The 56402-nt window shown below is 58.9% G+C and carries 52 protein-coding genes (1 of these 52 running past the window's edge); 25 read left to right on the top strand and 27 right to left on the bottom strand.

Annotated features, from left to right (window positions below):
* From rpoD to rpsU, 3 genes are all read right to left on the bottom strand, one after another.
* Positions 1 to 1546, bottom strand: the 5' portion of a protein-coding gene (gene rpoD / locus E3W21_RS14020; protein ID WP_129440687.1) for an RNA polymerase sigma factor RpoD. It extends 305 nt beyond the left edge of the window; only the first 1546 of its 1851 coding nucleotides appear in the window; its start codon is at positions 1544 to 1546; its stop codon lies off the left edge, out of view.
* A gap of 67 nt (positions 1547 to 1613) precedes the next feature.
* A complete protein-coding gene (gene dnaG / locus E3W21_RS14010; protein WP_134420454.1) occupies positions 1614 to 3581 on the bottom strand; it encodes a DNA primase in 1968 nt (655 codons plus the stop codon).
* A gap of 482 nt (positions 3582 to 4063) precedes the next feature.
* A complete protein-coding gene (gene rpsU, locus E3W21_RS14005; protein ID WP_002551877.1) occupies positions 4064 to 4279 on the bottom strand; it encodes a 30S ribosomal protein S21 in 216 nt (71 codons plus the stop codon).
* A 199-nt stretch (positions 4280 to 4478) separates the two neighbouring features.
* On the opposite strand from rpsU, the gene tsaD reads away from it, so the two are divergent.
* A complete protein-coding gene (gene tsaD / locus E3W21_RS14000) occupies positions 4479 to 5504 on the top strand; it encodes a tRNA (adenosine(37)-N6)-threonylcarbamoyltransferase complex transferase subunit TsaD (protein ID WP_046045367.1) in 1026 nt (341 codons plus the stop codon).
* Between the two features lie 35 nt (positions 5505 to 5539).
* Here the strand turns inward: tsaD and plsY are convergent, their stop codons facing one another.
* The gene (gene plsY, locus E3W21_RS13995; protein WP_129440691.1) at positions 5540 to 6109 is read right to left on the bottom strand and encodes a glycerol-3-phosphate 1-O-acyltransferase PlsY; all 570 of its coding nucleotides are present in this window, start codon (positions 6107 to 6109) and stop codon (positions 5540 to 5542) included.
* A 74-nt stretch (positions 6110 to 6183) separates the two neighbouring features.
* Here plsY and folB point away from each other — a divergent pair, with 74 nt between their 5' ends.
* Together folB and folK are read left to right on the top strand one after the other, a co-directional pair.
* Positions 6184 to 6540 carry a dihydroneopterin aldolase gene (folB, locus tag E3W21_RS13990; protein WP_008008297.1) on the top strand — a complete coding sequence of 119 codons (357 nt, stop codon included), beginning with the start codon at positions 6184 to 6186 and terminating at the stop codon, positions 6538 to 6540.
* Positions 6531 to 7049: a 2-amino-4-hydroxy-6-hydroxymethyldihydropteridine diphosphokinase gene (gene folK / locus E3W21_RS13985; protein ID WP_123368656.1), complete on the top strand. Its 519-nt coding sequence runs from the start codon at positions 6531 to 6533 to the stop codon at positions 7047 to 7049. The genes folB and folK overlap by 10 nt, the downstream gene beginning before the upstream one ends.
* Before the next feature lie 88 nt (positions 7050 to 7137).
* On the opposite strand, the gene E3W21_RS13980 is transcribed toward folK, so the two are convergent.
* From E3W21_RS13980 to E3W21_RS13930, 11 genes are all read right to left on the bottom strand, one after another.
* Positions 7138 to 8361 carry a multifunctional CCA addition/repair protein gene (locus tag E3W21_RS13980; RefSeq protein WP_134420452.1) on the bottom strand — a complete coding sequence of 408 codons (1224 nt, stop codon included), beginning with the start codon at positions 8359 to 8361 and terminating at the stop codon, positions 7138 to 7140.
* Positions 8362 to 8424: 63 nt separating this feature from the next.
* Positions 8425 to 9987 carry a SpoVR family protein gene (locus E3W21_RS13975; protein ID WP_129440697.1) on the bottom strand — a complete coding sequence of 521 codons (1563 nt, stop codon included), beginning with the start codon at positions 9985 to 9987 and terminating at the stop codon, positions 8425 to 8427.
* Positions 9984 to 11255, bottom strand: coding sequence for a YeaH/YhbH family protein (locus E3W21_RS13970; RefSeq protein ID WP_033056219.1), 1272 nt, complete (start codon positions 11253 to 11255; stop codon positions 9984 to 9986). The genes E3W21_RS13975 and E3W21_RS13970 overlap by 4 nt, the downstream gene beginning before the upstream one ends.
* Positions 11256 to 11457: 202 nt before the next feature.
* Complete coding sequence (locus E3W21_RS13965; RefSeq protein ID WP_033056218.1) at positions 11458 to 13380, bottom strand: PrkA family serine protein kinase; 1923 nt, start codon at positions 13378 to 13380, stop codon at positions 11458 to 11460.
* A gap of 296 nt (positions 13381 to 13676) precedes the next feature.
* Positions 13677 to 14006: a thiosulfate sulfurtransferase GlpE gene (gene glpE / locus E3W21_RS13960; protein ID WP_008147200.1), complete on the bottom strand. Its 330-nt coding sequence runs from the start codon at positions 14004 to 14006 to the stop codon at positions 13677 to 13679.
* 33 nt (positions 14007 to 14039) lie between these two features.
* A complete protein-coding gene (locus E3W21_RS13955; protein ID WP_134420450.1) occupies positions 14040 to 14921 on the bottom strand; it encodes a symmetrical bis(5'-nucleosyl)-tetraphosphatase in 882 nt (293 codons plus the stop codon).
* Positions 14921 to 15301: a Co2+/Mg2+ efflux protein ApaG gene (apaG, locus tag E3W21_RS13950; protein WP_008147202.1), complete on the bottom strand. Its 381-nt coding sequence runs from the start codon at positions 15299 to 15301 to the stop codon at positions 14921 to 14923. Before apaG ends, E3W21_RS13955 begins: the two co-directional genes overlap by 1 nt.
* A 121-nt stretch (positions 15302 to 15422) precedes the next feature.
* Positions 15423 to 16241: a 16S rRNA (adenine(1518)-N(6)/adenine(1519)-N(6))-dimethyltransferase RsmA gene (gene rsmA / locus E3W21_RS13945; protein ID WP_033056215.1), complete on the bottom strand. Its 819-nt coding sequence runs from the start codon at positions 16239 to 16241 to the stop codon at positions 15423 to 15425.
* Positions 16238 to 17227 carry a 4-hydroxythreonine-4-phosphate dehydrogenase PdxA gene (gene pdxA / locus E3W21_RS13940; RefSeq protein ID WP_134420448.1) on the bottom strand — a complete coding sequence of 330 codons (990 nt, stop codon included), beginning with the start codon at positions 17225 to 17227 and terminating at the stop codon, positions 16238 to 16240. Before pdxA ends, rsmA begins: the two co-directional genes overlap by 4 nt.
* The gene (surA, locus tag E3W21_RS13935; RefSeq protein WP_134420446.1) at positions 17224 to 18540 is read right to left on the bottom strand and encodes a peptidylprolyl isomerase SurA; all 1317 of its coding nucleotides are present in this window, start codon (positions 18538 to 18540) and stop codon (positions 17224 to 17226) included. The genes pdxA and surA overlap by 4 nt, the downstream gene beginning before the upstream one ends.
* The gene (locus E3W21_RS13930; RefSeq protein WP_134420444.1) at positions 18521 to 21322 is read right to left on the bottom strand and encodes an LPS-assembly protein LptD; all 2802 of its coding nucleotides are present in this window, start codon (positions 21320 to 21322) and stop codon (positions 18521 to 18523) included. The genes surA and E3W21_RS13930 overlap by 20 nt, the downstream gene beginning before the upstream one ends.
* A gap of 130 nt (positions 21323 to 21452) precedes the next feature.
* Here E3W21_RS13930 and E3W21_RS13925 point away from each other — a divergent pair, with 130 nt between their 5' ends.
* Genes E3W21_RS13925 through E3W21_RS13915 form a run of 3 tightly spaced genes read left to right on the top strand, consistent with a single transcriptional unit; the run spans position 21453 to position 23909 of the window.
* The gene (locus tag E3W21_RS13925) at positions 21453 to 22472 is read left to right on the top strand and encodes an aminoglycoside phosphotransferase family protein (protein ID WP_134420442.1); all 1020 of its coding nucleotides are present in this window, start codon (positions 21453 to 21455) and stop codon (positions 22470 to 22472) included.
* On the top strand, positions 22469 to 23140 hold the full coding sequence (gene murU / locus E3W21_RS13920) for an N-acetylmuramate alpha-1-phosphate uridylyltransferase MurU (protein ID WP_134420440.1): 672 nt from the start codon (positions 22469 to 22471) through the stop codon (positions 23138 to 23140). Before E3W21_RS13925 ends, murU begins: the two co-directional genes overlap by 4 nt.
* Before the next feature lies 1 nt (position 23141).
* Positions 23142 to 23909 (top strand): TerB family tellurite resistance protein, encoded by a 768-nt coding sequence (locus E3W21_RS13915; protein ID WP_134420438.1) that lies wholly within the window; start codon positions 23142 to 23144, stop codon positions 23907 to 23909.
* A 100-nt stretch (positions 23910 to 24009) separates the two neighbouring features.
* Here the strand turns inward: E3W21_RS13915 and E3W21_RS13910 are convergent, their stop codons facing one another.
* Entirely contained in the window at positions 24010 to 24999 is a 990-nt protein-coding gene (locus tag E3W21_RS13910; RefSeq protein WP_134420436.1) for an alpha/beta hydrolase family protein, read from the bottom strand.
* Between the two features lie 73 nt (positions 25000 to 25072).
* On the opposite strand from E3W21_RS13910, the gene E3W21_RS13905 reads away from it, so the two are divergent.
* From E3W21_RS13905 to trpE, 10 genes are all read left to right on the top strand, one after another.
* A complete protein-coding gene (locus tag E3W21_RS13905) occupies positions 25073 to 27469 on the top strand; it encodes a PAS domain S-box protein (RefSeq protein WP_134420434.1) in 2397 nt (798 codons plus the stop codon).
* A 93-nt stretch (positions 27470 to 27562) separates the two neighbouring features.
* Positions 27563 to 28216 (top strand): response regulator transcription factor, encoded by a 654-nt coding sequence (locus tag E3W21_RS13900; RefSeq protein ID WP_178082239.1) that lies wholly within the window; start codon positions 27563 to 27565, stop codon positions 28214 to 28216.
* A gap of 344 nt (positions 28217 to 28560) precedes the next feature.
* Positions 28561 to 29685: an ABC transporter ATP-binding protein gene (locus E3W21_RS13890; RefSeq protein ID WP_129440716.1), complete on the top strand. Its 1125-nt coding sequence runs from the start codon at positions 28561 to 28563 to the stop codon at positions 29683 to 29685.
* Positions 29686 to 29735: 50 nt separating this feature from the next.
* The gene (locus E3W21_RS13885) at positions 29736 to 30779 is read left to right on the top strand and encodes an ABC transporter substrate-binding protein (RefSeq protein WP_056741315.1); all 1044 of its coding nucleotides are present in this window, start codon (positions 29736 to 29738) and stop codon (positions 30777 to 30779) included.
* Positions 30780 to 30948: 169 nt separating this feature from the next.
* Entirely contained in the window at positions 30949 to 32196 is a 1248-nt protein-coding gene (locus E3W21_RS13875; protein ID WP_134420430.1) for an ABC transporter permease, read from the top strand.
* A gap of 12 nt (positions 32197 to 32208) precedes the next feature.
* On the top strand, positions 32209 to 33033 hold the full coding sequence (locus E3W21_RS13870) for an ABC transporter permease (protein WP_056741317.1): 825 nt from the start codon (positions 32209 to 32211) through the stop codon (positions 33031 to 33033).
* 228 nt (positions 33034 to 33261) lie between these two features.
* Positions 33262 to 34410, top strand: a complete 1149-nt coding sequence (locus E3W21_RS13860; RefSeq protein ID WP_134420428.1) for an iron-containing alcohol dehydrogenase — start codon at positions 33262 to 33264, stop codon at positions 34408 to 34410.
* Between the two features lie 347 nt (positions 34411 to 34757).
* Positions 34758 to 35432, top strand: coding sequence for a ribulose-phosphate 3-epimerase (gene rpe, locus E3W21_RS13855; RefSeq protein WP_008027088.1), 675 nt, complete (start codon positions 34758 to 34760; stop codon positions 35430 to 35432).
* Positions 35429 to 36247: a phosphoglycolate phosphatase gene (locus tag E3W21_RS13850; protein WP_134420426.1), complete on the top strand. Its 819-nt coding sequence runs from the start codon at positions 35429 to 35431 to the stop codon at positions 36245 to 36247. Before rpe ends, E3W21_RS13850 begins: the two co-directional genes overlap by 4 nt.
* Positions 36248 to 36318: 71 nt before the next feature.
* A complete protein-coding gene (gene trpE, locus E3W21_RS13845; RefSeq protein WP_134420424.1) occupies positions 36319 to 37800 on the top strand; it encodes an anthranilate synthase component I in 1482 nt (493 codons plus the stop codon).
* A 118-nt stretch (positions 37801 to 37918) separates the two neighbouring features.
* Here trpE and estP read toward each other — a convergent pair whose 3' ends face one another.
* Both estP and E3W21_RS31170 read right to left on the bottom strand, forming a co-directional pair.
* Positions 37919 to 39826 carry an esterase EstP gene (estP, locus tag E3W21_RS13835; protein ID WP_134420422.1) on the bottom strand — a complete coding sequence of 636 codons (1908 nt, stop codon included), beginning with the start codon at positions 39824 to 39826 and terminating at the stop codon, positions 37919 to 37921.
* On the bottom strand, positions 39823 to 40119 hold the full coding sequence (locus E3W21_RS31170) for a hypothetical protein (RefSeq protein WP_166793829.1): 297 nt from the start codon (positions 40117 to 40119) through the stop codon (positions 39823 to 39825). Before E3W21_RS31170 ends, estP begins: the two co-directional genes overlap by 4 nt.
* A 113-nt stretch (positions 40120 to 40232) precedes the next feature.
* Between E3W21_RS31170 and E3W21_RS13830 the strand changes: the two genes are divergently transcribed.
* From E3W21_RS13830 to E3W21_RS13815, 4 genes are all read left to right on the top strand, one after another.
* Positions 40233 to 40826, top strand: a complete 594-nt coding sequence (locus tag E3W21_RS13830; RefSeq protein WP_033056198.1) for an aminodeoxychorismate/anthranilate synthase component II — start codon at positions 40233 to 40235, stop codon at positions 40824 to 40826.
* A 9-nt stretch (positions 40827 to 40835) separates the two neighbouring features.
* The gene (gene trpD / locus E3W21_RS13825; RefSeq protein WP_056741323.1) at positions 40836 to 41885 is read left to right on the top strand and encodes an anthranilate phosphoribosyltransferase; all 1050 of its coding nucleotides are present in this window, start codon (positions 40836 to 40838) and stop codon (positions 41883 to 41885) included.
* Positions 41882 to 42718, top strand: a complete 837-nt coding sequence (gene trpC / locus E3W21_RS13820; protein ID WP_134104586.1) for an indole-3-glycerol phosphate synthase TrpC — start codon at positions 41882 to 41884, stop codon at positions 42716 to 42718. The genes trpD and trpC overlap by 4 nt, the downstream gene beginning before the upstream one ends.
* 156 nt (positions 42719 to 42874) lie before the next feature.
* Positions 42875 to 43576: a lipoate--protein ligase family protein gene (locus E3W21_RS13815; protein WP_134420420.1), complete on the top strand. Its 702-nt coding sequence runs from the start codon at positions 42875 to 42877 to the stop codon at positions 43574 to 43576.
* Here the strand turns inward: E3W21_RS13815 and crp are convergent.
* Positions 43573 to 44217 (bottom strand): cAMP-activated global transcriptional regulator CRP, encoded by a 645-nt coding sequence (gene crp / locus E3W21_RS13810; RefSeq protein WP_008147233.1) that lies wholly within the window; start codon positions 44215 to 44217, stop codon positions 43573 to 43575. The genes E3W21_RS13815 and crp overlap by 4 nt on opposite strands.
* Before the next feature lie 231 nt (positions 44218 to 44448).
* Here crp and E3W21_RS13805 point away from each other — a divergent pair, with 231 nt between their 5' ends.
* Positions 44449 to 44871 carry an OsmC family protein gene (locus tag E3W21_RS13805; RefSeq protein WP_030130026.1) on the top strand — a complete coding sequence of 141 codons (423 nt, stop codon included), beginning with the start codon at positions 44449 to 44451 and terminating at the stop codon, positions 44869 to 44871.
* Positions 44872 to 45059: 188 nt separating this feature from the next.
* Positions 45060 to 45854, top strand: a complete 795-nt coding sequence (gene speD, locus E3W21_RS13800; protein ID WP_129440736.1) for an adenosylmethionine decarboxylase — start codon at positions 45060 to 45062, stop codon at positions 45852 to 45854.
* 145 nt (positions 45855 to 45999) lie between these two features.
* Here speD and coq7 read toward each other — a convergent pair whose 3' ends face one another.
* The 6 genes from coq7 to hemJ form a co-directional block, all read right to left on the bottom strand.
* Entirely contained in the window at positions 46000 to 46647 is a 648-nt protein-coding gene (gene coq7, locus E3W21_RS13795) for a 2-polyprenyl-3-methyl-6-methoxy-1,4-benzoquinone monooxygenase (RefSeq protein ID WP_129440738.1), read from the bottom strand.
* A 126-nt stretch (positions 46648 to 46773) separates the two neighbouring features.
* Positions 46774 to 47112, bottom strand: coding sequence for a histidine triad nucleotide-binding protein (locus E3W21_RS13790; protein ID WP_008147240.1), 339 nt, complete (start codon positions 47110 to 47112; stop codon positions 46774 to 46776).
* Positions 47113 to 47194: 82 nt separating this feature from the next.
* The gene (locus E3W21_RS13785) at positions 47195 to 47983 is read right to left on the bottom strand and encodes an SDR family oxidoreductase (protein ID WP_046045397.1); all 789 of its coding nucleotides are present in this window, start codon (positions 47981 to 47983) and stop codon (positions 47195 to 47197) included.
* Positions 47984 to 48045: 62 nt separating this feature from the next.
* Positions 48046 to 49011, bottom strand: coding sequence for a DUF805 domain-containing protein (locus E3W21_RS13780; protein ID WP_134420418.1), 966 nt, complete (start codon positions 49009 to 49011; stop codon positions 48046 to 48048).
* A gap of 86 nt (positions 49012 to 49097) precedes the next feature.
* Positions 49098 to 50066, bottom strand: coding sequence for a nitronate monooxygenase family protein (locus tag E3W21_RS13775; RefSeq protein ID WP_134420416.1), 969 nt, complete (start codon positions 50064 to 50066; stop codon positions 49098 to 49100).
* Between the two features lie 33 nt (positions 50067 to 50099).
* Entirely contained in the window at positions 50100 to 50528 is a 429-nt protein-coding gene (gene hemJ, locus E3W21_RS13770; protein WP_134420414.1) for a protoporphyrinogen oxidase HemJ, read from the bottom strand.
* A gap of 135 nt (positions 50529 to 50663) precedes the next feature.
* On the opposite strand from hemJ, the gene argC reads away from it, so the two are divergent.
* Together argC and erpA are read left to right on the top strand one after the other, a co-directional pair.
* Positions 50664 to 51698: an N-acetyl-gamma-glutamyl-phosphate reductase gene (gene argC / locus E3W21_RS13765; RefSeq protein ID WP_008147251.1), complete on the top strand. Its 1035-nt coding sequence runs from the start codon at positions 50664 to 50666 to the stop codon at positions 51696 to 51698.
* A gap of 168 nt (positions 51699 to 51866) precedes the next feature.
* Positions 51867 to 52217 (top strand): iron-sulfur cluster insertion protein ErpA, encoded by a 351-nt coding sequence (erpA, locus tag E3W21_RS13760; RefSeq protein WP_007947969.1) that lies wholly within the window; start codon positions 51867 to 51869, stop codon positions 52215 to 52217.
* 80 nt (positions 52218 to 52297) lie between these two features.
* On the opposite strand, the gene E3W21_RS13755 is transcribed toward erpA, so the two are convergent.
* Both E3W21_RS13755 and E3W21_RS13750 read right to left on the bottom strand, forming a co-directional pair.
* The gene (locus E3W21_RS13755; RefSeq protein ID WP_134420412.1) at positions 52298 to 53389 is read right to left on the bottom strand and encodes an anhydro-N-acetylmuramic acid kinase; all 1092 of its coding nucleotides are present in this window, start codon (positions 53387 to 53389) and stop codon (positions 52298 to 52300) included.
* 3 nt (positions 53390 to 53392) lie between these two features.
* Complete coding sequence (locus E3W21_RS13750; protein WP_134420410.1) at positions 53393 to 54817, bottom strand: peptidoglycan DD-metalloendopeptidase family protein; 1425 nt, start codon at positions 54815 to 54817, stop codon at positions 53393 to 53395.
* A gap of 218 nt (positions 54818 to 55035) precedes the next feature.
* Between E3W21_RS13750 and tyrS the strand changes: the two genes are divergently transcribed.
* Positions 55036 to 56235, top strand: a complete 1200-nt coding sequence (gene tyrS / locus E3W21_RS13740; RefSeq protein ID WP_129440749.1) for a tyrosine--tRNA ligase — start codon at positions 55036 to 55038, stop codon at positions 56233 to 56235.
* Positions 56236 to 56402: the final 167 nt, after the last annotated feature.

The following is a 56402-nucleotide window of genomic DNA, read 5'->3' as shown; positions in this document are numbered from 1 at the left end:
CACCGATCGGGGTTTCCATGGAGATCGGCTCTTTAGCGATCTTCAATACCTTGCGGATCTTGTCCTCAGGCATTTCCATGCGTTCGCCCAGCTCTTCCGGGGTCGGTTCGCGACCCATTTCCTGCAACATCTGGCGGGAAATGCGGTTGAGCTTGTTGATCGTCTCGATCATGTGCACCGGAATACGGATGGTGCGGGCCTGGTCCGCGATCGAGCGAGTGATCGCTTGACGGATCCACCAGGTGGCATAAGTCGAGAACTTGTAGCCGCGGCGGTATTCGAATTTGTCTACCGCTTTCATCAAACCGATGTTGCCTTCCTGGATCAGATCGAGGAATTGCAGGCCACGGTTGGTGTACTTCTTGGCGATGGAGATCACCAGACGCAAGTTCGCTTCTACCATCTCTTTCTTCGCGCGGCGGGCCTTGGCCTCACCGATCGACATGCGACGGTTGATGTCCTTGATCTCGGCGATCGTCAAACCGGTTTCGGTTTGCAGCGCGGTCAGCTTCTGCTGGCAACGAATGATGTCCGGTTGCAGGCGACCAATGGCTTCAGCGTATTTGCCTTTGCCTTTGGCGAGGCCGTCGGACCAGCTTTCGTCAACTTCGTTGCCCGGGAACTGGCGCAGGAAGTCGGCACGCGGCATGCGGGCATCACGAACGCAAAGTTGCATGATCGCGCGCTCTTGCTGACGCAGGCGATCCAGGGCACTGCGAACACGCTCGACCAGGCCTTCGAATTGCTTCGGAACCAGTTTGATCGGCATGAACAGCTCAGCCAGAAGCACCAGCTCGGCAATTGCCAGCTTGTTGCCACGACCGTGCTTTTTCAGCGCCTTGCGGGTGATTTCCATCTGATCGGAGACAGCGCCAAAGCGCTGAGCTGCGATGACCGGATCCGGACCGCTTTCGGCTTCTTCTTCGTCGTCGGTGCTGGCTTCAGCGTCGTCGTCGTCGGTGTCGTCGTCCGCTTTCACGGCTTTCGGGTCGACAGGCGGCGGCACTTCTGCAGCAGGCGGCGCAATGCCGTCGTCCGGGTCGATATAACCGCTCAGGACGTCGGACAGGCGGCCACCTTCGGTGGTGACGCGAGTGTATTCGGACAGAATGTGGTCAACCGTGCCAGGGAAGTGCGCAATTGCGCCCATCACTTCGCGGATGCCCTCTTCAATACGCTTGGCGATTTCAATTTCGCCTTCACGTGTGAGGAGCTCTACCGTACCCATTTCACGCATGTACATGCGCACTGGGTCGGTGGTGCGACCAATGTCGGTCTCGACCGCTGCCAACGCTGCTGCTGCCTCTTCGGCCGCGGCTTCGTCGGTATCGGCGTCGGCCAGCATAAGGGAATCCTTATCTGGCGCAACCTCGAATACGTTGATCCCCATGTCATTGATCATGCGGATGATGTCTTCCACCTGTTCCGGATCTGAAATATCCTCCGGCAGGTGGTCGTTGACCTCCGCGTAAGTCAGGTAACCCTGCTCACGACCAAGTGTGATCAACTCTTTGATACGAGACTGCTGTTGCGCTTTTCCGGACATAACACCCTATCCACTGAAGGTCTTGGCGGGCAAAAAACAAGCCGAGGATTATACCTGAGCTATGACCTCACGCGCCAGTTGAGGTCGGGCTTGTTGCGGAAACATTGCGACTTAATAGGTCGCGCAGTTGATTTTTCTCTTCGGCACTCAGTTCACTTTGACGTGCTTTCCTGAGAAGTTGTTCCAGGTTTCGCTCGCGTTGGCGGGCTGACAAGCTAGTAATGGTGTCGAAAAACTGTTGTTCAAGGTTATCTCCGTCAATCAGCCATTCCTTTTCCGCCAGCGCCTTGAGCAAACGTCCTTGCTCCGTACCGTGCCAGCGTGCAATCAACTGAAATGAGTTTAGCTTGGGATTCTTCTGTACGGCTTCGAGAAGGGCCACCAGTAATTGCGTGTTGGTGTGATCCTCGGCAGCAAAGTGCCCGGCATCCTCGACTTTCTCGGCCAATTGCGGGTGATGCAATAGTGTGCGCAAGGCGGCCAGGGTCGGCGGCTCTACAGCGGCCGGCACCCGTGGCGCGCGGGGTTGATCGTGATCACCACCGCGTTTGCCGTTTTTGTCCCACGGTTTTTTGTCCCATTTTTTTCCGCTGGCGCCGGGTTTCTTCGGTGTCCATTCCTGCTGCGGCGCATACATCTCTTGTGCCTGCGGCTGATGGTAGTCGCTGTAATCCGGCATGGCGTCGTAATCGATGCCCGGGTCGTACGCCGGCGGCGCTTCCTGGGGGGCGCTTTGTACCAGTTGGCTCACGGCTTCGCCGCTAAGCCCGGTAATTTCGGTCAGGCGCTGACGCATCAGGATGCGCAGGTTCGCCCCCGGGACTTTGTCGATCAGCGGCGCGGCGAGGGTGGCCATGTGGGCCTTGCCTTCGAGCGAGCGTGGGTCCGATTCCTCGGTCAGCTGTTGAAAAAAATAGTCCGCTAATGGTTGGGCGTGCTGGTTGATCCGTGCGCGGAAGGCGTCAGTGCCTTCGGAGCGGACCAGCGTGTCCGGGTCTTCGCCTTCGGGGAGGAACAGAAAGCGTGCGCGCCGCCCGTCCTGCAGGCTCGGCAGCGCTGCCTCCAATGCCCGCCAGGCGGCATTTCGACCTGCCTGGTCGCCGTCGAAACAGAACAGAACGTTGGGCACGACGCGAAACAGGCGCTTCAAGTGCTCTTCGCTGGTGGCGGTGCCCAGGGTCGCGACAGCATTGCGCAGGCCTTGCTGGGCGAGGGCGATAACATCCATGTAGCCTTCGACGACGATGATTTCGTCGAGGTTGCGGTTGTTCTTGCGTGCTTCATAAAGGCCGTAGAGTTCCTGGCCCTTATGGAATACCGGGGTTTCCGGTGAATTCAGGTATTTCGGCTTGTCGTCGCCCAATACCCGGCCACCGAAGGCGATGATTCGCCCGCGGCTGTCGCGAATCGGGAACATCACGCGATCGCGGAAGCGGTCATAGCGTTTGCCGGTTTCGGCGTTCTCGATCAGCAGGCCGGCATCGATCATGGCTTTCTGTTGCAGGGTGTCGCTGCTCAAGTGCTTGAACAGATTGTCCCAGCCGGGCGGGGCAAAGCCGAGGCCGAAGTCACGGGCGATTTCGCCGGTCAGTCCGCGACCTTTCAAGTAATCCACCGCTGCTTTTCGCGATGGATGGCTTTTCAGTGCCTGGCGGTAAAAGTCGGCGGCGGCGGTGAGTAGCGGGTAGAGCGGCGAATCGGTCGGCTGTCGCGGTTTGTGCGGCCGTCCGCTTTCTTCGCGGGGGATTTCCATGCCGGCGGCTTTGGCCAGTTCTTCGACCGCCTGGACGAAATCCAGATTGTCGTGGTCCATCATGAAGCCGAGGGCGTTGCCGCCAGCGCCGCAGCCAAAGCAATAATAGAACTGCTTGTCGGGGCTGACGCTGAAGGAGGGGGTTTTCTCTTTGTGAAACGGGCAGCAAGCGGTGTAATTCTTGCCGGCCTTTTTCATTTGCAGGCGCGAGCTGACCACATCGACGATGTCGGTGCGGTTCAGAAGGTCGTCAATGAAGCTCTGGGGAATTAGCCCGGCCATGGCGTTCTCGTCATCTGCGCTGCAATGAATCCGAAACGAAGAGCGGCTGAGCGCGGGTCGTTGTTTGAGGCGCGCAAAATGTGCGGCTCGACCAGTGTCGTCTGCGTAATCGCTGTCGGGAAGTGTATCTGCCGAAAATCCACTGACGTTAGTACCAATCAGTATTCGACTATTTGAAAGTGTTGCGCTGAAATCCGCTGCGGCCTGTCGATGGCCTCGGATAGCTCATAAGCTGGCACGCAAGAAGGTGCCTTGGGCTGATCGTCGTGAGAGGAATCAGTGGGTGTGCTCGTCAGTAGCCTTGGAAGGCTCGTCAGAAAAGACGTGCACCGCTGGCAAAAGAGCCAGGTCTGACGCTGTGAAGCAGATTTGTCTCGGTCGCGTGTGCGGCTTTGACGGTGAAGCATCAAGCGTTGTCCGCAAATGCCATTAGCCCGGCTGAGGGCCGGGCTTGGCAGAAGCTTGCTACGAACGTCTGTGTATTAGTACAGACGAACCGCGCGGCGCTGTTCGCGCTGAACTTTCTTGGCGTGACGCTTAACAGCGGCTGCTGCTTTGCGCTTACGCTCAGAAGTAGGCTTCTCGTAGAATTCGCGGCTACGAACTTCAGCCAGTACACCGGCTTTTTCGCAGGAGCGCTTGAAACGACGCAGAGCTACGTCGAAGGGTTCGTTCTCTTTTACTTTGACGGCTGGCATCCAGAGCTACCTTCATTCATTACCGGGGTCAACATCCTCGTGGCAAAAGAGCACTTGAAGACGTCGGTTTTTAAGGGTTGCGGATGTTAACTCCTCATCGACCGGAATGCAAAGCCTCTGATCGAAAACCGCTAGTCGGGGCATCCCATGGCGACTATTATGCGCGCCTTCGAATTCAGCCTAAACAAGGCGCAAACCCATGCTAGTACTGGGATTAGAAACCTCCTGCGACGAAACCGGTGTCGCATTATATGACAGTGAGCGCGGCCTGCTGGCCGACGCGCTGTTCAGCCAGATCGACCTGCACCGCGCCTATGGCGGGGTCGTGCCGGAGCTGGCCTCGCGTGACCACGTCAAACGCATGCTGCCCTTGATTCGTCAGGTGTTGGCCGAAGCTGACTGTGTGCCGACCGAGATCGACGCCATCGCTTATACCGCGGGTCCTGGCCTGGTCGGTGCCTTGCTGGTGGGCGCCTCTTGCGCTCAGGCGCTGGCCTTCGCCTGGGGTATTCCGGCGCTGGGTGTGCACCACATGGAAGGTCACCTGCTGGCGCCGATGCTGGAGTCGCAGCCACCGGAATTCCCGTTCGTCGCTTTGTTGGTGTCTGGCGGTCATACGCAGCTGGTTCAGGTCGACGGGATCGGTCAATACACGCTCTTGGGCGAGACCCTTGACGATGCCGCCGGTGAAGCTTTTGACAAGACCGCGAAGATGATGGGCCTCAATTATCCGGGTGGCCCGGAAATCGCACGCCTGGCAGAGCAAGGGGTTGCAGGACGTTTCACTTTCCCGCGCCCGATGTGCGACCGTCCAGGACTGGCTTTCAGTTTCAGTGGCTTGAAAACCTTCGCCCTGAACACCTGGCAGCAGAGCGTCAGCGCCGGGGACGACAGCGAGCAAGCCCGTTGCGACATCTCGCTGGCGTTCCAGCAGGCCGTGGTGGAGACTTTGACCATCAAGTGCAAGCGTGCCCTGAAACAGGCCGGTATGAAGCGTCTGGTGATCGCTGGCGGGGTCAGCGCCAACAAGGCACTGCGTACCTCACTGGAGAAGATGCTCGGCGACATGAAGGGCGATGTTTTTTATGCTCGTCCGGAGTTCTGCACCGACAACGGCGCGATGATTGCCTTTGCCGGCTGCCAGCGTTTGCAGGCCGGTCAGCATGAAAGCCTGGCAATCAGCGTGCAGGCGCGTTGGCCGATGGAGCAATTGTCGGCGCTGTGATGATGTGCGGGATGAGCCGCGCTCATGCCCGGTATTTAAAAATGCCGTTCGCGCCCGGCAAACAGGTCGCGTAGATTGCCCCGATGACGCCAGACGATCAGTCCCGTGAGTGCGCTCATGGGCAGCAGTGCCGCCGGTTCTTGCCAGGCCAACAGCGGCAGGGTCAGCGGTGTGGCGATCAAGGCTGCCAGTGAGCTGGTGCGAGTCAGGTAGAACGTCAGCAGCCAGGCACAGACCGCCAGCAGTGCGGCGGGCGGGTAGAGGCCCAGCAGCATGCCGGCAGCGGTGGCGACACCCTTGCCGCCGCGGAAGCGAAAGTACAACGGGAACAGGTGGCCGATGACGGCACAGACGCCGATCCAGGCCTGTTCTTGAAGCGAAAGGCCCGCAACGCCGGCGATCAGTACGGGTAGCAGGCCTTTGAAGAGGTCCCCGATCAAGGTCAGGACGGCGAGTTTTTTGCCGGCCAGGCGCAACATGTTGGTGGCGCCGGCATTGCCCGAGCCACTCATTCGCGGATCGGGGTTACCGGTCAGGCGGCTGAGCAAAATGGCGAAGGACAGAGAGCCGAGCAGGTAGGCGAGGGTCGCCAGTAACCAAAACATGCTAACTATTCCGGGCGAGGACGCCCTGATTCTAACGGCGCATTGCGCCCTTGTCGTGCAGCGGAGAAAAGTGCTTGGACAGAGTGTTTATCGAGGGCCTGGAAGTCGACACCGTGATTGGTGCCTACGACTGGGAGCGAGGCATCCGACAGTGCTTGCGTCTTGATCTGAGCTTCGCCTGGGATAATCGCCCGGCCGCCGCCGGCGATGACCTGACGCTGGCGCTCGATTACGCCAGTGTGTCGTCGCGTATCCAGGCTTTTGCCGAGCAGGCGCAGTTCCAGCTGGTCGAGACGTTCGCCGAGCGTCTGGCTGAAGTGCTGATGAGCGAATTCAACATCACCTGGATGCGCCTCAAGCTGACCAAGCCAGGTGCCATCCCGGCTGCCACGGGTGGTGTGGGCGTGGAGATCGAGCGCGGATGTCGCTGACTCAGGTGTTTCTCGGGCTCGGTAGCAATATCGAGCGCGAATCCCATTTGCAGGCTGGCCTGGAAGCCCTGGCAGGTTTCCTGGTGGATATACGCTGCTCGGCGGTGTTCGAAAGCCAACCGGTGGGGATCAAGAGCGGGCCGTTCTTCAATTTTGTGGTGTCGGCTTTTACCGATTTGCCGCTGATGGAGCTGGATCGCCGGCTGAAATTCATCGAGGCGGACAACGGCCGTTATGCGCCGGATCGCAAGGGTTTGCCGCTGGATATCGACGTGCTGCTGTTCGGCGATCTGGTGGGCAACTTCGATGGCTTGATCCTGCCGCGGGCAGAAATTCTGAAAAATGCCTTCGTGCTGTGGCCGTTGTCGCTGATTGCGCCGGATCGCGTGCATCCGGGTGTAGGCAAGAGCTTTGCGGCGTTGTGGCGTGAGGCGCAGATTGATCAGGTGTTGGCGCCGGTGGCGTTTGAATGGCGCGGTGAGCAGTTGACCCCCTCAGATTTGCTGTAAAGCAAAAGATCGCAGCCTTCGGCAGCTCCTACAGGGCGCACATCAATCCATGTAGGAGCTGCCGAAGGCTGCGATCTTTTGCTCTTGCTTAGGCTTTTTCTTTGTAAGCCTTCAGCGCCTTGAGCCGCTCACGCTTGATCGCCTCGCCCAGCTCCGGCCCTTTGAATCCCTTCTCCAGCAACGGCTGAACTGCCACGGTCCGAGCAGCATTCGCCGCCCCCCGCAAATAATCAGCCTGTGGATAACTTCGCTGCTCCAGCCCTTTACGTCCACGCGCGTCCATCTCGCACGCCGCGATAAATTCCTCGAACCGCTGCGGCCGACGGTAAACGTCGAAACTCTGCAGCAACTCTAGCAACGTCGACGGCTTCAGCTCCAGGGCGCGATGGCCGTGGGTGTGATATTCGCCCACCAGCAGAGCCAGTTCCTGACAGTCCTTCGGTGCCTTGAAACGTTCGTTGACCGCTTTGATCAGCTTCAAGCCCTTGTGCTCATGAGCAATGTGTCGCGGCCACTCCTCCTCGGGCGTCAGTCCCTTGCCGAGGTCGTGCAGCAGGCAGGCCCAGCGCACGGTGAGTGATTGTTTGTGCTGCGCCGCTTGCTCCAGCACGCTCAAGGTGTGCACGCCCGTGTCGATTTCCGGGTGGTGGGCTTCCGGTTGCGGTACGCCGAACAGGGCATCGACTTCCGGCATCAATACCTTGAGAGCGCCACACTCGCGCAGCACTTCGATGAACACCTGTGGCTGATCTTCCATCAGGGCGCGGGAAATTTCCTTCCAGCTGCGTTCGGCGGTCAAGGCTTCCAGTTCACCTGATTCACTGAGTTGGCGCATCAGTTCCAGTGTCTCTGGCGCAACGGTGAAGCCGAGCCCCGCATAACGAGCAGCGAAGCGGGCAACACGCAAAACCCGGAGCGGATCTTCGGCGAACGCGGGGGAAACGTGACGAAGCAAGCGCGCCTCGAGATCGCGCTGGCCGTCGTAAGGATCGGTCAGGTTCTGCTGATCGTCTTCGGCCATGGCATTGATGGTCAGGTCACGACGGATCAGGTCTTCTTCGAGGGTGACTTCGGTGCTGGCGTGAAAGGTAAAGCCGCCGTAACCGCGTCCGCTTTTGCGCTCGGTCCGGGCGAGGGCGTATTCCTCACCGCTTTTGGGGTGAAGAAACACCGGGAAGTCCGCGCCCACCGGGCGAAAGCCCTTGGCGAGCATTTCTTCCGTGGTGGCGCCAACCACAACCCAGTCGATGTCGGTGACAGGCTTGCCCAGCAGGCGATCACGTACCGCGCCGCCGACTTTATAAATCTGCATAAAAAACCTCCGTTAGCCCGACAGAATAACCTTTGCGTCGAACCTCCGGAGGCAGAAACAGGATCAAAGATGGATGACAGCCAGGTCCAGTCGGCCGTAATCCCCCTCGGCGTGTTCACCTCTGGGTGGGACATGATGGACTTTCATCACCTGGTCCCCTTGCAGAGTTTCCAGATGAATATCGAAGCCCCAGAGGCGATGCAGGTGTTTGAGCACTTCCTCGGTGGACTCGCCCAGCGGTTTGCGGTCGTGTTGCTGGTGACGCAAGGTCAGCGAGCGGTCACCACGCCGGTCGATGCTGTAAATCTGCACGTTGGGTTCACGATTACCGAGGTTGTACTGCGCCGCCAGGGTTTCACGGATGATGCGGTAGCCACCTTCGTCATGAATGGCCGGGACCAGCAGATCGTCCTTCTGGTCGTCATCAAGAATGCTGAACAACTTCAGGTCACGGATCACCTGGGGTGACAGGTACTGCAGGATGAAGCTCTCATCCTTGAAGCTGCTCATGGCGAACTTGATGCTCGACAGCCAGTCGGTGCCGGCAATCTCAGGGAACCAGCGGTAGTCCTCTTCGGTCGGGTGTTCACACATGCGGCGAATGTCCCGGTACATGGCAAAACCCAGGGTGTAGGGGTTGATGCCGTTGTAGTAGGGGCTGTCGAAGCCGGGTTGATAGACCACGCTGGTGTGGGACGTCAGAAACTCCATCATGAAGCCGTCGGTCACCAGGCCTTCGTCATACAGGTCGTTCATCAGGGTGTAATGCCAGAACGTGGCCCACCCTTCGTTCATCACCTGCGTCTGACGCTGTGGATAAAAATACTGAGCGATCTTGCGCACGATCCGCACGATTTCCCGTTGCCATGGCTCCAGCAGCGGTGCGTGTTTTTCGATGAAGTAGAGGATATTTTCCTGAGGTTCGGCGGGGAAGCGCGCGTTGTCCTTGTCGCTGTACTTGTCTGCACCTTTTGGAATGGTCCGCCACAGATCGTTGATCTGTTTCTGCAAATGCTCTTCCCGATCCTTTTGCCGGCGACGTTCTTCTTCGGCGGAAATCGGATACGGACGTTTGTAGCGATCAACCCCATAGTTCATCAGGGCGTGGCAGGAATCCAGCAGGTCCTCGACAGCGTCGATACCGTGGCGCTCTTCGCACTGCATGATGTATTGCTTGGCAAAGACCAGGTAATCGATGATCGAACTGGCGTCAGTCCAGGTGCGGAACAGGTAGTTGCCTTTGAAAAAGCTGTTATGCCCGTAGCAGGCATGGGCGACGACCAAAGCCTGCATGCAGATGGTGTTTTCTTCCATCAAATAGGCGATGCACGGGTCCGAGTTGATCACGATCTCGTACGCCAGCCCCATTTGGCCGCGACTGTAGGATTTCTCGGTGCTGAGGAAGTGTTTGCCATAGGACCAATGGTGATAACCCAGCGGCATGCCGACGGAGGCGTAGGCGTCCATCATCTGCTCGGCGGTGATCACTTCGATCTGGTTAGGATAAGTATCGAGCGCGTAGCGAGCCGCCAGGCGACTGATTTCTTTGTCGTAGGCCTGGATCAGCTCGAACGTCCATTCGGAGCCGGTGGAAATGGGTTGGCGCTTCTGCTCTTTGGCGGTCATGTCACTAACCTGCGCTGGAAGAGTTCACGGAAGACCGGATAGATATCTCCGGCCGAGACCAGTTGTTGCTGGGCAAAAGTGTCAGAGAAGGCTTCGGCGATGCGTTCGTACTCGAACCACAAGGCCTGATGTTCGCGCGGGGTGATCTCAACATAAGTGTAGTACTGCACGAACGGCATGATCTGGTTGATCAGAATGTCGCGGCAGATTGGCGAGTCGTCGTTCCAGTTATCGCCGTCGGAGGCCTGGGCGGCATAGATGTTCCACTCGTTGCTCGGATAACGTTCGGCCATGATCTCCTGCATCAGTTTCAAGGCGCTGGAAACAATGGTGCCGCCGGTTTCGCGAGAATAGAAAAACTCCTCTTCATCCACTTCCCTGGCACTGGTGTGGTGGCGGATGAACACGACGTCGATCTTGTCGTAGTTACGCTTGAGGAACAGATATAGCAGGATAAAGAAACGCTTGGCGATGTCCTTGGTCGCTTGGGTCATGGAGCCGGACACGTCCATCAGGCAGAACATCACCGCTTTGGAACTGGGGTTGGGTTGCTTGATGAGCAGGTTGTACTTGAGGTCGAAGGTATCGAGGAACGGTACGCGATGAATGCGCGCACTGAGCTTTTCGATTTCTGCTTCGACTTCCTGAATATCGCCGAAGTTGTCTGGCTCATCACGCTTGAGTCGCAGCAGTTCTTCTTTGGCTTCGCGTAATTTTGCCCGGCTGCTGCCAGACAGGGCGATTCGCCGTGCATGGGCCGAGCGCAAGGTGCGAATGATGTTGATCCGCGACGGATTGCCCTCGTTACTGATCCCGGCACGAACGGTCTTGAAGGTGTCGGTGCCGGTCAGGTTACGTTTGACCAGGTTCGGCAGCTCAAGGTCCTCGAACATGAATTCGAGGAATTCCTCCTGGGTGATCTGGAAGACGAATTCGTCCATCCCTTCGCCCGAGTTGCCGGCCTTGCCGGGGCCTCTGCCACCGCCACCTCCGGGCGGGCGGGCAATGTGCTCGCCGCTGGTGAATTCCTTGTTGCCCGGGTGCACGACGGTCTGCTTGCCACCGCGACCGTGGTGAAGCACCGGCTCGTCAATGTCGCGACCGGGGATGCTGATCTGTTCACCGTGCTCCATATCGGTAATGGAGCGCCGGCTGACCGCCTCTTCGACAGCCTTTTTGATGTGATCACGGTAACGCCGCAGAAACCGCTGACGGTTCACCGTGCTCTTGTTCTTGCCATTGAGACGTCGGTCGATCACATAGCTCATGACTGCTCCTTAGAAGCTGTCCTGAAAGGGGCGAGCGGTTATGCAGCATCGACGGTGCCAAGGGATGTTCACGCTCCCCCAAGCGCTTTTGGACGCTGCCTGAACCTCGCTACCGACTTTCGAACACCTTCCAGAGGTCTGTGTAACAGAAAATGCGTACACAGGCCTCTGGCTGACGACAACCGGTCTGACCGGCAGCGGGTTATTGTGATTTTCTGACCCGCAGATACCACTCGGACAGCAGTCGTACCTGTTTGTCGGTGTAGCCCCGCTCGACCATCCGTGTGACGAAGTCGTTGTGCTTCTGCTGGTCCTCTTTGCTGGCCTTGGCATTGAAACTGATGACTGGCAGGAGGTCCTCGGTGTTGGAGAACATTTTCTTCTCGATGACCACCCGCAGTTTTTCGTAGCTGAGCCAGGTCGGGTTCTTGCCGTTGTTATTGGCCCGGGCGCGCAGTACGAAGTTGACGATTTCATTGCGGAAATCCTTCGGATTACTGATGCCGGCCGGTTTTTCGATTTTCTCCAGTTCTTCGTTCAGCGCTACGCGGTTGAGGATCTCGCCGGTTTCCGGGTCGCGGTATTCCTGGTCCTGGATCCAGAAGTCGGCGTACAGCACATAACGATCGAAGATGTTCTGGCCGTACTCGCTGTAAGACTCGAGGTAGGCGGTCTGGATTTCCTTGCCGATGAACTCGATATAACGCGGTGCCAGGTACTCCTTGAGGAAGCGCAGATAGCGTTCGCGGGTTTCCGCCTGGAATTGTTCCTGTTCGATCTGTTGTTCCAGCACGTAAAGCAAGTGCACCGGGTTGGCAGCGATTTCGTGCGGATCAAAGTTGAACACCTTCGACAGGATCTTGAACGCGAAGCGGGTCGACAGGCCGTTCATGCCTTCGTCGACACCCGCGTTGTCGCGGTATTCCTGGATCGACTTGGCCTTCGGATCGGTGTCCTTGAGGTTTTCGCCGTCATACACGCGCATTTTGGAGTAGATGTTGGAGTTTTCCGGCTCTTTCAGTCGCGAGAGTACGGTGAACTGGGCAAGCATCTTCAGGGTGTCAGGCGCGCAGTGAGCCTTGGCCAGGGAGCTGTTGAACAAGAGCTTGTCGTAGATCTTCACTTCGTCGCTGACCCGCAGGCAGTACGGCACTTTGACGATGTAGATCCGGTCGATGAAGGCTTCGTTGTTCTTGTTGTTGCGGAAGGTGTGCCATTCCGATTCGTTGGAGTGGGCCAGCAGGATCCCGGTAAACGGAATCGCCCCCAGACCTTCGGTACTGTTGTAGTTGCCTTCCTGAGTGGCGGTCAGCAGTGGGTGCAGCACCTTGATCGGTGCCTTGAACATTTCGACGAATTCCATCAGGCCCTGGTTGGCCCGGCACAGTGCGCCCGAGTAGCTGTAGGCGTCGGCGTCGTTCTGCGGGAATTCTTCGAGTTTGCGGATATCGACCTTGCCGACCAGCGCCGAGATGTCCTGGTTGTTTTCATCTCCCGGCTCGGTTTTGGCCACGGCGATCTGGTTGAGGATCGACGGATAGAGCTTCACCACGCGGAACTGGCTGATGTCGCCGCCGAATTCGGCGAGGCGTTTGGTCGCCCATGGCGACATGATGGTGTTGAGGTAGCGCCGTGGAATGCCGAAGTCTTCCTCGAGGATCGCGCCATCTTCGGTGGCGTTGAACAGACCCAGAGGTGATTCGAATACCGGCGAGCCCTTGATCGCGTAGAAGGGCACTTTTTCGATCAGCTGTTTCAGCTTCTCGGCCAGGGATGATTTACCGCCACCCACAGGGCCGAGCAAATAGAGAATCTGTTTCTTCTCTTCCAGGCCCTGAGCGGCATGGCGGAAATACGACACGATCTGGTCAATGCATTCTTCCATCCCGTGGAAGTCTTCAAAGGCCGGATAGCGGCGGATCACCTTGTTGGAAAAGATTCGCGACAGCCTCGAGTTGGCCGAGGTGTCGAGGAGCTCCGGTTCACCGATGGCCAGTAACAGACGCTCGGCGGCGGAGGCGTAGGCGCTGCGGTCGCTTTTGCACAGCTCCAGATACTCTTGCAGCGAGAGTTCTTCCTGGCGTGTGGACTCGAAGCGTTGTTGGAAGTGGCTAAAGATACTCATGACGTCACCTCGCTCGATACGTGGAGCCGACGCCGGATCATTCAGTCGATGCTGGCAGCGACCGAATATGCAGTCGCTGTTTACCCCCCAGAACTCTTTCGAAGCTGACTACCCCGAAAGCTACTCCCGATGACCCGCGCGCCGGTGTACCGGCTCTCCCCTGTTTTGGATGGCCTGCGCTTAAGGATAGTTGGGAATTCGGGAGGTAAAGGCGAGATACGTAATTAGTTGTGGCAGACCGTTCGTCTGCCACCGCGCGAGCCCGCGGGGACCGGGGCTTGCGCGTTACAAAAAAATTATTCGGAAGTGCCTTGCGCCGTTTCCGAAGGGTAAGTCGTGCGCCACAGCTCAAAACCGCCATCCATGCTGTAGACGTCGGAGAAGCCCTGACTAATGAGGTACGCAGCGGCACTCTGGCTGGAATTGCCGTGGTAGCAGACGACCACGGTCGGTGCATCGAGGTCGGCAGCGCGGATGAAATCCGAGATGGAGTGGTTATCCAGATGCTTCGAGCCGGCGATGTGCAGCGCGGCAAAGGTCGCTGGGTCGCGAACATCGACCACCACCGCGCCTTGTTCGCGCAGGGCCTGGGCCTGTTCTGGGGGGATACGTTTGAATTCGCTCATGGCGGGCTCCTGTGGCTCGGCTGAAAGCGCAGTCTAGCGCGGGGCGCTTGCTGACGATGGTTCGGGGATAAGTGTGGCGACTTGCGGCAGGACAAGGCCATGCTCGTCGCATTTGCAAGACAGGCGTTCACCGCTGTCGACATTCATGAGGGTCAGGGCGCCACCCCAGACACAACCGGTGTCGAGGGCCGAGATGCCTGGCTCATTGCATCGGCCTTCCAGAGCGGCCCAGTGGCCGAAGATGATCTTCAGGCCCTTGGTCTTGCGCTCTTTGTGCTGAAACCAGGGTTTGTAGCCCGGTGGCGCATTGTCGAGGCCTTCCTTGCTTTTGAGGTCAAGCTTGCCCTCGGCGGTACAAAACCGCATGCGGGTGAAATAGTTGGTGATCACCCGCAGGCGTGTCACGCCTTTGAGGTCGTTGTCCCATTTCGCCGGATCGTTGCCGTACATGCCATCGAGGTAGGGCGGCAACAGGTTGTCATCGCGCAATGCCGTCTCGACTTCGGCGGCATACTTCAAGGCCTTGCGCAGTGACCACTGGGGCGGAATACCAGCATGTACCAGGGCGACATCGCGCTGTTCGTCGTAGTGCATGAGCTTTTGCTGACGCAGCCACTCCAGCAGTTCCGCGCAATCGGGCGCTGCGAGAATCTCGAGCAGGGTGTCGGACTTCTTCAAGCGTTCGATGTTTTTCCCGGCAGCCAGCAAGTGCAGGTCATGGTTGCCGAGCACGCACACCAGCGATTCGCGGATGCTATAGAGGAAGCGCAAGGTGTCCAGAGACTGTGGACCACGGTTGACCAGATCGCCGACCAGCCACAGACGATCCCGTGTCGGGTCGAAGGCGACTTGCTTGAGCAGACATTGCAATGCTTGAAGGCAGCCTTGCAGATCGCCGACGGCGTACGTTGCCATCAGTGTAGGGCTCCGGGCACCGCCAGGCGGAATGGGGCGATGATGGCGTCGAAGTGTTTGCCGTCGTCGGCAACCATTTCATAAGTGCCCTGCATCGTGCCGACCTTGGAGGTCATGACGGTGCCGCTGCTGTAGGTATGGCTTTCGCCCACCTCGATCAACGGTTGCTGGCCAACAACGCCGGCTCCGCGAACCTCTTCGACATGCCCGTCACCGTCGGTGATCACCCAGTGCCGCGACAACAGTTTGGCCGGTAGCTCGCCATTGTTGTGCACGGTGATGGTGTAGGCGAAGGCAAAGCGGTTTTGCTCGGGTTGCGATTGTTCTGCCAGATAGCGGGTGACGACGCTGACGTCGACCTGGTAACGAGGATCGGACATGCAAGAGGCCTTAAACGAAGCGGAACGCGGGGCGTAGCTGATAGAACTCAGTCTAGGCCAAGTATCGGGTAGTAAACCAGACATGAAGGCTGGTGTCCTACCCGATAACGCTCATTGCCTGTCAGTCGGCGGCGGGCGTCTGTAGGACTTGTTCGCTGAGCTTGTCGGCCAGGCGCACGAAGGCGGCCAGATCGAGCTGTTCGGGGCGCAGGCTGCCATCAACGCCGGCGGCTTCGATTTCAGCGTTGCTCAGCAGCAGCTTGAGGGTGTTGCGCAGGGTCTTGCGGCGCTGGTTAAAGGCTTCGCGCACGACACGCTCCAACAGCTTGTGATCCTTGGCCGGGTGCGGCAGCACCGCGTGAGGCACCAGGCGCACGATAGCCGAATCGACTTTGGGCGGCGGATTGAACGCACCCGGGCCAACGTTGAACAGATGTTCAACCCGGCAGTGATACTGAACCATGATCGACAAGCGACCCCAGTCACCACCACCGGGGCCTGCTGCCAGGCGCTCGACCACTTCCTTTTGCAGCATGAAATGCATGTCGCGAATCAGACTGGCGTTATGCAGCAGGTGAAAAATCAACGGCGTAGAGATGTTGTACGGCAGGTTGCCGACCACCCGCAGGCTGTTCGGCGCAGCGTTCAGGCTGGTGAAGTCGAACTTCAGCGCGTCGCCCTGATGCAGGTTGAAATTGCTCTTGCTGGCAAATTGCTGGTTGAGGATCGGGATCAGATCCTTGTCCAGTTCCACCACGTCCAACTGGGCGCCGCTGTTAAGCAGGCCTTGAGTCAGCGCACCCTGGCCAGGGCCGATTTCCAGCAGACGGTCTTCGGGCTTGGCGTGGATGGCGCGCAGGATGCGGTCGATAACGCCGGCATCGTGCAGGAAGTTCTGGCCGAAACGCTTGCGCGCCCGGTGTTGGTAATGCTCGGTCATAAACGGGTCTCGGCCATCTGGTAGGCGGTTTCCAGGGCGACTTGCAGGCTGCCGGTATCGATTTTTCCGCTGCCGGCCAGGTCCAGGGCAGTGCCGTGGTCGACCGATGTGCGGATGATCGGCAAGCCGAGGGTCACGTTGACTGCCGCGCCGAAGCCTTTGTACTTCAGCACAGGCAGGCCCTGGTCGTGGTACATCGCCAGCACTGCATCGCAGTGCTCCAGATACTTGGGGGTAAACAGAGTGTCGGCGGGCAGGGGGCCACGAAGGTCCATTCCTTCGCCGCGCAGGCGCTCTAATGTAGGTTCGATGATGTCGATTTCTTCATGGCCCAGGTGTCCGCCTTCGCCGGCATGGGGGTTGAGCCCACATACGAGGATGCGTGGCCGGGCAATGCCGAATTTTTCTTGTAGATCCGCGTGCAGAATTCGCGTGACCCGTTCCAGACGCTCCGGCGTGATCGCATCGGCAATCTCGCGAAGAGGCAGGTGAGTGGTAACCAGCGCCACACGCAAACCGCGAGTGGCGAGCATCATCACCACTTGGGCGGTATGGGTCAGGTCGGCGAGAAATTCTGTGTGCCCGGAAAAGGCGATCCCGGATTCATTGATCACGCCCTTGTGCACAGGGGCCGTGATCATGCCGGCAAAATGCCCGTCCAGGCAGCCTTGGCCAGCTCGGGTCAGGGTTTCCAGAACGAAAGCCGCGTTGGCCTTGTCCAGTTGCCCGGCAGTGACCTTGGCGTTGAGCGGTGTATCCCAGACATACAGGCTGTTGGCTGGCGCGGGTACATCCGGCCAGTTGTCCGGGGTGACCGGCAGCAAATCGACAACCACACCCAGCTGCACGGCCCGCTCAAGGAGCAGGTCGTGGCTGGTAATGGCAATCAGGGGATGTGGCTGGGCTTGCGAGGCGAGCAGCAGGCACAGGTCAGGACCTATGCCGGCCGGTTCGCCGGGTGTCAGCGCGAAACGTTTGGGTTTCACTGCGTTGCCTGGTCTGCACCAGGGAGTTTGATCTCTACGTACGCTTCGTCACGGATCTGACGCAGCCAGGTTTGCAACTCTTCGTCGTATTTGCGGTTACGCAATACGGTCATTGCTTGCTGCTCGCGGGCCTGGGTGGTGCTGTCAGTGGCGCGACGGCCAAGGACTTCCAGCACGTGCCAGCCATATTGGGTCTGGAACGGCTTGGACAGCTGACCTTGCGGAGTCTTGGCCATCACTTCGCGGAATTCAGGCACCAATGCATTCGGGTCGATCCAGTTCAGGTCGCCACCGTTGAGGGCGGAACCCGGATCTTCCGAGAAGCTTTTCGCCAGTTCGCCGAAATCTTCGCCCGCTTCGATACGGGAGTAGAGCGATTGAGCCAGGGCTTTGGTTTTTGCTTCGTCGCGGATCGGACTCGGTTTGACCAGGATATGACGCACGTGCACTTCATCGCGTGTCTGGGTCTCACCGCCACGCTTATCGAGGATCTTCAGGATGATGAAGCCGCCCGGTGTGCGCATTGGCTGGGTAATGTCGCCGACAGCCATGGTGCTCAGCATGCGATCGAACGGAGGTGGCAGTTGACCGGCTTTACGCCAGCCCATGTCGCCACCTTCCAGTGCGGTTTCGCTGGCGGATTTGGCGATTGCCAACTGACCGAAGTCAGCGCCTTGCTTGAGCTGCTGGTAAACCGCGTCTGCCTGCTTGGCTGCATTCTGAATCGCGTCGGAGTTGGCGCTTTCCGGCGTAGGAATCAGGATGTTGGCCAGGCGGAATTCTTCGGACAGCTGCATTTTGCCAAGGTCGGAAGCGAGGAAGTTCTTCACTTCCTGTTCGGAAACCTGGATACGCTCGGCCACACGACGCTGACGCACACGGCTGATGACCATCTCGCGGCGAATCTGGTCGCGGGCGTCTTCATAAGACAGACCGTCGCGAGTCAGGGCGGCGCGGAATTGATCCACGGACATGTTGTTGCGCTGGGCAATGGTGCCGACAGCCTGGTTCAGTTCTTCGTCGGTAATGCGGATACCGGAACGTTCGCCGATCTGCAGTTGCAGGTTTTCGACGATCAGACGTTCAAGTACCTGCTGATCCAGCACGTTGGCCGGCGGTACGGCAGAACCACGCTTGGCGATGGTTTGCTGAACTTCATGAACACGTTGGTCCAGTTGGCTCTGCATGACCACGTCGTTATCGACAATGGCCACCACTTTATCGATGGACTGTACCGCGGCGTTCGCCGCGGTACCCAGGAACAACGCGCCCAACACTAGCGGGCGCAGACAATCAGAAAGCTTGGTCTTCACGTTCACGATAACCTTGGATGCCTTTGTCGAGGAAGCTCTCTACTTTGGCGCCGGTGAGGCCGCCGAGACCTTTCAGAACGATTTGTAGGAAGACGCCGTGGTCGCCTTTTTCGTTTTGCGGAGCGTCCTGGCTAAATTCGTCGTAGTCGACGAAGTAGCGGTTGATCAAGCGCAGTTTCCAGCAGCAGTTGTCGTACTCGAAACCACCAAAGGCTTCCAGGGTACGGTTACGGTTGTAGTCATACTGCCAGCGGCTGATGGCGTTCCACTGCGGCACGATCGGCCAGATCACCGAGAAGTCGTGCTGTTTGATTTTGTAGTAATCCTTCACGTAGCCAGGCTGGCCAGGGGTGCCGTAGTCACCACCGCCGACTTGCCACTTACCGGTGTTCTGGTCGTAACGGACCTGGTCATTGCGATAGCGATAGCCGGCGTTGATGACCTTGTTCGGGTTGTCTTCAGGCTGGTAGTGGAACATCGCGCTGCCCGAGCGAGGGCTGCGGCTGTCCGGGTCCCAGTTGTAGTCGGCCGTGGTGCGCCAATCGCGGTTCCAGCGGTATTCGTATTCCAGTGCATAAGGCGAAACGTTGGCATGCGCATCGTCGCGGGTTTTGGCATCGATCCCTGGCAACTGGACTTCGCGGTCCTTGAAGTACAAGGCCTGGCCGACGCTAATGCGTTGACGTTCGAAACCGTTTTCTTCGATCCAGCGGTTGGTAATACCCAGGGACAACTTGTTCTCGTCGCCGACGCGGTCGGAGCTGGAGAAGCGGTTGTCGCGGAACAGCGACGCGTAGTTGAAGGTGTACTCGCCGGTGTCGAATACCGGAATGTCGCTCTGATCCTTCTCTGGAACATAGAGGTAGAACAGGCGCGGTTCCAGGGTCTGGCGATAGTTCTTGCCGAACCAGGTGGTGTTGCGATCGAAGTACAGGCCGCTGTCGATGCTTGCGATCGGCACTCCACGGTTCTGGTTGCTGCTAAAGGTGCCGTTGAGTCGATCACCTTCAGCGGTCTGATTGGCAATGTCGGCTTTACCCTGGCCGTCGAGATCCAACTGGTACTGGGTGTATTGGTACTTGAGCGACGGCTTCAGGAAACCATAAGTCCAGTCCAACGGCAGGCTGACACCTGGCTTGAGGTTCATACGGTCGCCGTTGGCCCGTGCAAGGCCGGTCACGTTGGTGTCCAGGCGAGGCGACAGGTTGCCGTCTTCATCGGAGAACTGACCCGTTTCCAGGTCACGATCAAAGCGCACGAGTTCTGTTTCGTAATCGAAATTCAGACCGCCCGGGTGCGTAGGCAGCTGACCGTTGAAAGTGATCTGCGGCAAGCGGTCGTACGGCGTGATGTTCGATACGGTCGCCAGCTGATAGGCCTGGGCGTTGAGGCGAGCGGTGTAGCTGTCGCCCCGATAGCTCACAGAACCCTGCTGGTTCACGTAATCGGCACTTTTCACACCGATCTGATCAGTTTGCAGATCCTGGAAGTAGTAAGGATCGCTGAGCTTGGTGTAGTCGACTTGCGTGAAGACACGCGAGTCGAGACCGCCCTTGTGCTGCCAGTTATACATGTAGCGGTTTTTTTGGTAATCGGTCTGCTTGCTGCGATCGGTGTCTTCGTCGTTGAGGTACGCGGCGCCGAACTGACCTTCGCTGGACGGGGTCAGGTAACGGAACTCGCCTTCCATCAACAGCCCGTGCTTGCTCATGTAGCGCGGGTACAACGTGGCATCGTAGTTCGGTGCCAGGTTGAAGTAATACGGTGTGACCAGCATGAAGCCGGTATCGCTGCCGGTGCCGATGGTCGGCGGCAGGAAGCCGGACTGGCGACGGTCGTCGATCGGGAAATAGATGTACGGCGTGTACAGAACCGGAATGTCCTTGACCCGCAGTGTCACGTTGGTCGCGGTACCGAAGCCGGTGGCCGGGTTCAAGGTGATGTTGTTGCCCTTGAGCTGCCAGGCGTTGCTGTTCGGTTCGCACGTGGTGTACGTACCATCCTTGAGGCGAATGATCGCGTTCTCGGCACGTTTTGCGTACAGCGCATTACCGCGGATACGGGATTTGTGCATCACGTATTCGGCGTTGTCGACCTTGGCTTCACCAGTGTCGAGCTGCACGTCGGCGTGGTCGCCCACGATCAGTGCGCCGTTGTCGCGAACACGGACGTTGCCGCTCAGTTCGCCACGGCTCTCGGCTTGGTAGAGGTTCGCTTCGTCGGCTTCGACCTGCATGCTGCCCTGACGCATGACCACGTCACCCGCCAGGGTCGCGACCTGCTCATCCTGCTTGTAGCGAGAGGCTTTGGCGCCAAGAAAGGTCGGAGTGTCACTTTTATTCGTCTTGTCATTCATGCCAGGACGAATCGGTTCGATATAGGAACCAGAGCAGTAAGGACCGGTTTCGGCCAATTGCGCTGCAGTGAGCTTCTCGCGCGGAACCCAATCGAGGTGACTGTAGTCTTCGCTACGCGACTTCAGGCCGCGGCCCTTGGATTCGGTCACCAGCACAGGCTTGGCGCCGGTGTCTTGACTGGCACCGCTGTCAGCCGGAGTCTCGCCGCTCGTGCTTACCGCCGCACTGCCGTCATGGACGGGGCGAGGTGGCAGCGCAGCTGCTGGAGATTTTGGCGCACAGTTCCAGGCACCCGAAGCAGAGACTGAGCAGTCATACTGTTCCGCGGCGACCACGAACGAAGTGGCTAGAGGTTGCAGGGCCAGCAGACTGCCGGTAACCAACAACGGAAATTTTTTACGAAACGCGGGGGATTTCAATGCCATCTTATTAGTCCGGGCTTCCTGCGTGCCATCTGCCCGCGGTGTGGGCCGCACGCCTCTCGATGGTCTGAAAAAGATGCTGGATAATAAAGCATGACCCGCTTGACGGCTAGCGCCGTCGGAGACCCTTGCAATGCCTGACCAAGATGTACGTTTGCAACACCTGAAAGTTTGGCTCGATGAGCAACTGGCTGCCCTCTTTGCAGAACAGGGTTGGGGTGCCGTACCCCCGGCCACGTTGACCGCGGCCAGTAGCGATGCGAGTTTTCGACGTTATTTCCGCTGGGAAGGCGAGGGCAGAAGCTTCGTCGTGATGGACGCGCCACCGCCCCAGGAAAACTGTAAACCCTTCGTGGATATCGCTTTTTTGCTGGCGAAATCCGGAATAAATGTTCCGAAAATTTATGCCGAAGACCTCGAACGTGGTTTTCTTTTGCTCAATGACCTGGGCAACAAGACTTACCTGGACGTGATCGACAGCGAAAATGCCGACGATTTGTTCAAGGATGCCCTGCAAGCGCTGCTGGCTTTTCAGCAGTTGCCGATGGTTGCACCGCTACCAAGTTATGACGTGGCGCTGCTGCGTCGCGAGCTGGAATTGTTCCCCGAGTGGTACGTGAAGCGCGAGTTGGGCATCGAGTTCGACTCGGCGCAGCAAATGCTCTGGCAGAACGTGACTGAGCTATTGATCGACAGCGCACTGGCCCAGCCTAAAGTGTTGGTGCACCGCGATTACATGCCGCGCAACCTGATGCTCAGCGAGCCAAATCCCGGTGTGCTGGATTTCCAGGACGCCGTCTATGGTCCCGTGACCTACGACGTGACCTGCCTGTTCAAGGATGCGTTCCTCAGCTGGCCCGAGGAGCGTGTGCGCGGCTGGCTGGAAGCTTACTGGCAGCAAGCGGGCGATCTCGGGATCCCGGTTCAGCCCGACTTCGAAGATTTCCTGCGTGCCAGTGACCTGATGGGCGTGCAGCGGCACCTGAAAGTGATCGGCATCTTCGCCCGCATCTGCCACCGTGACGGCAAGCCGCGCTATCTCGGCGACGTACCGCGCTTCTTTGCTTATATTGACGCCGTGATCGCCCGCCGTCCTGAACTGGCCGAGCTGGATGTGTTGCTGTTGAGTCTGCGTGCTGGAGCGAATGCATGAAGGCAATGATTCTGGCCGCAGGCAAAGGCGAGCGTATGCGCCCGCTGACCCTGACCACGCCGAAACCGCTGGTTCGCGCGGGCGGTATACCGTTGATCGAATATCATTTGAAAGCCTTGGCGGTGGCGGGGTTTACCGAGGTGGTGATCAACCATGCCTGGCTCGGCCAGCTGATCGAAAACTACCTGGGTGATGGCTCGCAATACGGCGTACGTATTCAGTACTCGCCGGAAGGTGAGCCGCTGGAAACCGGAGGCGGGATTTTCCGCGCGCTGCCGTTGCTGGGTGACGAGGCCTTTATGGTGGTCAACGGTGACATCTGGACCGACTACGACTTCAGCGTATTGCACCAACCCATCACCGGGCTGGCGCATTTGGTGTTGGCGGATAACCCTGCCCATCATCCGACCGGCGATTTCAGCCTGATCGGCGGGCAAGTACGCGACGGTCAACCGGACACTGCAACCCTGACCTACAGCGGCATCGCGGTCCTGCACCCGCAGCTGTTCGACGGTTGCTCCGCCGGCGCCTTCAAGCTTGCACCGCTGCTGCGCAAAGCCATGGCCGATGGGCACGTCACCGGCGAGCACTTGAATGGACATTGGGTGGATGTCGGCACTCACGAGCGTCTGGCTGAAGTCGAAACTCTGTTAGAAGCGAGACGCTGACATGCTGTGGCCAGGGACTCTGATTGGAGCCGGGGCGGGCTTTTTCATCGCCAGCATTCCGGGGGCCATGCTTGGCGCCTTGTTGGGGCAGGCGCTGGACCGGCACTTGCACTTACAGAGCTGGGCGCATTTGCGAGAAAAGCTCGGTGGCCGCTCGGTGCTGCGCAATGATGAACTGCTGTTTGTGTTGTTGGGACGGCTGGCCAAGAGCGATGGACGGGTGGTGGAAGGCCACATCCAGCAGGCCCGTCAGGAAATGCGCTCGCTGGACATGACCGAGTCGGCCCAGCGCCGGGCAATTGCCGCGTTTAATCGCGGCAAGTCGGGAGATGAACGGTTGCGCGGTTACCTGCGCCGCTTGAGTCATCAACCCCATGCCGCCGAAGGCGTCTTGCGCGCCTGTTGGCGGATGATCTGGGCTGATGGCCGCGCCGGCAGTGCAGAACGAGCGCTGATCAGGCAGTGGGGTAAATGGCTGGGCTGGACGTCACAACAGGTGCAGGCTCTGGCGGCTGATTACGAGCAGCACAAGTTTGCACAGGCCAGCAGCGCGCTGACCTATCAAGATGCTCTGCGGCTTTTGGGCGTTTCGGCGACCACCGAGCCGGCGCAGATCAAGCACGCCTACCGACGCCTGCTGAGTCGCCATCACCCGGACAAGATTGCCGGCAGCGGTGCGACGGCGCTGCAGGTGCGCGAAGCCACTGACAAGACTCGCGAACTGCATAGCGCCTACACATTGATTCGCGAGCGGCGGGATTTTCGGTAGTGGCCCGGAAGATCAAAAGATCGCAGCCTGCGGCAGCTCCTACAGGTGTACGCATAACCCGGTGTAGGAGCTGCCGCAGGCTGCGATCTTTTGCTTTTGCTTAATTCGCGTTCGGTGGGTTCAACCAGCCCCGCACCCGACGGAACAGTTGCTCTTGCTCAGCCTTGGAATTACCCGGCAGAGCCTTGAGCGAGACCTGACTGAACCCCGAAGTCTTCAACCGTTTGCTGGCTTGCAAGCGTTCCAGCGCCAGGTTGCGATCCAGCGGCTTGTCCATATAGAAGATGTCTGCGGTGGGCAGCTTCAGGGTCGGAGTCAGTTCGGCCAGCTCTGGTTTGGCTTTCACCGGCATCTGAGCGGCGACCATCACAAACTTCTCCACCTGCGAGGGCTGCTTCTCGCTCAGGTAGCGCGCGGCCCAGTAAGCGCCAGTGCCATGCCCCAGCACGACAATGCTGCGAGCGCTTTGCTGTTCGGCGTAGGCAATGGCGGCGTCGATGCGGGCGAAGATTCGTTCAGCGTCGGCTTTGGCCTGTTCCTCGGTGGTTTCGGCGATCGCCTTGTCCGCAACCTCCGCTTCACCGCCCGCCGCTTGTTCGATGGGCGCGGCGGTGGTCGAGTCTTTGCTGCCGGTGTCCGGGGCTTTTGGTGTGGGTGCCACTTCTGCGATACGCGGCGCAATGGCATCGCTTTGCAGGTCCGGCAAGGTGATACTCAGGCTGCTCCACTCGGCGTCCGGCAATTTACGTCGCAATGGACCTATTGCTTGCGGCCAGTCAACGGTTTCGCCGGCGCCCGGGATGATAATCACCGCGCCTTTGGGTTCGGCGGTATTGGCCGGTTTCCACAAGGCCAGAAACGTGTCGCTGCCCGCTTGCAGTTGCTGCTGTTCCTGAGCAGGGATCTGTCGCTCAAGTGCGTTCGTTTCTTCCTGACTACGCTCAAGCAGCGGCTGGCGCTCGACCGGTTTTTCTTCGGCGGGTGTTTCCGTAGTGGCAGGTACCGGGGTGGCAGCCTCGACAGAAAAGGCGCAAGGCAGGATCAGCGACAGGCACAATGCTGGCAGTGCCAGGCGGTAGACAGGGGGCATCGGATATTCCAGGCCAGAAGTTATTCCGGCAGCCTAATGGGTTGGTCAGTATTTGTCAGTGTGTGAGACTTCGATGATGCGTTTTCGCTGCCTGTGGGTTATCGGCTGTTTGTGGTTTCCCTTGATGGGCTGGGCGGCTCCCGCGCCACCGGTGCACGTCGCGCAGTTGTCCGCGGGCCAGCAGCAATGGCTGGCGCAACATGGCGAATTGCGCGTGGGGCTGGTGTTGCAAGTGCCCTACGCCCAATACGATCGCCGCTTGCAGCGTTTGTCCGGGGTCAATGTCGAGCTGATGAAGTGGCTGGCCAAGGCGCTCAAAGTCGAGCTGAGCTGGCGCAACTTTCCCGACCTGGCGCAGCTGGAAGACGCAGCGCGCGAGGGTGAAATCGACATCGCTCCGGGGCTGACCCAAACCCCCGGTGGCCTGCGGCTCTGGCAGTTTTCCGACCCGTATATGCGGGTGCCGCAACTGGTGGTCAGCGACCAGAAAAGCACCGGCGTGGTGGAGCTGGAAAAACTCGACAGCCAGACCCGCGTCGCCGTGCGCATGCCCGGCGCCACCGCCGATTACCTGCGCAGCAATTACCCGCACCTGAACCTTCAAGGCGTACCGATCGAGCGCCAGGCACTGCAACTGTTACTGAGTCAGCAGGCCAGTTACGCCGTGGTCGACGAAGCGCAGCTGGGGCGTTTGTCCGCCGAACCTGAGTTCGCCGGGCTGGTGGTGGTCGGTGATATCGGTCTGCCGCAACTGTTGCGGGTGGCCACACGCCGGGACTGGCCGGAGCTGGCCGGCATCGTCGAAAGCGCCTTGCGGGCGATCCCGGCCAAGGACCTGGAGCAGCTGCACAACCAATGGCTGCAACCCAAATACCCGCGCCTGACCGAGTCCCCTGGGTTCTGGCAAAACCTCAGTCTGTTGTTGGCGGTGCTGATGCTGAGCAGCATGGCCATCGTGTTCTGGCAGCGTCGGCAGCAGCACAGTCTTGAGCATCGTTTGCGGGCAGCGCGCGAGGACATTGCCCTGCGTGCCGCCAGCGAAGAAGCCTTGCGCCTCACGCAGTTTTCCATCGACCAGAGCACCGTCGGCATCCTTTGGGTGAACTGGGACAGCCATGTGCGCTACGCCAATCGCGCGGCCGAAACCATGCTGGGTTATCCGGCGGGCGGGATCATTGATCGGCCGCTGATCGACTTCGAACCCGGCTTGCACATGGACCGCTGGCTGAACCTGTGGAAACGCGCCCGGGCCAGCGAGGAAGGTCCGCAAAGTTTCGAAACCAACTGCATACGGGCGGATGGCAGCAATCTGCCGGTGGATGTTTCGCTGAGCTTTTTGCGGTTTCGCGACGGCGAATACCTGGTGGTTTACCTCAATGATGTCACCGAGCGCCGTCGTGCATTGGCCGCGTTGCAGGAAAGCGAGGCGCGGCTGCAAGGGATCGCCGCCAACGTTCCAGGACTGGTCTTTCGTCTGGAGCGGGCACCGGTGACGGGGCAGATCGACTTTGCCTACATCAGTGAAGGCAGCGAGAGCCTGGTGGGTTACTCACCGGTCACCCTGGCCCATCGCGACAAAGGCCTGCGCAGCCTGGTGCACCCGGACGACAAGGCCAGTTATCACCAAACCCAGGACCATGCGCTGGATACCGACAGTGACTGGTCGTGGCAGGGACGGATTCTCACCCGATCCGGCGAACAGCGCTGGGCCGAAATCAAAGCCATCACCCGCCGACTCGAAGACGGCGCCTATGTCTGGGACGGGATCGTCTGGGACATCAGCGAAAGCAAACGCATCGAACTGGAACTGGCCAGCTCTCGCGAGCAGCTGCGTGAGTTGTCCGCGCACCTGGAGAGCGTGCGGGAAGAGGAAAAGGCCCGCATCGCCCGGGAAGTTCACGACGAACTGGGTCAGATGCTCACCGTGCTGAAGCTGGAAACTTCCATGTGCGAACTGGCCTACGCGCAGCTCGACCCCGGTCTGAACGAACGTTTGAACAGCATGAAGCGCTTGATCGCTCAGCTGTTCCAACTGGTTCGCGATGTCGCCACGGCGCTGCGGCCGCCGATTCTCGACGCCGGGATTGCCTCGGCCATCGAGTGGCAGGCCCGCCGATTCGAGGCGCGCACGCAGATTCCGTGTCTGGTGCAGGTGCCGGAGAATCTGCCGGTGCTCAGTGATGCCAAGGCGATTGGCCTGTTCCGGATCCTTCAGGAAGCGCTGACCAATGTCATGCGCCATGCCCAGGCGCATACTGTCGAACTGACATTGGCGCTGGAAGGCGACGAGTTGTGTCTGACCGTCAGCGATGATGGCGTAGGATTTGTCCCCGCCACCGGTAGGTCAACATCCTTCGGGGTGGTCGGCATGCGCGAGCGAGTGTTGATCATGGGCGGGCAGTTGTCGCTTGAGAGTGAACCAGGTGAAGGCACGACCCTGAGCGTGCGAGTGCCGCTGGATGAAGCCTGAAGCATTTGTGGTGTCTGTGCTGACGTCTTCGCGAGCAAGCCCGCTTCCCACAGGGGGAACGCATTCCAAATGTGGGAGTGGGCTTGCTCGCGAATGATCTTGAATCTGGAGAAGAACGTGATCCGTGTACTGGTAGCCGAAGACCACACCATCGTCCGCGAAGGCATCAAGCAATTGATCGGCCTCGCCAAGGATTTGCTGGTGGTAGGGGAGGCGAGCAATGGCGAGCAGTTGCTCGAGACCTTGCGCCATGTTCCCTGCGAAGTGGTCTTGCTGGACATCTCCATGCCCGGGGTTAACGGTCTGGAGGCGATTCCAAGGATTCGTGCGCTGAACAATCCGCCGGCGATTCTGGTGTTGTCGATGCACGACGAAGCGCAAATGGCCGCCCGTGCGTTGAAGGTCGGCGCTGCGGGTTATGCGACGAAGGATAGCGATCCGGCGCTGCTGCTGACGGCGATCCGCAAGGTCGCGGCGGGCGGGCGCTACATCGACCCGGACCTGGCCGACCGCATGGTCTTTGAAGTCGGCCTGACCGATTCGCGGCCGTTGCACTCGTTGCTGTCCGAGCGCGAATTCTCGGTATTCGAACGCCTGGCCCAGGGCGCCAACGTCAACGACATCGCCCAGCAACTGGCCTTGAGCAGCAAAACCATCAGCACCCACAAGGCGCGGCTGATGCAGAAACTCAACATCACCTCCCTGGCGGAACTGGTGAAGTACGCCATGGAGCACAAACTGCTCTGATGCTGCACGCGATCCCGTGTAGGAGCTGCCGAAGGCTGCGATCTTTTGATCGTGCTCTACAGCGATAGTGAGGGCGCCAAAAGATCGCAGCCTTCGGCAGCTCCTACATGACCGCGTCCACGTATCCATTTGCGACATACCTTTAAAGCCGCTTTTGCCCGTTCTTGCGGCTTGCAGCTTCAAGATTGCCGCTGCCCCTATCCATCCCCGCCATCCTTGTAGGGCAATCCCTACCCCCAACCTTCCATCCCGCTGAGGCGATTCTCTCCTGCGCCCCGATTTGCGTGGTCGGCAGCGTCCACTAGGCTTAGTCCACAGCAGTCATCAACAACAAAGGTGTGGGTATGAGCCAGGTCGATTCAAGCGCAGGGGCCAATGACATTCTGGTCAGCTTTCGTGGAGTGCAAAAAAGCTACGACGGCGAGAACCTGATCGTCAAAGACCTCAACCTGGATATTCGCAAAGGCGAATTCCTCACTTTGCTCGGGCCCTCCGGCTCCGGCAAGACCACCAGCCTGATGATGCTCGCCGGTTTCGAAACGCCGACCGCTGGCGAAATCCAGCTGGCCGGGCGTTCCATCAACAACGTGCCGCCACACAAACGCGACATCGGCATGGTGTTCCAGAACTACGCGTTGTTCCCGCACATGACGGTCGCCGAGAACCTGGCATTCCCGCTGACCGTGCGCGGTCTGAACAAGAGCGATGTCAGCGACAAGGTCAAAAAAGTCCTGAGCATGGTTCAGCTCGACACCTTCGCCCAGCGTTATCCGGCACAACTGTCCGGCGGTCAGCAGCAGCGTGTGGCCCTGGCCCGCGCCTTGGTGTTCGAACCGCAACTGGTGCTGATGGACGAGCCCCTCGGTGCACTCGACAAACAACTGCGTGAACACATGCAGATGGAAATCAAGCACCTGCACCAGCGCCTCGGCGTGACCGTAGTCTACGTGACCCACGACCAGGGCGAAGCCCTGACCATGTCCGACCGCGTTGCCGTGTTCCACCAGGGCGAGATTCAGCAGATCGCGCCGCCGCGCACTTTGTACGAAGAGCCGAAAAACACCTTCGTCGCCAACTTCATTGGCGAGAACAACCGCCTCAATGGCCGCTTGCACAGCCAGACCGGCGACCGCTGCATCGTCGAACTCGGTCGTGGTGAAAAGGTTGAAGCGCTGGCGGTCAACGTCGGCAAGACCGGCGAACCCGTCACGCTGTCGATTCGCCCGGAACGCGTCAGCCTCAACGGCTCCAGCGAGTCCTGCGTCAACCGCTTCTCCGGGCGGGTGGCGGAATTCATCTATCTGGGCGACCACGTCCGGGTTCGCCTGGAAGTCTGCGGCAAGACTGATTTTTTTGTGAAACAACCGATTGCCGAGCTCGATCCCGCGCTGGCCGTCGGCGACGTGGTACCGCTTGGCTGGCAGGTCGAACACGTTCGCGCGCTCGACCCACTTCTAGAGGCGCATTGATCGCCCCCCTGCTTCAACAACACCAACCCTGCACGTGGAGAGAACAATAAATGTTGAGATCCCTGAAATTCACCGCTTTGGTCATGGGCATGATCGGCGCGGCACACGCAATGGCGGCGGGCCCGGACCTGACCGTGGTGTCCTTTGGCGGGGCGAACAAGGCGGCGCAGGTCAAAGCCTTCTACGCACCGTGGGAAGCGGCAGGTAACGGCAAGATCGTGGCGGGCGAGTACAACGGCGAGATGGCCAAGGTCAAAGCCATGGTCGACACCAAAAGCGTGTCCTGGGACCTGGTAGAAGTTGAATCGCCAGAACTGTCCCGTGGTTGCGACGAAGACATGTTCGAGCAGCTTGATCCGAAGTTGTTCGGCAAGTCCGAAGACTACGTCAAAGGCGCCATCCAGCCATGCGGCGTGGGCTTCTTCGTGTGGTCGACCGTGCTGGCCTACAACGCCGACAAACTGGCTTCCGCACCGACCAGCTGGGTGGATTTCTGGGACACCAAGAAATTCCCGGGCAAACGTGGCCTGCGCAAAGGCGCCAAGTACACCCTGGAATTCGCTCTGATGGCCGACGGCGTTGCGCCGAAAGACGTCTACAAAGTGCTGGCCGGCAAAGATGGCCAGGACCGCGCGTTCAAGAAACTCGATGAGCTCAAGCCAAGCATCCAGTGGTGGGAAGCCGGCGCACAGCCGCCGCAGTATCTCGCTTCCGGTGACGTGGTTATGAGCTCGGCCTACAACGGCCGGATCGCTGCCGTGCAGAAAGAAAGCAACCTGAAAGTCGTGTGGAACGGCGGTATCTACGACTTTGACGCATGGGCCATTCCAAAAGGTTTGGATAAAGCACGTGCTGAAGCGGCGAAGAAATTCATCGCGTTCTCGGTGCAGCCGCAGCAGCAGAAGACCTACTCGGAAAACATCGCCTACGGCCCGGCCAACACCCAAGCCGTACCGTTGCTGGCAAAGGATGTCCTCAAAGACATGCCGACCACCCCGGAAAACATCGCCAACCAGGTGCAGATCGACGTCAGCTTCTGGGCTGACAACGGTGAGCAACTGGAACAGCGCTTCAATTCCTGGGCTGCGAAGTAAGCAATACCCTGTGGTTTGAACACCGCAATCCTTGTGGGAGCGAGCTTGCTCGCGATAGCAGTGGGTCAGTCAACATTGATGTTGAATGTAATGCCCCCATCGCGAGCAAGCTCGCTCCCACAGGTTGTTTGTATGCCTCTGCAACGATCAAAGATTTCCGGAGTACGCCATGGCCACCGCCATTCCCCTGAACGCGGGCACTGACCCCACCTTGAAGCAGCGGCTCAAGCACGCCGAGCGGATCAACCGCTGGAAAGCCCAGGCCTTGATCGCGCCATTGGTGTTGTTTCTGTTGCTGGTGTTTCTGGTGCCCATCGTGGCGCTGCTCTACAAAAGTGTCGGTAACCCGGAAGTGGTCGGCGGCATGCCGCGCACCGTGGCGGCTATCGCCAGTTGGGATGGCCGAGGCCTGCCCGCTGAACCGGTTTACAAGGCAGCCAGCGAAGACCTCGCTGAAGCCCGCAAGAATCAGACCCTGGGCGATTTGTCCAAGCGCTTGAACATGGAGTTGGCCGGCTACCGCAGCCTGCTGACCAAAACCGCACGTGCCTTACCGTTCGCCACCGAACCGGCCTCCTATAAAGAAGCGCTGGAAGGTCTCGACGAGCGCTGGGGCGACCCGGCCTACTGGCAAGCCGTGCGCCGCAACACCAGCAGCATCACGCCTTATTACTTGCTGGCGGCAGTCGATCACCGTATCGACGACCTCGGCGAAGTCGCCCCGGCCACGCCCGATCAGGCGATCTACCTCGACATCTTCGCCCGGACGTTCTGGATGGGGCTGATCATCACCGTGATCTGCCTGCTGCTGGCTTATCCGTTGGCCTACCTGCTGGCGAACCTGCCGTCACGGCAAAGCAACCTGCTGATGATTCTGGTGCTGCTGCCGTTCTGGACTTCGATCCTGGTGCGGGTCGCCGCGTGGATCGTGTTGCTGCAATCGGGTGGCTTGATCAACAGCGGCCTCATGGCGATGGGCATCATCGATAAACCGCTGGAGCTGGTGTTCAACCGCACCGGGGTTTACATCTCCATGGTGCACATCCTGCTGCCGTTCATGATTCTGCCGATCTACAGCGTGATGAAAGGCATCTCGCCGACTTACATGCGGGCCGCGATTTCCCTCGGCTGCCACCCGTTCGCCAGTTTCTGGCGGGTGTACTTCCCGCAGACCTATGCCGGTGTCGGCGCCGGTTGCCTGTTGGTGTTCATCCTCGCCATCGGCTACTACATCACCCCGGCCTTGCTGGGCAGCCCGAACGATCAGATGGTCAGCTACTTCGTCGCCTTCTACACCAACACCAGCATCAACTGGGGCATGGCGACCGCACTCGGTGGGCTGCTGCTGTTGGCGACCGTGGTGCTTTATCTGATTTACAGCTGGCTGGTGGGCGCCAGTCGCCTGCGCCTGAGCTAAGGGGAGAACGAAATGCTGAGTCCTTATATGTCGCCCATTGAGCGGGTGTGGTTCTACAGCTTGCGCATTCTCTGCGGGCTGGTTCTGTTGTTCCTGATTCTGCCGGTGCTGGTGATTATTCCGCTGTCGTTCAACTCCGGGAGTTTTCTGGTGTACCCGTTGCAAGGCTTTTCGCTGCACTGGTACCAGGATTTCTTCGCTTCGGCCGAGTGGATGCGTTCGCTGAAGAACAGCATCATCGTTGCTCCGGCGGCGACGGTGTTGGCGATGATCTTCGGTACGCTGGCGGCCATCGGCCTGACGCGGGGCGACTTCCCCGGCAAGCCGCTGGTGATGGCGCTGGTGATTTCGCCGATGGTGGTACCGGTAGTGATCATTGGTGTGGCCAGTTACCTGACCTTTGCCCCGCTGGGATTTGGTAACAGCTATATCTCGCTGATCGTCGTGCACGCCGTATTGGGTGTGCCGTTTGTGATCATCACGGTGTCGGCGACGTTGCAGGGGTTCAATCAGAATCTGGTGCGTGCTGCGGCGAGCCTGGGTGCTTCGCCGCTGACGGCGTTCCGTCGAGTGACCTTGCCGCTGATTGCGCCTGGCGTGATTTCCGGTGCGCTGTTTGCCTTCGCCACTTCGTTCGATGAAGTGGTGGTGACGCTGTTCCTCGCAGGTCCTGAACAAGCGACCCTGCCACGGCAGATGTTCAGCGGCATCCGCGAAAACCTCAGCCCGACCATCGCGGCGGCTGCAACGCTGTTGATTGCCTTCTCGGTGATCCTGCTGCTGACCCTGGAATGGCTGCGCGGCCGTAGCGAAAAACTGCGTACCGCCCAGGTCTGAAGCTTCACGCGGTCAAAATGTGGGAGCGGGCTTGCTCACGAAAGCGGTGGATCAGTCGACATCTATTGTGAATGTCACTCCGCATTCGCGAGCAAGTCTAATCGTCGCACCGCCGCTCCCACATTGGATCTTCACTGTGTCATGGTCATTCATGGCCTGAATAGCAGACAAACCCCAATCCCCAGCTACTCTTGTGCCCAGCTCCCCTATCTATAAGAGGCTGCGCACATGAGTCTTTCCTCTTTCAAAATCGCTCACAAACTGATCACCGGCGCAGGTGCCATCGAGCAGCTGGCGGCTGAGCTGACACGCCTGGACATCGACAACCCGCTGATCGTCACCGACGCCGCACTGGTCAAGTCCGGCACGGTCGAGCTGGCGCTGGCGCAGCTGGGCGATAGAGCCTACGAAATTTTCGACCGTGTGCTGCCAGACCCGGAAATCGCCATCGTCGAAGACTGCATGCGGGTCTACCGCGAAGGCGGGCACGACGGACTGATCGGCCTGGGCGGCGGCAGTGCCATCGACATCGCTAAAAGTGTCGCGGCCTACGCCGGTTATCACGGGACGCTGGAGGATCTGTTCGGCATCGATCAGGTGCCGCGCAAAGGCCCGCCGCTGATCGCCATTCCGACCACCGCGGGCACCGGCTCGGAAGTTACTAACGTGGCGATCCTCTCCGACAAGGTCGCGCAGCTGAAGAAAGGCATCGTCAGCGACTATCTATTACCGGACGTGGCGCTGGTCAGCCCGCAAATGACCCTGACCTGTCCACGCAGTGTCACTGCCGCCAGTGGCGTCGATGCACTGGTGCACGCCATCGAATCCTATCTGTCATTGAACGCTTCACCGATTACCGACGCGCTGGCCATCGGCGCCATCAAGCTCATCGCCAAGGCGCTGCCCAAGGCTTACGCCAATCCGTCCAATCTCCAGGCCCGCGAAGACATGGCTACCGCCAGCCTGATGGCCGGCATGGCGTTTGGTAATGCCGGGGTCGGCGCGGTGCACGCGCTGGCGTATCCGCTGGGCGGCCGTTTCAACATTGCCCATGGCGTCAGCAACGCCTTGCTGCTGCCGTATGTCATGACCTGGAACAAAATGGCCTGCGTGGAGCGCATGCAAGATATCGCCGAGGCCATGGGGGTGAAGACCGCTCATCTGAGCGCCAATGACGCGGCGGACAAGGCCGTAGAGGCGATGACCGAGTTGTGCGCTGCGGTGGAAATCCCGCCGGGACTGCGCAGCTTCGGCGTTCCCGAAGACGCCATCCCGGCCATGGCCGTCGAAGCGGCGGGAATTGAGCGCCTGATGCGCAACAATCCGCGCAAATTGAGTGCCGTCGATATCGAGAAGATCTACCGAGCGGCTTACTAGGGCCTGCCATCCATTATTTTCTGTGCCGCGCCGGGTCTGCTGTTGCGCAGGGCAAGGCGCGAGGAGCGTGGTTTGGTCATTCCAAATAAGCACCGAGCAACGCAGCCCTGCGCAACAGCAGGCCCGGCCCTTCGGGTTGTGTCTGAAAGCGGGCCAGGCTGCGTTGCAGTCCTTGGCAAGGGAACAACCATTACCGGCGGACTGCGCCTTGCCTGGCCCGCTTTCAGACGACAACGCGACACAGAAAATAATGGATGGCAGGCCCAATCATCGCGGCCACGGTGCGCGGGTCAAAGCATGAGGTATACAATGCGCGCCATCGTGATTCTGCTCAAAAAAGGTGCGTCATGCAGCCCTTCGTAATTGCTCCGTCGATTCTCTCCGCCGACTTCGCCCGCCTGGGTGAAGAAGTGGACAACGTCCTGGCCGCTGGCGCCGACTTCGTGCACTTCGACGTCATGGACAACCACTACGTGCCGAACCTGACCATCGGCCCGATGGTGTGTGCCGCACTGCGCAAGTACGGCGTGACCGCGCCGATCGACGCGCACCTGATGGTCAGCCCGGTGGACCGCATCGTCGGTGACTTCATCGAAGCCGGCGCGACCTACATCACTTTTCACCCGGAAGCCTCGCAGCACGTCGACCGCTCCCTGCAACTGATCCGCGAAGGTGGCTGCAAGTCGGGCCTGGTGTTCAACCCGGCGACCCCGCTGGACGTGCTCAAGTACGTGATGGACAAGGTCGACATGATCCTGCTGATGAGCGTCAACCCGGGCTTCGGCGGGCAGAAGTTCATCCCCGGCACCCTCGACAAGCTGCGTGAAGCGCGGGCACTGATCGATGCTTCCGGCCGTGACATCCGCCTGGAAATCGACGGCGGCGTGAACGTGAATAACATTCGTGAAATCGCCGCTGCTGGCGCTGACACCTTCGTCGCCGGCTCGGCGATCTTCAATGCGCCGAACTACCAAGAGGTGATTGAAAAGATGCGCTCCGAACTGGCGCTGGCCCGTCCATGAGTGGCTTTGAGCAGCTGTTCCCGGGGTCTCTGCCGCGGCTGGTGATGTTCGATCTGGATGGCACTCTGGTCGATTCGGTCCCCGACCTCGCAGCGGCTGTGGATAACATGCTGCTCAAACTCGGGCGTCAACCTGCCGGCATCGAATCGGTGCGTGATTGGGTGGGCAACGGCGTGCACACGCTGGTACGCCGGGCCTTGGCCAACCACATCGACGCCGAGGGTGTCGATGAGGTCGAGGCCGAGCATGCCCTGGAGCTGTTCAACGGCTTTTACGAGGACGGTCACGAGCTGACGGTGGTTTACCCCGGCGTGCGCGACACCCTGAAATGGCTGCACAAGCAGGGTGTCGAGATGGCGCTGATCACCAACAAGCCGGAGCGCTTCGTCGCGCCGCTGCTGGATCAGATGAAAATCGGTCGTTACTTCCGCTTGATCATCGGCGGCGACACCCTGCCTCAGAAAAAGCCGGACCCGGCAGCGCTGTTTTTCGTGATGAAAATGACCAACATCCCGGCGTCGCAATCCTTGTTCGTCGGCGATTCGCGTAGCGACGTGCTGGCGGCGAAAGCGGCGGGGGTCAAATGCGTGGCGCTCAGTTATGGCTATAACCACGGCCGGCCGATTGCCGAAGAGTCGCCGGCGCTGGTGATCGACGATCTGCGCAAGTTAATTCCCGGTTGCCTGGATCCGGCCGCTGAGATAACGTTGCCCGACGCTGTTCAACCCCCTTCTGGAAACGCCATCGTGGTGGTCACTCGCAAACTCTGGATGAAAGTCATCAAGGCCCTGGCCCGCTGGCGTTGGCGCGCCTGACTTGTTCCTGGCCGGCATACCGGCGCGTTTGCATACCTGACTGTTAGACCCTCAAGCCACGAGGCTACCCCATGATCCGCGAAGAATTCCTGCGTTTGGCCGCTGCCGGCTACAACCGCATCCCGCTTGCCTGCGAAACCCTGGCCGACTTCGACACGCCGTTGTCGATCTACCTGAAGCTGGCCGACGAGCCCAACTCCTACCTGCTGGAATCGGTGCAGGGCGGCGAGAAGTGGGGCCGTTACTCGATCATCGGCCTTCCATGCCGCACCGTGCTGCGGGTTCATGACCATCACGTCAGCGTGACCCACGACGGCGTCGAGATCGAAAGCCACGAAGCCGAAGATCCGCTGGCCTTCGTCGAAGCATTCAAAGCCCGCTACAACGTGCCGACTATCCCTGGCCTGCCGCGTTTCAACGGCGGTCTGGTGGGTTACTTCGGTTACGACTGCGTGCGCTATGTGGAGAAGCGTCTGGGCAAGTGCCCGAACCCGGATCCGTTGGGCGTGCCGGACATTCTGCTGATGGTTTCTGACGCGGTAGTGGTATTCGACAACCTCGCCGGCAAGATGCACGCGATTGTCCTGGCCGATCCCTCGCAAGACGATGCTTTCGAACAAGGTCAGGCGCGTCTGGAAGAGCTGCTGGAAAAACTCCGTCAGCCGATTACCCCGCGCCGTGGCCTGGATTTCAGCAAGCAACAGTCTGCTGATCCGGTATTCCGTTCGAGCTTCACCCAGGACGATTACGAAAAAGCCGTCGACACCATCAAGGAATACATCCTGGCCGGTGACTGCATGCAAGTCGTGCCGTCCCAGCGCATGTCGATCGACTTCAAGGCTGCGCCGATCGATCTGTACCGGGCGCTGCGTTGCTTCAACCCGACGCCTTACATGTACTTCTTCAACTTCGGCGAATTCCACGTCGTCGGCAGTTCGCCGGAAGTGCTGGTGCGGGTCGAAGACAACCTGATCACCGTGCGCCCCATCGCCGGCACTCGCCCACGCGGGGCCAACGAAGAGGCGGACTTGGAGCTGGAAAAAGACCTGCTGTCCGACGACAAGGAAATTGCCGAGCACTTGATGCTGATCGACCTGGGCCGTAACGACACCGGTCGGGTCTCGGAAATTGGTTCGGTGAAACTCACCGAAAAGATGGTGATCGAGCGCTATTCCAACGTGATGCACATCGTTTCCAACGTCACCGGTCACTTGAAGGCCGGCCTGACGGCGATGGACGCACTGCGGGCGATTCTGCCGGCGGGCACCTTGTCTGGCGCACCGAAGATTCGCGCGATGGAAATCATCGACGAACTGGAACCGGTCAAGCGTGGTGTCTACGGCGGCGCCGTCGGCTACTTCGCCTGGAACGGAAACATGGACACCGCGATCGCGATCCGCACCGCGGTGATCAAGAACGGCGAACTGCACGTGCAGGCCGGTGGCGGCATCGTTGCCGACTCGGTGCCGGCGTTGGAATGGGAAGAAACCCTGAACAAGCGCCGCGCGATGTTCCGTGCGGTGGCCCTTGCCGAACAAACACCGGCAAGCTGAGTTCACGCAAAACCTGTGGGAGCGGGCTTGCTCGCGAAAGCGGAGTGTCATTCACCTCAAATGTTGAATGAAATGCCGCCTTCGCGAGCAAGCCCGCTCCCACAGGTCTAGTCGGTTATCAGAAATCCAGACTGACCCCCACATTGATGCCTTGCTGGGTAAAGTCATCATCCTTGCGGAACGTGTATCCGCCACGTAGCGCAAGATCGGCGGTCAACTTGTGGCTGACCCCCAGGCTCACGCGATTCAAGTGGCTTTGCGGTGTATAGCCGTCCAGTTTGAAGTCCAGGGACGGCAGGCTGTTGAGCGCGATGTTTACTTTCTGAGTGTCATCCTCGTATTCACGCTCATACGCGTATTCGCCGAACACTTGAGTCTGAGGGGTGATCTGGTATTTACCCTGCAGTCCGGCCCCCAGACGTTTTGAATCGCGAGTCTGATCATCAAAGGTCAGCGCTGTGGAACGAGTGCTGTTTTCCGAGTAGCCGTCGACTTCCACTTTTGCGTAATCGGCGCTGATGAACGGCGACAGGTGCCACTCGCTGCCCGGTTGCGCAATGTCGTAGCCAAGGCGAGTGCTGAAGGCCCACAGATAGCCATCGGTATCGCCTTTCTCCGCACCTTCGCTGGCACCCAGGTCGAATTTGCGTTTGAGGTTGTCGTAATCCAGCTTGCCACCGGTCAACGCGGCATCGGCCCACCAGCGATTCTGCTGGAACTGGGCGAAGGCGGTAGCCAGGTAGCTGTTGAGTTTGTAGTCCGAATCGTTATTGCCTGCTTCCAGGTTCTGACGATAGAAACCCGCCGCCACACCGACGCGCCAGGCGTCATTGAGCCGATAGCTGCCGCCGATGTTCAGGTTGTAACCGTCGCCGTCGGCGCTGGCGCCGCTGCTTTGGCTATCGACATCCAGATGCTGGCCGCCACCGGCGACAATCGCGCGCCATTGGCCGACCGCTTGCCAGTTCTCCCAGTCCGATTGCCATTGGCTGCGCAGTTCATCCTGGTGCGCACGCAAGGTAGCGTGGGCCATTTCCGGCAACAACGTCAGCTCCCACGGCGCAGCCAGTAGGGAGTAGGCGTAGTCGGAAATCAGTTTCTGCCCGGCTTCGGTCGGATGAACCCCATCGTTATAAATCAGCTTGCTGGGGTCCGGGGTGGCACTGTTGATGCCATACGTAGGGTTTTCGGTGCAGCTGTTACCGCTGAAGCAAGTCGCCGTCAGGTTCTGGCCTGTAGCAAAACCGAATCGAGCCGGATCGGCGAAGGTTTCCTGCAACAGCAACGGAATGTTCAACGGGATGATTTCGGCATCGATCCCCGCGAGACGGGTGACCAGTTGCCGGTTGAAGGCAGAGCTCAGTAGTGAGGTGGGTGTCTGCTGGGGCGTGCCATTGATGGCGGGCGTCAAACCCAGGTCGGGCAACAGCCAGACCATAATGTACCGGGCGCCGGCGGTTTGCAGAACCTGGACGCTGTTGGCCAGTCGATCCGCAGCGGCATTCGCCTGAGCGCCACTTTGTACACGTCCCTGAAGAAAATCGTTACCACCCCCGGAAATGTAATACAGCGCATTCGGATCGGCGCTGAAGTTGTTTGTCGGCAGATAGCCCGAGCGTGTGCGTTCACCCGTGGCGGATACGCTGGTGATCGAGTCGAGGATCTGGTCCGTGCGGTAACCGCCAACGGCCCAGTTATTACCGTCCGGCAGGCCCTGGTTCGCACGCGCCGCCGAGGTTGAAGCGGCCGTCTGGTCCGGTGAAAACCCGAGCCTTCCACCCAGCAGTTGGGTCGAGTTGGCGGAGTAGGCTTCGCCGCTTCCGTCCAGGTAAACCGGTCCGGTCCGGTTGGTGAAGCGCAGGGTCGAGCCGGGAGGGCCGCCCGTGTCGGTAAACTGCCCGGCATCGTTGAGGCTATCGCCGAAGACGATGAAATTCGAATAAGGGTTGGGCGCTGCGATCGCCTGGGTGCAGGCAATAGCGAGCAAGCACCCGGCAAGCGGTACAGCCAGCGTCTGTCTGATCATGAGCAAGTCCGTTTGTTATTGTTGTAGTGAGCAAAACGACAGTGCCAAAAACTATAGAGCCTGTTGCCGTTCGGCGCGAACCCGTCAATTGTTTCAAGAGCTTCCATCGCCCCATATTGCACGCTCTGCCCAGCTAAGTTACTGTGCCGAGACGTATAAATGAGACCTTCCCCGTGTTGATCGTCAGCAAACTTCTGGATCAAGTTATCAAGGCACACGCCCGTTGGCGTTGGCGCGCCTGAATCCTTCTGCCGGCCCGGCCGGATCTTTACCGCTTTGCCTTCTTTACCCATAAGACAAACCGCTTTGCAGCGCGACTCCAGCGACTGACAAAGCGCAGGACGCTGCGGGTAAATCATTCGAAGGCTGTATTCAAAGTCAGTAAATTCAAGAGGTTCATAACGCCATGTTGCTGATGATCGATAACTACGACTCTTTTACTTACAACGTTGTGCAATACCTTGGTGAGCTCGGCTCCCAGGTCAAAGTCGTGCGCAACGATGAGCTCACCATTGCCGAAATCGAAGCCCTCAACCCGGAGCGGATCGTCGTTTCGCCCGGCCCTTGCACGCCGAACGAAGCCGGCGTGTCGATTGATGTGATCAAACATTTTGGCGGTAAATTGCCGATTCTGGGCGTCTGCCTGGGTCATCAGTCCATCGGCCAGGCCTTTGGCGGCGATGTGGTGCGCGCCCGTCAGGTCATGCACGGCAAAACCAGCCCGGTGTTCCACGAGGACAAGGGCGTTTTCGAAGGCCTGAACCATCCGCTGACGGTCACCCGCTATCATTCACTGATCGTCAAACGTGAAACCCTGCCCGATTGCCTGGAGCTGACCGCCTGGACTCAGCTTGAAGACGGCTCGGTCGACGAGATCATGGGCCTGCGCCACAAGACACTGAACATCGAGGGCGTCCAGTTTCACCCTGAGTCGATCCTCACCGAACAGGGCCACGAGCTATTCGCTAATTTCCTCAAACAAACCGGCGGCACGCGCTAAGGACTTTTCATGAATATCAAGACAGCCCTGAGCCGTATCGTCGAACAGCTCGACCTCAGCACCGATGAGATGCGCGATGTCATGCGCGAAATCATGACCGGTCAATGCACGGATGCGCAGATCGGCGCGTTCATGATGGCCATGCGCATGAAGAGTGAAAGCATCGACGAAATCGTCGGCGCCGTGTCGGTCATGCGCGAGCTGGCGGACAAGGTCGAGCTCAAGACTCTCGACGGCGTCGTCGATGTGGTCGGCACCGGTGGCGATGGCGCGAACATTTTTAACGTCTCGACCGCTTCCTCGTTCGTGGTGGCGGCGGCCGGTTGCACGGTGGCCAAGCACGGTAACCGTGCGGTCTCGGGCAAAAGCGGCAGCGCCGATTTGCTGGAGGCGGCGGGTATCTACCTGAACCTGACGCCGGTTCAGGTAGCACGCTGCATCGACAACGTCGGCATCGGTTTCATGTTCGCCCAGACCCATCACAGCGCCATGAAGCACGCCGCCGGCCCGCGCCGGGAGCTGGGCTTGCGCACGCTGTTCAACATGCTCGGCCCGCTTACGAATCCGGCCGGCGTGAAACACCAGGTGGTGGGCGTGTTCAATCAGGCGTTGTGCCGGCCGCTGGCTGAAGTCTTGCAGCGTATGGGCAGCAAGCACGTGCTGGTGGTTCACTCGAAGGATGGCCTGGACGAGTTCAGTCTGGCGGCGCCAACCTTTGTGGCGGAATTGAAGGATGACCAGATCACCGAGTATTGGGTCGAGCCAGAAGACCTGGGCATGAAAAGCCAGAGCCTGCACGGTCTGGCAGTGGATAGCCCGGCGGCCTCGCTGGAGCTGATTCGCGATGCCCTGGGCAAGCGCAAGACCGAGAACGGTCAGAAAGCCGCGGAAATGATTATGCTCAATGCCGGTGCCGCGCTGTACGCCGCCGACCATGCCAGCAGTTTGAAAGAAGGCGTTGCCCTGGCGCACGATGCGCTGCACACAGGCCTCGCTCGGGAAAAACTGGAGGAGTTGGGTGCATTTACCGCGGTATTCAAAGTGGAGAATGAGGGATGAGTGTACCGACGGTTCTGGAAAACATTCTGGCCCGTAAAGTCCAGGAAGTCGCTGAGCGTAGCGCTCGCGTAAGCCTGGCGGAGCTGGAAAGTCTGGCCAAGGCGGCCGATGCACCCCGTGGTTTTGCCAAGGCATTGTTGGCTCAGGCCAAGCTCAAGCAGCCAGCGGTCATTGCAGAAATCAAGAAAGCTTCACCGAGCAAAGGCGTTATCCGCGAGAACTTCGTTCCCGCCGACATCGCCAAGAGTTACGAGAAGGGTGGCGCTACCTGCCTGTCGGTGCTCACCGATATCGATTACTTCCAGGGCGCCGATGCGTATCTGCAACAGGCGCGGGCGGCGTGCAAACTGCCGGTGATCCGCAAGGACTTCATGATCGATCCGTACCAGATCGTCGAAGCCCGAGCGTTGGGCGCCGACTGCGTGCTATTGATCGTCTCCGCACTGGATGACGTGAAAATGGCCGAGTTGGCGGCCGTGGCCAAAAGCGTCGGCCTCGATGTGCTGGTGGAAGTTCATGATGGCGACGAGCTGGAGCGGGCCTTGAAAACCCTGGACACTCCGTTGGTCGGCGTGAACAACCGCAACCTGCACACCTTCGAAGTCAATCTGGAAACCACGCTCGATCTGTTGCCGCGTATCCCGCGTGATCGCTTGGTGATCACCGAAAGTGGCATTCTCAACCGGGCCGATGTCGAGCTGATGGAAATCAGCGATGTGTACGCGTTCCTGGTTGGCGAAGCGTTTATGCGCGCCGAAAGCCCGGGTACTGAACTGCAGCGTCTGTTCTTTCCTGAGCGTGGTATCGCGGTGAGCGGTTCTACACTCGACTGAGTACAAATAGACAAACCGCGGCGCTCCCTTCGCGAGCAAGCCCGCTCCCACATTAGTCCGCGTCCATTCAGACAACGCCGATCCAATGTGGGAGCGGGCTTGCTCGCGAAGACGGTATGAGATGCACAGCAGATTGAACGTCCTATGGATTACCTGATGACCTCACCTATCGCTCTGCCCGTCGAAGCCGGCCTGTTCGCCGAACAGGACCTGTTGGCCCATGTGTGCACCGGCGATTCGGAGTTTGGCCTGCTGTTCTGGCAACCTAACGACCGCGCATTGGTCATGCCGCGACGGTTGAATCGTCTGCCTGGGTTCGAGGCTGCGTGCGAGGTGTCGGCTGCGGCAGGTTGGCCGGTGCTGCTGCGTGAAACTGGCGGTGAACCGGTGCCGCAATCGGCTTCAACGATCAACATCGCGCTGGTCTACGCGCCACCGCGTAGCGAGGGCGACCAGAACCGCATCGAAACCGGTTATCGCCGGCTTTGCGATCCGATTTGTCAGTTACTCGATGAACTGGGCGGCGTTTCGTCTTTGGGTGAAATAGAGGGGGCGTTCTGCGATGGACGTTTCAACGTCAACCTTGATGGTCGCAAGATGGTCGGCACGGCTCAACGCTGGCGCCAGAGTAAGGGCGGTACGCGTCCGGTAGGGTTGGTGCACGGTGCTTTGTTGCTCGATAACGAGCGTGAGTCGATGGTTGCGGCGGTTAACCGTTTCAATGAAGCCTGTGGCCTGGAGCAGCGAGTTCGCGCCGAGAGCCACATTGCTCTTCATGAAAAATATGCAGCACCTGATGCGTTGGGGCGACTCGACACGTTGTACCGCCAGTTGCTGGCAGACATGTTCAGGGTTTAGCGCGTACCGAAGACCACCATGGTCTTGCCTTTGACGTCCACCAGGTTGCGTTCTTCCAGGTCCTTGAGTACGCGACCGACCATCTCACGTGAACAACCGACAATCCGCCCGATTTCCTGACGGGTCACCTTGATCTGCATGCCGTCGGGATGGGTCATTGCATCTGGCTGCTTGCACAGTTCCAAGAGGCAGCGTGCGACGCGGCCGGTGACGTCGAAGAATGCAAGGTCACCTACTTTGCGGGTGGTGTTGCGCAGGCGCTGTGCGATTTGTCCGCTGAGCACGTAAAGAATGTCTGGATCCTGTTGGGACAGCTCGCGGAATTTCGCGTAGCTGATCTCGGCGACTTCGCATTCGATCTTGGCGCGCACCCAGGCGCTGCGTTCCTGTTCCAGGCCGGCCTGTTCGAACAGGCCCAACTCGCCGAAAAAGTCTCCGGAGTTCAGGTAGGCGATGATCATTTCGCGGCCGTCGTCATCCTCGATCAGGATGGTGACCGAACCTTTGATGATGAAGAACAGCGTGTCCGAGCGATCACCGGCACAAATGATGTTGCTTTTGGCCGCATAACGACGGCGCTGGCAGTGCATCAGCAGCTTGTCGAGGTTCTTGATTTTGGGTGTTGGGGTAATAGCAACCATGGTTGTATCCCGAAAAGACTTCACGGTGTGTTTGGTTTTCTTATGAGTCGCTGAGGTTGCTACAAAGCTGGCTATGCGCCAGTGAATTGGCGCCAGCTTAACAGACACTTCCTGCAATATTCGAGAATTTACCTACAGCGCAGCGGCTTGCGTCGTAGGAAGGCGAGACGCCGTCAATCAAGGCCCCTGTGCTAAGCTGGCGACCCTTTTTTATACAGTGGAGTCTTGGCGATGAAGGCACGCATCCAATGGGCTGGCGAAGCCATGTTCCTCGGCGAATCCGGCAGCGGTCATGTCGTGGTCATGGACGGTCCGCCCGATGCCGGCGGTCGCAACCTGGGTGTCCGGCCGATGGAAATGCTCCTGCTGGGTGTTGGCGGTTGCAGCAATTTCGACGTGGTCAGCATCCTCAAGAAGTCTCGTCAGGCCGTTGAAAGCTGCGAAGCCTTCCTCGAAGCCGAGCGCGCCACCGAAGATCCGAAGGTTTTCACCAAGATTCACATGCACTTCGTGGTCAAGGGCCGCGGCTTGAAAGAAGCCCAGGTCAAACGCGCCATCGAGCTTTCTGCCGAGAAGTATTGCTCGGCGTCGATCATGCTGGGCGCGGCTGGCGTGGTCATTACCCATGACTACGAGATCATCGAACTCGGTTGAATCGACATTCAACTATCATAAAGGCAGTGCAGACTGTGGCGATCTAAAGCTCGCGTCTGCACCCGTACAGATAACTAAAATCGCCATCGCGAAGAGGTATTGATCCGTCCTGCGCAGGTGCGTCGTTCGCATCTGACGGGCATGCTTGATCACGCGGCCGGTCCGCAATACACAGAGAGCGTCTAACGGTGAAAAGCAAACTCAAGCTCCACGGGTTCAATAACCTGACAAAGACCTTGAGCTTCAACATCTATGACATCTGCTACGCGGAAACCCCGCAAGACCAGCAGGCTTACGTCGAGTACATCAATAAAGAGTACAACGCGAAGCGCCTGACGCAGATCCTCACAGAAGTTGTCGATATCATTGGCGCCAACATCCTGAACATTGCCAGTCAGGACTATGAACCCCAGGGCGCCAGTGTCACGATTCTGATCTCCGAAGAGCCGGTGACCCCGACCGACAGTCAGATCGAAGAGTCCCCGGGCCCGCTGCCTGAAATTATCCTGGCCCACCTCGACAAGAGCCACATTACGGTGCACACCTACCCGGAAATCCATCCGGACGATGGCATCGCGACATTCCGTGTGGACATTGATGTGTCGACCTGTGGCGTCATTTCACCGCTCAAGGCGCTCAACTTCCTGATTCACCAGTTCGATTCGGACATCGTGACCGTGGATTATCGTGTGCGCGGCTTCACCCGTGACGTAGAAGGCAAAAAGCACTTCATCGACCACGAGATCAACTCGATTCAGAACTACCTTTCCGAAGACACCCGCGACGCGTACCAGATGACCGACGTGAACGTGTACCAGGAAAACCTGTTCCACACCAAAATGCTGCTGAAGAACTTCGAGCTGGATAATTACCTGTTCGGCGACGCCACCAGCAACCTGTCTTCTGAGCAGCGTGCCCAGGTGACCGAGCGTGTTAAACACGAAATGCTGGAAATCTTCTACGCGCGCAACATGCCGAGCTAAGATTTTCGAGCACAAAAAAGGCGACTCCCTAACGGCAGTCGCCTTTTTTATTGCGAGTATCCCTTGTAGGAGCAAGGCTTGCCCGCGATTGCGTCCTTGAGATCGCCATCGCGGGTAAGCCTTGCTCCTACGAAAGCCCCTGAGGTCAGATCCGGTAAGTACTCTTGGTCATGACCTTGGCCATCAGGCTCATGCCGAACTTCACCGGTGCCGGGAAGCGCAAACCTCCAGCCTCCAGCGCGCTTTCGGCGTGGTGTTCTTCATCAATGCGCATCTGCTCGAGGATCGCCCGGGACTTTTCGTCCTCGGCCGGCAGTTGCTCAAGGTGTTCGTTGAGGTGTTTGCACACCTGATGCTCGGTCGCGGCAACGAAACCCAGGCTGACTTTATCGCTGATCAACCCGGCCACCGCGCCAATCCCGAACGACATGCCGTAAAACAGCGGATTGAGAATGCTGGTGTGGCTGCCCAACTGTTTTATGCGTTGTTCGCACCAGACCAGGTGGTCGATTTCTTCTTCGGCGGCATGTTCCATGGCGGCACGCACTTGCGGCAGCTTGGCGGTCAGGGCCTGACCCTGATACAGCGCCTGGGCACAGACTTCGCCGGTATGGTTGATGCGCATCAGGCCGGCGACATGCCGGGTGTCTTCGTCGCTCATTTGCGCATCCGGCTGAACGATAGCGGGCGAAGGACGGTACGGTTGGCCACTGAAGGGCAGCAAGGTACGCATCGCAGCATCGGCTTGCAGCAGAAGACGGTCAATCGGCGAGTAGTGACGTTGGGTAGTCATGCTGACCTCCGGGAAGAATCTCGGCGGCCAGTTTAACCCAATCGGCCGGGGAAGGTTTGCGCTGGGTCATTGCGACGCAGGTGCTTGTGGGGGCGGGGTTGCCCACCCCCACAGGGTTTACTGCAATCAGCCCGGCGGCCAATGCATCTGGCGCTGACCCAATACATGCATATGAATGTGATAGACGGTCTGCCCACCCAGTGGATTGCAGTTCATCACTACGCGGAAGCCCTCTTCGCAGCCCAGTTCCAGGGCCAGACGCTGGGCGGTGAACAAAATATGCCCAGCCAATGCCTTATCGTCCTCGGTCAGGTCGTTAAGCGTGCGCACCGCTTTTTTCGGGATCACCAGGAAATGCACCGGTGCCTGTGGGGCGATGTCGTGGAAGGCCAGTACCTGGTCGTCCTCGTAAATGATCTTTGCCGGGATTTCCCGGTTGATGATCTTGGTGAACAGAGTATCCACAGCTTTTTTCTCCGTTGTTTGGGCTGGCCTGAGTGTAACCATGGGTTATGCCCGAGCCCAGCCTTTTACCTTGAGGGTGCGATCAGCGCGGACAGTAAGCCTTGTTGACCATGCCGGCGATTGTCCGGGTCAGCCAGCGCGAGCCGAGTCGCGGCAGGAAGGCGCGCCAGCGGTTGCGTCGACCCGGAATAATGATCGCGCGATTTTTCTCCAGAGCCCGCACGGTATAGAGCGCGACTTCCTCGGGGCTCATCAGCATTTTGCTGTCGATCAGTTTGCCGGCGTCCAATTGCGCGGTGCGGAAAAACGCCGTACGGGTAGGGCCGGGGCAGAGCACCGAGACCTTGACCGCGCATTTTTTCAGTTCGACGCGCAACCCTTCGGAAAAGTGCAGCACATAAGCCTTGCTGGCGTAATAAGTACTCATCCACGGGCCCGGATGGAAAGCCGCCACCGAGGCGACATTCAAAATTTGCCCGCCGCCCTGTAGCGCCATGCTGTTCCCGATCGCGTGACATAGGCGAGTGAGCGCGAGGATGTTCACTTCGATCAGGTCCTGCTCGGTCATCCAGTCCTGAGCCAGAAAAGGGCCGCAGGTGCCGATGCCGGCGCAGTTGACCAGCAAATCGATCTGCCGGTCACCTTCCTCCAGCTCCAGCAGAAAACCGGAAAGCCGTAGCGGCTCGCCGAGGTCACAGGCTCGGAACAGCACTTCCACGCCAAAACGTTGAGTCAGTTCAATCGCAATACTTTCCAGCTGATCACGCTGACGGGCCACCAGAATCAGGCTGCGGCCGCGCCGGGCCAGCGCTTCGGCCATCGCCAGGCCGATGCCGCTGGAAGCGCCAGTGATCAGAGCGTAACGGGTCATGCATTTCTCCATCGCAACAGCTCCGCGCCGGCGACGCAGGTGTCACGGACGGGGAGCGCTGTTCATTCTTTCGCAGAGTCTACAGGGGGCTGGGCTTCTTCGGCTGCATCGTCGGCTGAATTTGGCGCTGGCTCTGCTTCCACGGCGGTTTGATCTTCGATCTCTTCGGTGGTCACGGAGTCACTTTCATAGCTGCTCTGGGTGGCGCTTTCGTATTCGCTCTGAATGGTAGTAAGGCCACCGGTCAGTCCGCCGATGAACAGGATCGCGATAAACACCAGCCATAGTGAAGACAGGACCTTGACCGCGGTGCTGTTGGGCGGTGGTGGCGCACCGTATCGATTGGCGGTGTTATTTCCCGGAGCAATCACCATCACGAACGGAAAGATGCTGCCCACGAATGGCACGAGGGTCAGCAGCCAGAGCCAGCCAGACCAGCCGATATCGTGCAGACGCTGGACACTGAACTGGATGCTGACGAACGCGAGCGCCACGAAGAGAATAAAGGCCAGCAAGCCACCGAGAATCAGGCCAGCGGTCGAGTCCGTACTGATGAGGGCCAAGCCGAAAACAGCAAGCACAGCGCCAACGCTAAGGGTCACCAGCGTCAGCGACATCGTCCAGGCCAGATAACGCAAGCGACCGATCCGACCCTCGAAGCTGAACGGCTTGAGTGTGGAAAACGCAGGCAAGGCTTCGCCAACGGTAGCCTGGGGTGGTGCGTAAGGGGATTCGGGATCTGCCGCGACGGCAGGGGCGTGTTCATGAACGTCAGACAGGTTCAGCTCGATCGAGGGTTCGGATTCGATCCGGGCATCGATACCGGTTTTGGTCAGTGCCCGGAGATAAGTCTGCGCATCGACCTGTGACAGGTCGCGTTTGAGTGCGACCGGCTTGCCACTGAACAGCCGCTCGATGGCAGCCACATCGCTTTTGAACAACTCGGCGAGATTGAGCTTGGCGGTAGTGACGTCAACACCCGGCAGCAGAGCGCCGTCGAACACGATCTTGAAACGGTTTTCGCTCATTGCGAGGCATCCTTGTCGCGAGTGTTTCAGGGGGTATTGCGTGTGGAGTGTAAGGCCACCCGGAATGGGCTGGCCAAGTTTTACTGTCAGCGTGGCCAGCGCTTGGGCAGCGCTGCCGCCAGTTCCAGCGCTTTGCGGTACTCGGCATCAAGGCGAGCGACCAATTGATCGACACTCGGCAGGTCATCGATCTCGCCGACACCCTGGCCTGCGGACCAGACGGTTTTCCAGGCTTTGGCTTCATCGCTTATGGGCTTGAGTTTGGAGCCGAAGTCCACCTCACCCTTGCCTTGCAGCGCTTTCATGTCGAAACCTGCCGCCTCAAGACTCTGACGCATAAAGCTCGCCGGTACTCCCGACACTGCTGGAGTATGGACGATGTCCGCGGCTCTGGAAGTCAGCAGCATCTCTTTATAGGCGTCAGGCGCATGACTTTCGGTGGTGCCGATAAATCGCGTGCCGAAGTAGGCCAGATCCGCCCCGAGCAGTTGTGCCGCGAGAATCTCGTGGCCGTGGTTCAGGCAACCGGCCAGCAGCAGGGTCTTGTCGAAGAATTGGCGGATCTCGGCAATCAGCGAGAACGGGCTCCAGGTTCCGGCGTGTCCACCGGCGCCTGCTGCCACGGCGATCAAACCGTCGACCCCGGCCTCGGCAGCTTTCTCTGCGTGGCGACGAGTCGTCACGTCATGGAACACCAGACCGCCATAGCTGTGCACTGCATCGACCAGTTCTTTCACGGCGCCGAGACTGGTGATCACGATCGGTACTTTGTGCTCGATGCAGATCGCAAGGTCTGCCTGCAGTCGTGGATTGGTGTTATGAACGATCAGATTGACCGCATAAGGGGCCGGGTTCTCCAATGTCGCCAGACCTGCTTCGATCTCTTCCAGCCAGGTCTTGAACCCGCTGCTCTCGCGCTGGTTCAACGCGGGGAAGCTGCCCACCACGCCATTACGGCAGCAGGCGAGCACCAGTTGTGGGTTGGAGATCAGGAACATTGGCGCTGCCACCACAGGCAGACGCAGGCGTTGTTCGAGCAGAGCGGGCAGCGACATTGGAAGTACCCCGGTGAGTTGTGCTTATTGGCGTTAGAACGGCCGAACGACGACCAGAATTACAATGGCCAGCAATATCAGAACCGGCACTTCATTGAACCAGCGATAAAAGACATGACTGCGGGTGTTCTCGCCACAGGCAAAGCGTTTCACCTGGGCGCCACACATGTGGTGGTAGCCGATCAGGATCACCACAAGGGTCAACTTGGCGTGAATCCACGCACCTTGACTGAATATGCTTGGGTTCAGGCCGATCAGTGCGATGCCGAAAATCAAGGTGGCGATCATCGCCGGCCCCATGATGCCGCGGTACAGCTTGCGCTCCATGATGCTCAAGCGTTCCTTGCTAACGGTGTCCTCGCTTTGGGCATGATAGACAAACAGGCGCGGCAGATAGAACAGGCCGGCAAACCAGCAGACCATGCTGATGATGTGAAGCGCTTTGAGCCACAGATAAAGCATTTTTAGTTATTCCCAGGTTCACGGTAGCGAAGATAGTAGAGGGTAGAGCGCCCGCACGTCACCTTGACGGTTGTCGCAGAGCCGCGCGGCCCCTATTATCGACGGCTTTCCAGTGGGTTCGTTGAGGGCAGGTTTATGGTCAAGGTCGGTATCGTCGGCGGCACGGGTTACACCGGTGTCGAACTGCTGCGTCTGTTGGCGCAGCACCCGCAAGCTGAAGTGGTCGTCATCACTTCCCGATCCGAGGCCGGTCTGGCCGTGGCTGATATGTATCCGAACCTGCGCGGTCATTACGACGGTCTGGCGTTCAGCGTTCCGGACATCAAGACGCTGGGCGCTTGCGACGTGGTGTTCTTCGCCACGCCTCATGGTGTGGCTCATGCACTGGCGGGTGAACTGTTGGCTGCCGGTACCAAGGTCATTGACCTGTCGGCGGACTTCCGTCTGCAAGACGCTGATGAGTGGGCCAAGTGGTACGGTCAGCCGCACGGCGCGCCGGAGCTGCTGGAAGAGGCGGTTTACGGTTTGCCGGAAGTCAATCGCGAGCAAATCAAGCAGGCTCGCCTGATCGCTGTGCCGGGTTGCTACCCGACTGCTACGCAATTGGGTTTCCTGCCATTGCTTGAAGCCGGCCTAGCCGACACCACCCGTTTGATCGCCGACTGCAAATCCGGTGTCAGTGGTGCCGGTCGTGGCGCGTCTGTAGGTTCGCTGTACTCCGAGACGTCGGAAAGCATGAAGGCTTACGCCGTAAAAGGTCACCGTCACCTGCCGGAAATCCGCCAGGGCCTGCGTCGCGCAGCGGGCAAGGACGTCGGTCTGACTTTCGTTCCGCACCTGACGCCAATGATTCGAGGCATCCACTCGACGCTCTACGCGACGGTCGTGGATCGCTCGGTGGATCTGCAGGCGCTGTTTGAAAAGCGTTATGCCAACGAACCGTTCGTCGATGTCATGCCCGCTGGCAGCCATCCGGAAACCCGCAGCGTGCGCGGTGCCAACGTTTGCCGCATTGCGGTGCATCGTCCACAGGATGGTGACCTGGTGGTGGTGTTGTCGGTGATCGACAACCTGGTCAAAGGCGCGTCGGGGCAGGCGGTGCAGAACATGAACATCCTGTTCGGGCTGGATGAGCGCCTGGGCTTGTCTCACGCTGGCATGTTGCCGTAAGGCTTTAGCCCGCTCAGCAAAAAGGCCCGTCTGACGGGCCTTTTTGCATTTCGAGCCGGCAATCGGGTTTATTGATATACCGTAACAATAGTTGACCGATTTTCTAGGAGAAGCGGATAATGCGCGTCATCACGCATTATGGCGGCGTAACGCCGGGAGATAGTTAGCATGAGCGTCGAATCCTTCACCCCCACGGCTTTGCAATTCACCCACGGTGCCGCGCACAAGGTGAAGAGCCTGGTCGATGAAGAGGGGAATGATCGCTTGAAGCTGCGCGTATTCGTTACGGGCGGCGGTTGTTCAGGTTTTCAGTACGGCTTCACCTTCGATGAGGAAGTGGCCGATGACGACACCATTGTCGAGCGCGAAGGGGTGAGTCTGGTCGTTGATCCGATGAGCTTCCAGTACCTGGCAGGTGCCGAGGTGGATTATCAGGAAGGTCTGGAAGGTTCGCGCTTCGTGATCAAGAATCCGAACGCCAGCACCACGTGTGGCTGCGGCTCTTCGTTCTCGATCTGATCGTAATCTACCGCATCACCAAGCGCCGCATGGCCTCAGGGCTCTGCGGCGTTTTGTTGTCTGGGATTCGGTATGGCTAGTCAGGCAGGGTAAATGGCGCCGAGTACGCGCAGGCCACGGGCGCCGGTGACGCTAGGGCGATTGGCAGCGATGCCTTCAAGGCAGCAATGGGCCAGCCAGGCGAAGGCCATGGCTTCGACCCAGTCGGGGTCTACACCGTAAGCCGCGGTGCTGCTGACCTTGGTGTTCGGCAGCAAGCTGGCCAAGCGGCTCATCAGCGTGGCGTTGTGGGCGCCGCCGCCGCAGACCAACAGTTCCTGGGTATCTGATTGAGCGCTTTGCAGTGACTCGACGATGGTCAGGGCGGTCAGTTCGAGCAGGGTTGCCTGCACGTCTTCGGCGGCGAAGGTCGACAGTTTCGATAGATGCTGTGTCAGCCATGGCAGGTTGAACACTTCGCGGCCGGTGCTCTTTGGGCCTTTGGTCACGAAAAATGGATCACTCAGCAGTTCGTTCAGCAGAACCGGTTCGACCTTGCCGCTGGCAGCCCATTGGCCATCGCGATCAAAGTTGTCGCCGTGTTGCTGGTGAATCCACGCATCCAGCAAGACATTGCCCGGGCCACAGTCGAAACCCGCAACAGGCTTGCCAGGTTCAATCAGGCTGAGGTTGCTGAAACCGCCAACGTTCAATACCGCGCGATTGCCTGCGCGCTCTTCAAACAACGCTTCGTGAAAGGCTGGGACCAGTGGGGCGCCTTGTCCGCCAGCCGCAATATCGCGGCTGCGGAAGTCGCTGACCACGGTGATGCTGGTCAACTCGGTCAGAAGGGCGGGATTGCCGATCTGCACGGTGAAGCCGCGCGCCGGTTCGTGGCGAATGGTCTGGCCGTGGCTGCCAATCGCGCGAATGTCTTCGGGTTTCAGGTTTTGTTGGTCGAGGAGGGTATGAATGCCTTGTGCTGCCAATTTCACCCAGTTTTGCTGAGCGATGGCGGAGCGGGCAATCTCGTCCGGGCCGCTGGCGCACAAGCCAAGCAGCTCGGTGCGCAGGGAGTCAGGCATTGGGGTGTAGTGCGTGGCGATCAGTTTGATCGCCGGGGCCAGCTCGACCAGCGCAATGTCCAGGCCATCGAGGCTGGTCCCGGACATCACACCTATATAGAGCGTCATGGCTTAGCGCTTGCTCGAAGCAAGCTGCGTGGATTTTTCTTGATCCATGCGCGCCATCAGCGGTTGGCTCTGGGCGAGGAAACGTGCGCGTTCAGCCTTGGAGATCGGATCGGCCATCGCTACCTTTTGGCCTAGTGGGTCGACGTGCACGCCATTGACCTGGAACTCGTAATGCAAATGCGGTCCGGTGGAAAGTCCGGTGGTGCCGATGTAGCCGATCACCTGGCCTTGTTTGACGCTACTGCCAGTCTGCACGCCTTTGGCAAAGCCCTGCATGTGGCCGTAAAGCGTACGGTAGGTGTTGCCGTGCTGGATGATCACGGTATTGCCGTAGCCGCCACGGCGACCGGCCAACAACACTTTGCCGTCACCGGCTGCCTTGATTGGAGTGCCACGCGGCGCTGCATAGTCGACGCCTTTGTGAGCGCGGATCTTGTTCAGGATCGGGTGCTTGCGGCCCATCGAGAATTTCGAGCTGATACGGGCGAAATCTACCGGGGTACGGATAAACGCCTTGCGCATGCTGTTGCCGTCAGCAGTGTAGTAGCTGCTGTTGCCTTGTTTATTGGTGTAACGCACGGCGGTGTAGGTCTTGCCGCGGTTAGTGAAGCGAGCGGAAAGGATTGGGCCATTGCCGACGGCCTTGCCGTTGACGACTTTTTGTTCGTAGATGACATCGAACTCATCACCCTGGCGAATATCCTGGGCGAAGTCGACGTCATAGCCAAACACGCTGGCCATGTCCATGGTCAGGCTGTGGGACAAACCGGCGCGTGCAGCGGACTGCGACAGCGAACTGTTGATCACACCATGAACGTAGGCAGAGCGCACGGTCGGCTTGGCGGTAATGCGGTTGAATGCATAACCCTTGTCATTTTTGGTCAGGGTGATGCTTTCGACATCTCTGACCTTGCTGTGCAGATTGGTCAGCTGGCCATCGGGGCTCAGTTCGAATTCAAGTTTCTGGCCGTGTTTGAGTTGGCTGAACTGCTTGGCCTGCTTGTCACTGGCCAGCACCTCATGCACTGAAGCTGCTGGAAGGCCGACTTTCTCGAACAGTGTGGAGAGTGTATCGCCTTTGGAAACGATCACTTCCCTGTGGTTTGGAGACTTTTTTTCTTCGATCACAGGCGCCGGCGCGGGCGCGGCCTGAGCGGTTTCCTGGGGTTCTTCGGCGCTGTTTTCGATCTGAGCGAAAGGGGAAGCTGCTGGCTCATTTGTGGCCTGGACGGCCTCGGCAGCGTCTTGATCTTGTGTCAGTTGTTCGGCAGGGCTTTCCAGTTCAAGACTCAGGGTCGTCTTTTTGGCTTCAACATCACTGGAAGGAAATACCAAAAGCGCCAGGCTCAGAAGGGCGGCGATGCCACTTGCTGCGAGCAGGTGGGTCTTCGGGTAAAGCGGCGGCGCTTTAGACGATTCTTTGGTCATAGGTAATTTTTGACTTTGAAAAAGATGAATTGGAAAAGATGAATGACATGATGAAGATGAAGATGAAATAACTGTATAAAATATAACCAAATCATCTCTGAAGCAAGTCCGCGAACGCTGTGTCCGTGGATTGGCATCCGTGCGCCGGGCAGAACTTGTATTTGACGCGCGATCTTGTATGGTTGGTTCCCTTTGAATTCGAGCCTTGCGGGTCTGTTATGAAGTCGGTTGAAGAGCAGCTAGCGCTGATTAAACGTGGTGCGGAAGAACTGTTGGTCGAGTCCGAGCTGATCGAAAAGCTCAAGCGTGGCCAGCCGCTACGTATTAAGGCAGGCTTCGATCCGACCGCGCCGGATTTGCACTTGGGTCATACCGTCCTTATTAATAAGCTGCGCCAGTTCCAGGAGCTGGGGCATCAGGTGATCTTCCTTATAGGTGACTTCACCGGGATGATCGGCGATCCGAGCGGAAAGAGTGCGACACGTCCTCCTCTTACCCGCGAGCAGGTTCTCGAGAATGCCGAGACCTACAAGACCCAGGTTTTCAAGATTCTTGATCCGGCGAAAACCGAAGTTGCGTTCAACTCCACCTGGATGGATCAGATGGGGCCGGCCGATTTCATTCGCCTGACTTCGCAGTACACCGTGGCTCGCATGCTCGAGCGCGACGACTTCTATAAGCGCTATACCACCAATCAGCCAATCGCCATTCATGAGTTCCTCTATCCGTTGGTTCAGGGGTATGACTCGGTCGCATTGCGCGCGGATGTCGAGCTGGGTGGTACCGATCAGAAGTTCAACCTGTTGATGGGGCGTGAACTGCAGCGTGGATATGGTCAAGAGGCCCAGTGCATTCTGACCATGCCGCTGCTCGAAGGTCTGGATGGCGTGAAGAAGATGTCCAAGTCCTTGGGCAACTACGTGGGTATTCAGGAAGCGCCGGGTGTGATGTACGGCAAACTGGTTTCCATTCCGGATGCGCTGATGTGGCGCTACTTCGAATTGCTCAGTTTCCGCTCCATGGATGAGATCAATGCATACCGTGCGGATGTCGAGGCGGGTGCCAATCCGCGTGATATCAAGATCAAGCTGGCCGAAGAAATCGTTGCGCGTTTCCATGGTGAAGAGGCTGCAGCCAATGCTCACCGTGCGGCGGGTAACCGTATGAAGGAAGGCGAGCTACCGGACGATCTGCCAGAGATTGAATTGACTGCTACTGAAGACATGCCGATTGCGGCTGTCCTTAATAAGGCAGGTCTGGTCAAGAACTCGGCAGTCGCGCGGGACCTTCTAGGTTCTGGTGGTGTGCGTATAGATGGTGAGGTTGTCGATCGCACCTTTATATACGTACTGGGCGCGACCCATGTTTGCCAGGCCGGGAAGAAGGCATTTGCACGTATTACGCTCAAATCCGAATAAAGCTCAAATTAGGTGTTGACGGCAGATTCTGAAAGTCTATAATTCGCCCACTTCCGGCGCAGTCGAAACGGAAAACTCCTTGGTAAACAATGAGTTACGCAGTTTTCGACAGCGAGTTGCTTCAGGTCATCGAAGCCCAGAAGGAGTTGAAAGAGTGGCGTTGTTTG

This window comes from Pseudomonas sp. F01002 (genome assembly GCF_004402115.1).
GTDB classification, from domain to species: domain Bacteria; phylum Pseudomonadota; class Gammaproteobacteria; order Pseudomonadales; family Pseudomonadaceae; genus Aquipseudomonas; species Aquipseudomonas frigoris.
Note: the sequence above shows the minus strand (reverse complement) of the source record. Positions and strands in the feature narration are given on the sequence as shown.

Excerpts from the sequence above, each read along its gene's own strand:
- E3W21_RS13890 (WP_129440716.1), top strand. The coding sequence starts at position 28,561 with ATGAGCCAGGTCGATTCAAGCGCAGGGGCCAATGACATTCTGGTCAGC.
- argC (WP_008147251.1), top strand. The coding sequence starts at position 50,664 with ATGGTCAAGGTCGGTATCGTCGGCGGCACGGGTTACACCGGTGTCGAA.
- E3W21_RS13755 (WP_134420412.1), bottom strand. The coding sequence starts at position 53,389 with ATGACGCTCTATATAGGTGTGATGTCCGGGACCAGCCTCGATGGCCTG.
- E3W21_RS13780 (WP_134420418.1), bottom strand. The coding sequence starts at position 49,011 with ATGAGCGAAAACCGTTTCAAGATCGTGTTCGACGGCGCTCTGCTGCCG.
- E3W21_RS13875 (WP_134420430.1), top strand. The coding sequence starts at position 30,949 with ATGGCCACCGCCATTCCCCTGAACGCGGGCACTGACCCCACCTTGAAG.
- tyrS (WP_129440749.1), top strand. The coding sequence starts at position 55,036 with ATGAAGTCGGTTGAAGAGCAGCTAGCGCTGATTAAACGTGGTGCGGAA.
- E3W21_RS13915 (WP_134420438.1), top strand. The coding sequence starts at position 23,142 with ATGCTGTGGCCAGGGACTCTGATTGGAGCCGGGGCGGGCTTTTTCATC.
- E3W21_RS13980 (WP_134420452.1), bottom strand. The coding sequence starts at position 8,361 with ATGCAGATTTATAAAGTCGGCGGCGCGGTACGTGATCGCCTGCTGGGC.
- E3W21_RS13750 (WP_134420410.1), bottom strand. The coding sequence starts at position 54,817 with ATGACCAAAGAATCGTCTAAAGCGCCGCCGCTTTACCCGAAGACCCAC.
- E3W21_RS13930 (WP_134420444.1), bottom strand. The coding sequence starts at position 21,322 with ATGGCATTGAAATCCCCCGCGTTTCGTAAAAAATTTCCGTTGTTGGTT.
- dnaG (WP_134420454.1), bottom strand. The coding sequence starts at position 3,581 with ATGGCCGGGCTAATTCCCCAGAGCTTCATTGACGACCTTCTGAACCGC.
- tsaD (WP_046045367.1), top strand. The coding sequence starts at position 4,479 with ATGCTAGTACTGGGATTAGAAACCTCCTGCGACGAAACCGGTGTCGCA.
- E3W21_RS13975 (WP_129440697.1), bottom strand. The coding sequence starts at position 9,987 with ATGACCGCCAAAGAGCAGAAGCGCCAACCCATTTCCACCGGCTCCGAA.
- E3W21_RS13870 (WP_056741317.1), top strand. The coding sequence starts at position 32,209 with ATGCTGAGTCCTTATATGTCGCCCATTGAGCGGGTGTGGTTCTACAGC.
- E3W21_RS13850 (WP_134420426.1), top strand. The coding sequence starts at position 35,429 with ATGAGTGGCTTTGAGCAGCTGTTCCCGGGGTCTCTGCCGCGGCTGGTG.
- E3W21_RS13965 (WP_033056218.1), bottom strand. The coding sequence starts at position 13,380 with ATGAGTATCTTTAGCCACTTCCAACAACGCTTCGAGTCCACACGCCAG.
- E3W21_RS13775 (WP_134420416.1), bottom strand. The coding sequence starts at position 50,066 with ATGTCGCTGCCCGCTCTGCTCGAACAACGCCTGCGTCTGCCTGTGGTG.
- E3W21_RS13970 (WP_033056219.1), bottom strand. The coding sequence starts at position 11,255 with ATGAGCTATGTGATCGACCGACGTCTCAATGGCAAGAACAAGAGCACG.
- folK (WP_123368656.1), top strand. The coding sequence starts at position 6,531 with ATGTCGCTGACTCAGGTGTTTCTCGGGCTCGGTAGCAATATCGAGCGC.
- plsY (WP_129440691.1), bottom strand. The coding sequence starts at position 6,109 with ATGTTTTGGTTACTGGCGACCCTCGCCTACCTGCTCGGCTCTCTGTCC.
- hemJ (WP_134420414.1), bottom strand. The coding sequence starts at position 50,528 with ATGCTTTATCTGTGGCTCAAAGCGCTTCACATCATCAGCATGGTCTGC.
- murU (WP_134420440.1), top strand. The coding sequence starts at position 22,469 with ATGAAGGCAATGATTCTGGCCGCAGGCAAAGGCGAGCGTATGCGCCCG.
- coq7 (WP_129440738.1), bottom strand. The coding sequence starts at position 46,647 with ATGACTACCCAACGTCACTACTCGCCGATTGACCGTCTTCTGCTGCAA.
- E3W21_RS13955 (WP_134420450.1), bottom strand. The coding sequence starts at position 14,921 with ATGGCAACGTACGCCGTCGGCGATCTGCAAGGCTGCCTTCAAGCATTG.
- trpD (WP_056741323.1), top strand. The coding sequence starts at position 40,836 with ATGAATATCAAGACAGCCCTGAGCCGTATCGTCGAACAGCTCGACCTC.
- rpe (WP_008027088.1), top strand. The coding sequence starts at position 34,758 with ATGCAGCCCTTCGTAATTGCTCCGTCGATTCTCTCCGCCGACTTCGCC.
- E3W21_RS13860 (WP_134420428.1), top strand. The coding sequence starts at position 33,262 with ATGAGTCTTTCCTCTTTCAAAATCGCTCACAAACTGATCACCGGCGCA.
- estP (WP_134420422.1), bottom strand. The coding sequence starts at position 39,826 with ATGATCAGACAGACGCTGGCTGTACCGCTTGCCGGGTGCTTGCTCGCT.
- E3W21_RS13925 (WP_134420442.1), top strand. The coding sequence starts at position 21,453 with ATGCCTGACCAAGATGTACGTTTGCAACACCTGAAAGTTTGGCTCGAT.
- erpA (WP_007947969.1), top strand. The coding sequence starts at position 51,867 with ATGAGCGTCGAATCCTTCACCCCCACGGCTTTGCAATTCACCCACGGT.
- E3W21_RS13900 (WP_178082239.1), top strand. The coding sequence starts at position 27,563 with ATGATCTTGAATCTGGAGAAGAACGTGATCCGTGTACTGGTAGCCGAA.
- glpE (WP_008147200.1), bottom strand. The coding sequence starts at position 14,006 with ATGAGCGAATTCAAACGTATCCCCCCAGAACAGGCCCAGGCCCTGCGC.
- apaG (WP_008147202.1), bottom strand. The coding sequence starts at position 15,301 with ATGTCCGATCCTCGTTACCAGGTCGACGTCAGCGTCGTCACCCGCTAT.
- E3W21_RS13805 (WP_030130026.1), top strand. The coding sequence starts at position 44,449 with ATGAAGGCACGCATCCAATGGGCTGGCGAAGCCATGTTCCTCGGCGAA.
- trpC (WP_134104586.1), top strand. The coding sequence starts at position 41,882 with ATGAGTGTACCGACGGTTCTGGAAAACATTCTGGCCCGTAAAGTCCAG.
- E3W21_RS13815 (WP_134420420.1), top strand. The coding sequence starts at position 42,875 with ATGACCTCACCTATCGCTCTGCCCGTCGAAGCCGGCCTGTTCGCCGAA.
- E3W21_RS13785 (WP_046045397.1), bottom strand. The coding sequence starts at position 47,983 with ATGACCCGTTACGCTCTGATCACTGGCGCTTCCAGCGGCATCGGCCTG.
- E3W21_RS13885 (WP_056741315.1), top strand. The coding sequence starts at position 29,736 with ATGTTGAGATCCCTGAAATTCACCGCTTTGGTCATGGGCATGATCGGC.
- rsmA (WP_033056215.1), bottom strand. The coding sequence starts at position 16,241 with ATGACCGAGCATTACCAACACCGGGCGCGCAAGCGTTTCGGCCAGAAC.
- rpsU (WP_002551877.1), bottom strand. The coding sequence starts at position 4,279 with ATGCCAGCCGTCAAAGTAAAAGAGAACGAACCCTTCGACGTAGCTCTG.
- E3W21_RS13905 (WP_134420434.1), top strand. The coding sequence starts at position 25,073 with ATGATGCGTTTTCGCTGCCTGTGGGTTATCGGCTGTTTGTGGTTTCCC.
- E3W21_RS13910 (WP_134420436.1), bottom strand. The coding sequence starts at position 24,999 with ATGCCCCCTGTCTACCGCCTGGCACTGCCAGCATTGTGCCTGTCGCTG.
- trpE (WP_134420424.1), top strand. The coding sequence starts at position 36,319 with ATGATCCGCGAAGAATTCCTGCGTTTGGCCGCTGCCGGCTACAACCGC.
- crp (WP_008147233.1), bottom strand. The coding sequence starts at position 44,217 with ATGGTTGCTATTACCCCAACACCCAAAATCAAGAACCTCGACAAGCTG.
- E3W21_RS13830 (WP_033056198.1), top strand. The coding sequence starts at position 40,233 with ATGTTGCTGATGATCGATAACTACGACTCTTTTACTTACAACGTTGTG.
- E3W21_RS31170 (WP_166793829.1), bottom strand. The coding sequence starts at position 40,119 with ATGGGTAAAGAAGGCAAAGCGGTAAAGATCCGGCCGGGCCGGCAGAAG.